General features: G+C 64.3%; 50 protein-coding genes, 1 tRNA gene, 1 pseudogene and 1 riboswitch. Of the genes and pseudogenes, 35 read left to right on the forward strand and 17 right to left on the reverse strand.

Annotated elements, in window-relative coordinates; all coding sequences use genetic code 11:
* Positions 1–698, forward strand: a 698-nt coding sequence (locus tag AC1MEQ_RS18695; protein WP_479796200.1) for a hypothetical protein, incomplete at its 5' end; no start/stop codon positions are given.
* A 267-nt stretch (positions 699–965) separates the two neighbouring features.
* Here the strand turns inward: AC1MEQ_RS18695 and AC1MEQ_RS18700 are convergent.
* The 3 genes from AC1MEQ_RS18700 to AC1MEQ_RS18710 form a co-directional block, all read right to left on the reverse strand.
* A complete protein-coding gene (locus tag AC1MEQ_RS18700; RefSeq protein ID WP_479796202.1) occupies positions 966–5,879 on the reverse strand; it encodes a helicase-related protein in 4,914 nt (1,637 codons plus the stop codon).
* A gap of 146 nt (positions 5,880–6,025) precedes the next feature.
* Complete coding sequence (locus AC1MEQ_RS18705; protein WP_479796204.1) at positions 6,026–6,424, reverse strand: TnpV protein; 399 nt, start codon at positions 6,422–6,424, stop codon at positions 6,026–6,028.
* Between the two features lie 32 nt (positions 6,425–6,456).
* Entirely contained in the window at positions 6,457–7,170 is a 714-nt protein-coding gene (locus AC1MEQ_RS18710; protein ID WP_479796206.1) for a recombinase family protein, read from the reverse strand.
* Between the two features lie 718 nt (positions 7,171–7,888).
* Between AC1MEQ_RS18710 and AC1MEQ_RS18715 the strand changes: the two genes are divergently transcribed.
* Positions 7,889–7,972, forward strand: a tRNA-Leu gene (locus tag AC1MEQ_RS18715).
* 52 nt (positions 7,973–8,024) lie between these two features.
* Here the strand turns inward: AC1MEQ_RS18715 and AC1MEQ_RS18720 are convergent.
* Genes AC1MEQ_RS18720 through AC1MEQ_RS18730 form a run of 3 tightly spaced genes read right to left on the reverse strand, consistent with a single transcriptional unit; the run spans position 8,025 to position 11,905 of the window.
* On the reverse strand, positions 8,025–9,269 hold the full coding sequence (locus AC1MEQ_RS18720) for a 5-methylcytosine restriction system specificity protein McrC (RefSeq protein ID WP_479796208.1): 1,245 nt from the start codon (positions 9,267–9,269) through the stop codon (positions 8,025–8,027).
* Complete coding sequence (locus AC1MEQ_RS18725) at positions 9,269–10,984, reverse strand: McrB family protein (RefSeq protein WP_479796210.1); 1,716 nt, start codon at positions 10,982–10,984, stop codon at positions 9,269–9,271. The genes AC1MEQ_RS18720 and AC1MEQ_RS18725 overlap by 1 nt, the downstream gene beginning before the upstream one ends.
* A 6-nt stretch (positions 10,985–10,990) precedes the next feature.
* Complete coding sequence (locus AC1MEQ_RS18730; protein ID WP_479796212.1) at positions 10,991–11,905, reverse strand: DNA adenine methylase; 915 nt, start codon at positions 11,903–11,905, stop codon at positions 10,991–10,993.
* 107 nt (positions 11,906–12,012) lie between these two features.
* Between AC1MEQ_RS18730 and AC1MEQ_RS18735 the strand changes: the two genes are divergently transcribed.
* The 4 genes from AC1MEQ_RS18735 (at position 12,013) to lspA (ending at position 16,633) form a co-directional block, all read left to right on the forward strand.
* The gene (locus AC1MEQ_RS18735; protein ID WP_479796214.1) at positions 12,013–13,329 is read left to right on the forward strand and encodes a site-specific DNA-methyltransferase; all 1,317 of its coding nucleotides are present in this window, start codon (positions 12,013–12,015) and stop codon (positions 13,327–13,329) included.
* 468 nt (positions 13,330–13,797) lie between these two features.
* Complete coding sequence (locus AC1MEQ_RS18740) at positions 13,798–14,184, forward strand: ArsR/SmtB family transcription factor (RefSeq protein ID WP_479796216.1); 387 nt, start codon at positions 13,798–13,800, stop codon at positions 14,182–14,184.
* A complete protein-coding gene (locus AC1MEQ_RS18745; protein WP_479796218.1) occupies positions 14,181–16,127 on the forward strand; it encodes a heavy metal translocating P-type ATPase in 1,947 nt (648 codons plus the stop codon). The genes AC1MEQ_RS18740 and AC1MEQ_RS18745 overlap by 4 nt, the downstream gene beginning before the upstream one ends.
* Positions 16,124–16,633, forward strand: coding sequence for a signal peptidase II (lspA, locus tag AC1MEQ_RS18750; RefSeq protein WP_479796220.1), 510 nt, complete (start codon positions 16,124–16,126; stop codon positions 16,631–16,633). Before AC1MEQ_RS18745 ends, lspA begins: the two co-directional genes overlap by 4 nt.
* Before the next feature lie 315 nt (positions 16,634–16,948).
* On the opposite strand, the gene AC1MEQ_RS18755 is transcribed toward lspA, so the two are convergent.
* Both AC1MEQ_RS18755 and cmtR read right to left on the reverse strand, forming a co-directional pair.
* Positions 16,949–17,548: a cadmium resistance transporter gene (locus tag AC1MEQ_RS18755; RefSeq protein ID WP_479796222.1), complete on the reverse strand. Its 600-nt coding sequence runs from the start codon at positions 17,546–17,548 to the stop codon at positions 16,949–16,951.
* Entirely contained in the window at positions 17,545–17,904 is a 360-nt protein-coding gene (gene cmtR, locus AC1MEQ_RS18760) for a Cd(II)/Pb(II)-sensing metalloregulatory transcriptional regulator CmtR (protein WP_479796224.1), read from the reverse strand. The genes AC1MEQ_RS18755 and cmtR overlap by 4 nt, the downstream gene beginning before the upstream one ends.
* A 193-nt stretch (positions 17,905–18,097) precedes the next feature.
* On the opposite strand from cmtR, the gene AC1MEQ_RS18765 reads away from it, so the two are divergent.
* Together AC1MEQ_RS18765 and AC1MEQ_RS18770 are read left to right on the forward strand one after the other, a co-directional pair.
* Positions 18,098–18,694: a recombinase family protein gene (locus AC1MEQ_RS18765; RefSeq protein WP_479796226.1), complete on the forward strand. Its 597-nt coding sequence runs from the start codon at positions 18,098–18,100 to the stop codon at positions 18,692–18,694.
* Between the two features lie 7 nt (positions 18,695–18,701).
* A pseudogene (locus AC1MEQ_RS18770) lies at positions 18,702–19,280 on the forward strand (helix-turn-helix domain-containing protein); the annotation flags it as partial.
* Here the strand turns inward: AC1MEQ_RS18770 and AC1MEQ_RS18775 are convergent.
* Positions 19,275–20,447 (reverse strand): IS110 family RNA-guided transposase, encoded by a 1,173-nt coding sequence (locus tag AC1MEQ_RS18775; RefSeq protein ID WP_479796228.1) that lies wholly within the window; start codon positions 20,445–20,447, stop codon positions 19,275–19,277. The pseudogene AC1MEQ_RS18770 and the gene AC1MEQ_RS18775 overlap by 6 nt on opposite strands.
* A gap of 299 nt (positions 20,448–20,746) precedes the next feature.
* On the opposite strand from AC1MEQ_RS18775, the gene AC1MEQ_RS18780 reads away from it, so the two are divergent.
* The 8 genes from AC1MEQ_RS18780 (at position 20,747) to ccsB (ending at position 28,586) form a co-directional block, all read left to right on the forward strand.
* Positions 20,747–21,205, forward strand: a complete 459-nt coding sequence (locus AC1MEQ_RS18780; RefSeq protein ID WP_479796229.1) for a hypothetical protein — start codon at positions 20,747–20,749, stop codon at positions 21,203–21,205.
* 115 nt (positions 21,206–21,320) lie between these two features.
* Positions 21,321–21,926: a DUF305 domain-containing protein gene (locus tag AC1MEQ_RS18785; RefSeq protein WP_479796230.1), complete on the forward strand. Its 606-nt coding sequence runs from the start codon at positions 21,321–21,323 to the stop codon at positions 21,924–21,926.
* Positions 21,927–21,984: 58 nt separating this feature from the next.
* Positions 21,985–22,878 carry a F510_1955 family glycosylhydrolase gene (locus AC1MEQ_RS18790; RefSeq protein WP_479796232.1) on the forward strand — a complete coding sequence of 298 codons (894 nt, stop codon included), beginning with the start codon at positions 21,985–21,987 and terminating at the stop codon, positions 22,876–22,878.
* Positions 22,879–22,966: 88 nt separating this feature from the next.
* Complete coding sequence (locus AC1MEQ_RS18795) at positions 22,967–23,716, forward strand: cytochrome c biogenesis CcdA family protein (RefSeq protein ID WP_479796234.1); 750 nt, start codon at positions 22,967–22,969, stop codon at positions 23,714–23,716.
* Between the two features lie 33 nt (positions 23,717–23,749).
* Complete coding sequence (locus AC1MEQ_RS18800) at positions 23,750–25,285, forward strand: multicopper oxidase family protein (RefSeq protein WP_479796236.1); 1,536 nt, start codon at positions 23,750–23,752, stop codon at positions 25,283–25,285.
* A gap of 207 nt (positions 25,286–25,492) precedes the next feature.
* Positions 25,493–25,948, forward strand: coding sequence for a TlpA family protein disulfide reductase (locus AC1MEQ_RS18805; RefSeq protein ID WP_479796238.1), 456 nt, complete (start codon positions 25,493–25,495; stop codon positions 25,946–25,948).
* Entirely contained in the window at positions 25,945–27,576 is a 1,632-nt protein-coding gene (resB, locus tag AC1MEQ_RS18810; protein ID WP_479796240.1) for a cytochrome c biogenesis protein ResB, read from the forward strand. Before AC1MEQ_RS18805 ends, resB begins: the two co-directional genes overlap by 4 nt.
* Positions 27,573–28,586 carry a c-type cytochrome biogenesis protein CcsB gene (ccsB, locus tag AC1MEQ_RS18815; RefSeq protein WP_479796242.1) on the forward strand — a complete coding sequence of 338 codons (1,014 nt, stop codon included), beginning with the start codon at positions 27,573–27,575 and terminating at the stop codon, positions 28,584–28,586. The genes resB and ccsB overlap by 4 nt, the downstream gene beginning before the upstream one ends.
* Before the next feature lie 617 nt (positions 28,587–29,203).
* Here ccsB and lgt read toward each other — a convergent pair.
* The 3 genes from lgt to AC1MEQ_RS18830 form a co-directional block, all read right to left on the reverse strand.
* On the reverse strand, positions 29,204–30,196 hold the full coding sequence (lgt, locus tag AC1MEQ_RS18820) for a prolipoprotein diacylglyceryl transferase (RefSeq protein WP_479796244.1): 993 nt from the start codon (positions 30,194–30,196) through the stop codon (positions 29,204–29,206).
* 225 nt (positions 30,197–30,421) lie between these two features.
* Positions 30,422–31,930 carry a gamma-glutamyltransferase family protein gene (locus AC1MEQ_RS18825; protein ID WP_479796246.1) on the reverse strand — a complete coding sequence of 503 codons (1,509 nt, stop codon included), beginning with the start codon at positions 31,928–31,930 and terminating at the stop codon, positions 30,422–30,424.
* Between the two features lie 663 nt (positions 31,931–32,593).
* The gene (locus AC1MEQ_RS18830) at positions 32,594–33,787 is read right to left on the reverse strand and encodes a DUF418 domain-containing protein (RefSeq protein WP_479796349.1); all 1,194 of its coding nucleotides are present in this window, start codon (positions 33,785–33,787) and stop codon (positions 32,594–32,596) included.
* A 339-nt stretch (positions 33,788–34,126) separates the two neighbouring features.
* Here AC1MEQ_RS18830 and AC1MEQ_RS18835 point away from each other — a divergent pair, with 339 nt between their 5' ends.
* The 12 genes from AC1MEQ_RS18835 to AC1MEQ_RS18890 all read left to right on the forward strand — a co-directional run bounded on the left by AC1MEQ_RS18835 (position 34,127) and on the right by AC1MEQ_RS18890 (position 45,705).
* On the forward strand, positions 34,127–34,426 hold the full coding sequence (locus AC1MEQ_RS18835; protein WP_479796350.1) for a multicopper oxidase domain-containing protein: 300 nt from the start codon (positions 34,127–34,129) through the stop codon (positions 34,424–34,426).
* 400 nt (positions 34,427–34,826) lie between these two features.
* The gene (locus tag AC1MEQ_RS18840; RefSeq protein WP_479796247.1) at positions 34,827–35,177 is read left to right on the forward strand and encodes an NADH-quinone oxidoreductase subunit A; all 351 of its coding nucleotides are present in this window, start codon (positions 34,827–34,829) and stop codon (positions 35,175–35,177) included.
* A complete protein-coding gene (locus AC1MEQ_RS18845; protein ID WP_479796249.1) occupies positions 35,168–36,394 on the forward strand; it encodes a hypothetical protein in 1,227 nt (408 codons plus the stop codon). The genes AC1MEQ_RS18840 and AC1MEQ_RS18845 overlap by 10 nt, the downstream gene beginning before the upstream one ends.
* Entirely contained in the window at positions 36,387–37,325 is a 939-nt protein-coding gene (locus tag AC1MEQ_RS18850) for a complex I subunit 1 family protein (RefSeq protein ID WP_479796251.1), read from the forward strand. The genes AC1MEQ_RS18845 and AC1MEQ_RS18850 overlap by 8 nt, the downstream gene beginning before the upstream one ends.
* Complete coding sequence (locus AC1MEQ_RS18855; RefSeq protein ID WP_479796252.1) at positions 37,322–37,903, forward strand: NADH-quinone oxidoreductase subunit J family protein; 582 nt, start codon at positions 37,322–37,324, stop codon at positions 37,901–37,903. Before AC1MEQ_RS18850 ends, AC1MEQ_RS18855 begins: the two co-directional genes overlap by 4 nt.
* Positions 37,900–38,202 (forward strand): NADH-quinone oxidoreductase subunit NuoK, encoded by a 303-nt coding sequence (locus AC1MEQ_RS18860; RefSeq protein WP_343902613.1) that lies wholly within the window; start codon positions 37,900–37,902, stop codon positions 38,200–38,202. The genes AC1MEQ_RS18855 and AC1MEQ_RS18860 overlap by 4 nt, the downstream gene beginning before the upstream one ends.
* On the forward strand, positions 38,199–40,049 hold the full coding sequence (locus tag AC1MEQ_RS18865; protein ID WP_479796254.1) for a proton-conducting transporter transmembrane domain-containing protein: 1,851 nt from the start codon (positions 38,199–38,201) through the stop codon (positions 40,047–40,049). Before AC1MEQ_RS18860 ends, AC1MEQ_RS18865 begins: the two co-directional genes overlap by 4 nt.
* 5 nt (positions 40,050–40,054) lie before the next feature.
* Positions 40,055–41,542 (forward strand): complex I subunit 4 family protein, encoded by a 1,488-nt coding sequence (locus AC1MEQ_RS18870; protein WP_479796255.1) that lies wholly within the window; start codon positions 40,055–40,057, stop codon positions 41,540–41,542.
* Positions 41,539–42,963, forward strand: a complete 1,425-nt coding sequence (locus tag AC1MEQ_RS18875) for an NADH-quinone oxidoreductase subunit N (RefSeq protein ID WP_479796257.1) — start codon at positions 41,539–41,541, stop codon at positions 42,961–42,963. Before AC1MEQ_RS18870 ends, AC1MEQ_RS18875 begins: the two co-directional genes overlap by 4 nt.
* 281 nt (positions 42,964–43,244) lie before the next feature.
* Positions 43,245–43,406: riboswitch (cyclic di-AMP (ydaO/yuaA leader) on the forward strand.
* A 6-nt stretch (positions 43,407–43,412) separates the two neighbouring features.
* Complete coding sequence (locus AC1MEQ_RS18880; RefSeq protein ID WP_479796259.1) at positions 43,413–44,354, forward strand: C40 family peptidase; 942 nt, start codon at positions 43,413–43,415, stop codon at positions 44,352–44,354.
* Between the two features lie 247 nt (positions 44,355–44,601).
* Complete coding sequence (locus tag AC1MEQ_RS18885; RefSeq protein WP_479796261.1) at positions 44,602–44,823, forward strand: hypothetical protein; 222 nt, start codon at positions 44,602–44,604, stop codon at positions 44,821–44,823.
* A gap of 384 nt (positions 44,824–45,207) precedes the next feature.
* Positions 45,208–45,705: a GNAT family N-acetyltransferase gene (locus tag AC1MEQ_RS18890; protein WP_479796263.1), complete on the forward strand. Its 498-nt coding sequence runs from the start codon at positions 45,208–45,210 to the stop codon at positions 45,703–45,705.
* A gap of 261 nt (positions 45,706–45,966) precedes the next feature.
* On the opposite strand, the gene AC1MEQ_RS18895 is transcribed toward AC1MEQ_RS18890, so the two are convergent.
* The gene (locus AC1MEQ_RS18895; protein ID WP_479796265.1) at positions 45,967–46,344 is read right to left on the reverse strand and encodes a hypothetical protein; all 378 of its coding nucleotides are present in this window, start codon (positions 46,342–46,344) and stop codon (positions 45,967–45,969) included.
* Between the two features lie 759 nt (positions 46,345–47,103).
* Here AC1MEQ_RS18895 and AC1MEQ_RS18900 point away from each other — a divergent pair.
* The 4 genes from AC1MEQ_RS18900 to AC1MEQ_RS18915 all read left to right on the forward strand — a co-directional run bounded on the left by AC1MEQ_RS18900 (position 47,104) and on the right by AC1MEQ_RS18915 (position 51,591).
* Positions 47,104–48,780: a Mu transposase C-terminal domain-containing protein gene (locus AC1MEQ_RS18900; protein WP_129701449.1), complete on the forward strand. Its 1,677-nt coding sequence runs from the start codon at positions 47,104–47,106 to the stop codon at positions 48,778–48,780.
* Positions 48,774–49,691, forward strand: a complete 918-nt coding sequence (locus tag AC1MEQ_RS18905; protein WP_166826448.1) for a TniB family NTP-binding protein — start codon at positions 48,774–48,776, stop codon at positions 49,689–49,691. Before AC1MEQ_RS18900 ends, AC1MEQ_RS18905 begins: the two co-directional genes overlap by 7 nt.
* Positions 49,688–50,842 carry a TniQ family protein gene (locus AC1MEQ_RS18910; protein WP_479796267.1) on the forward strand — a complete coding sequence of 385 codons (1,155 nt, stop codon included), beginning with the start codon at positions 49,688–49,690 and terminating at the stop codon, positions 50,840–50,842. The genes AC1MEQ_RS18905 and AC1MEQ_RS18910 overlap by 4 nt, the downstream gene beginning before the upstream one ends.
* A gap of 125 nt (positions 50,843–50,967) precedes the next feature.
* A complete protein-coding gene (locus tag AC1MEQ_RS18915) occupies positions 50,968–51,591 on the forward strand; it encodes a recombinase family protein (protein WP_119296828.1) in 624 nt (207 codons plus the stop codon).
* A gap of 228 nt (positions 51,592–51,819) precedes the next feature.
* On the opposite strand, the gene AC1MEQ_RS18920 is transcribed toward AC1MEQ_RS18915, so the two are convergent.
* From AC1MEQ_RS18920 to AC1MEQ_RS18935, 4 genes are all read right to left on the reverse strand, one after another.
* On the reverse strand, positions 51,820–52,590 hold the full coding sequence (locus tag AC1MEQ_RS18920) for a sulfite exporter TauE/SafE family protein (RefSeq protein WP_119296829.1): 771 nt from the start codon (positions 52,588–52,590) through the stop codon (positions 51,820–51,822).
* A complete protein-coding gene (locus AC1MEQ_RS18925; protein ID WP_062862458.1) occupies positions 52,590–53,213 on the reverse strand; it encodes a rhodanese-like domain-containing protein in 624 nt (207 codons plus the stop codon). Before AC1MEQ_RS18925 ends, AC1MEQ_RS18920 begins: the two co-directional genes overlap by 1 nt.
* Before the next feature lie 78 nt (positions 53,214–53,291).
* A complete protein-coding gene (locus AC1MEQ_RS18930) occupies positions 53,292–53,594 on the reverse strand; it encodes a rhodanese-like domain-containing protein (protein WP_119296827.1) in 303 nt (100 codons plus the stop codon).
* Between the two features lie 40 nt (positions 53,595–53,634).
* Positions 53,635–55,014 carry an MBL fold metallo-hydrolase gene (locus tag AC1MEQ_RS18935; protein WP_062862456.1) on the reverse strand — a complete coding sequence of 460 codons (1,380 nt, stop codon included), beginning with the start codon at positions 55,012–55,014 and terminating at the stop codon, positions 53,635–53,637.
* A 124-nt stretch (positions 55,015–55,138) separates the two neighbouring features.
* On the opposite strand from AC1MEQ_RS18935, the gene AC1MEQ_RS18940 reads away from it, so the two are divergent.
* The 3 genes from AC1MEQ_RS18940 to AC1MEQ_RS18950 all read left to right on the forward strand — a co-directional run bounded on the left by AC1MEQ_RS18940 (position 55,139) and on the right by AC1MEQ_RS18950 (position 57,288).
* Positions 55,139–55,396 (forward strand): metal-sensitive transcriptional regulator, encoded by a 258-nt coding sequence (locus AC1MEQ_RS18940; protein ID WP_062862455.1) that lies wholly within the window; start codon positions 55,139–55,141, stop codon positions 55,394–55,396.
* 63 nt (positions 55,397–55,459) lie between these two features.
* Positions 55,460–55,879 (forward strand): DUF302 domain-containing protein, encoded by a 420-nt coding sequence (locus AC1MEQ_RS18945; protein WP_062862454.1) that lies wholly within the window; start codon positions 55,460–55,462, stop codon positions 55,877–55,879.
* A gap of 53 nt (positions 55,880–55,932) precedes the next feature.
* A complete protein-coding gene (locus AC1MEQ_RS18950) occupies positions 55,933–57,288 on the forward strand; it encodes an MBL fold metallo-hydrolase (protein ID WP_062862453.1) in 1,356 nt (451 codons plus the stop codon).
* Positions 57,289–57,480: the final 192 nt, after the last annotated feature.

Consider the following 57,480-nt stretch of genomic DNA (forward strand, 5'->3'; position numbering starts at 1 on the left):
AATACCTTCCAGGTTCGGACTTCTGGCGTGTACGCCAGATCCCTGCTGACCAGTTCCGAGAGGGTCTCATCGAGCGTGATTTATGGGAGGCCCCCAGCAGTTACGCACCCGCTGGTCGTTTGAACTCTCCGGGAGAATCGCTCCTATATTCGTGCCTAGGAAACCCAATAGGTCCATTGCATGAGGCTGGACTAGAACCGGGGGATACCTTCATTTTCGCCTGGTACAAACTGGTACGGCCGATAATGTTCAAGCGAGTCGGTACGACCAACCCCGATACCGATCTGACGGACCACGAACAGCAAATCGAAGAAGCGCTGAGTATCTTCATGCGCGACGTCTTGGCAATTCCCGCGAGAGGCGCTCAACCGAGCACATACTCTCTCACCAGAAAAGTTCTAGAGACCTACTACCCGCTCGCGCCAGAAGAGTCTGGTTGGACCTATACATCAACCCTCAAGGAGGAGGTGCTGAATGCTGCAATCAAACCCCCCGCAGCCCACACGCATCTCGCTATCAATACAGTCATTGCAGGCCAGATCGTTGCCCAAGATGAAAAGGGTGACTACAACCTAAGCTGTCGGGCATACTCAGACGGAAAGGCACGGCATGGGGACAAAATCGGTTTTGAATTCTTCCCTCCAAACGGCTTGCAAAGTTTTCAAGACACGATCGATTGGGCTCACAACAACCGGTGAATCTATTCCTCATTGCCTGACATTCCCCGCGCCCACATGGGCACGGCAAAAGATTGATCCTTCGGTCTTTTCCCGCACACATGTGGACCCCGGGACCCAACCGACCACCTGCACACAACACCCAGGTCACCAACCGCCGGAACGCTCACCTGCCGCTACCGGGCGATGTGCACAGCCTCCACTCCACGCACGCACCACGGGAATGTGAAAAGGGTGCTGTTTCCCCGCTCCAACGGAGCCGCGAAACAGCACCCTTACTACGTTCGATCAGTAGCCGATTCCCTCATTCTCTCGGGCAGGCTGCGGCTGCGCCGCCTGTGGTTTCGCCACCGGGCTGCTGGACGGTTTTGCGCCAGCCACCGGGGGGGACGGGAAACTAACTCGCTGTAGTCGACGGATAGTTTCGAACTCGGCATCGAAGGTTGGTTGCGGTGCTTCCTCGCCACTCATCTGCCGGCCGATCCTCTCCACATCCCACCGTGCGGCCTTCAACGCTTCTTCGTGCTTGAAGGGCTCCTTCAATGTGGCTGACGCATCACGGTATTCCTCTCGTGCTTCCTGGATCCGCTGCTCCTGCCGGGTGATCATCTTCGGCAGTCCAGTGATGCGGTTCTCCAGCTGGGTAATCAGACCCACATTCGGGTTTCTCGCCCGCTCCCTGGTCGTCTCGACGTGCACACCAGGAGCACCGTCGATATGGAACCGGACTGGTGACCCGTCGAGGTTGCCCATGATGGCCATCCCCTCAACCACCCGCACATCATGACCAGCAATATGCCCAGCTACCCCGGCGTCCCTCTCGGCGCGCACCGGTGGCCGGTACGACGTGTTTGCCTGCACCCATTGGCCCAGCGCCTCGGCGGCCTCGGTGCGCTTGTCGTGGCGTTGTCCCGCCACTGTCATGGCGAATGATTCACCGCCGACTTCCCCGGTGGTCCGTGCCACGGCTGCCTGTAGCTTGGGCAGGTTCTCCACCAGGACCCTGCCCTTCTCCTCCGCGCCTTCCCTGCGGTGGACCAGGGCGAACTGGTTCTTGTTCCATGCACGGTTCAGCCGCTCCAGCCGGGCAAGTTCCTGGTCGGCCTTGGACTTCTCCAGGAGCAAGGGGTTGCCACTGGATATGGCCTTGACCTCCGCGAAGGACATCGTGTTCTCCCCGACGTCCTCGATCTCGCGCACATCCAGTTTTCCGCGCATGATCTGGTCGATGAACCTGGACTTGCGCTCCAGCGTCTGCCACATGAAGGTGTCGAACGATCCCTTGGTCACGACCTGGGAAATGGCGACCTCCGGGTTCTGGTTTCCCTGCCGGATGATGCGCCCGTGTCGTTGGGAGACATCGGCCGGCCGCCACGGTGCGTCCATGTCCAGCAGATGCACCGCACGGTCCTGGATGTTCGTCCCCACTCCCATCTTCTGCGTCGACCCAACCAACACCGCTACGTCGCCGCTGCGGCACGCAGCGAACAGTCGGCCCTTCTCCACGTCGTTCTTCGCCTCGTGCATGAACCGCACCTTCTCCCCCGGGACACCACGGGCGACCAGGTCGTCCTTGAGCTGGTCGTACACGTTCCAGTTCTTCGATGGGGTGCCCAAATCGCAGAACACGATCTGCAGGGCCCCCGGTGTCGGATGGTCCTCCTTGGTATCCGGGTCCATGTAGATCCGGTCCTTGTTCTGCCCGTAAACCTCGGCGATCAGGTCGGCCGCAGCTGAGGACTTCGTGGTCGCATCCAGCACCGAAACCTCGGGGTCCACCAGGCGCATGTCCAGGGCGGCCTTGCGGCCGTCGCTGGAGATTTTCAGCATGTTGTCCTCGCGCGGGTCCACGCTGCGCTGCTGCACGGCCTCGGCGCGTTCGCCGATGTCCCTGATGTACCCGGTCAGCTCCTCGCCGGGTTCTACGGTGACCATCCGCGGGAGCCTCTTCCCGTCCTCCCGCACTGCCAGGGCGGGCACGGGCAGCTGCAGGTCCTCTGCGGTCTTCACGTCCGCGTAGGTGTGGAACATCTTCAGCAGCTCGGGGACGTTCTGGAACTTGGCGAAGCGTTCCTTGATCTTGAAGTTGTCCCCGCCGGCCACCGACATTTCCATGTCGGAAACCACTTCCCCGAACGTCGCCGCCCAGGTGTCGAAGTCGTTGATCCCGGCCTGCTCCATCAGGTCCGGGCGCAGGTAGCGCTGCATCACGTACATCTCGGTCACGCTGTTGGCGATCGGCGTCGCCGTCGCCCCCGTGATCACCCGGTCCCCATGCTCGTGCCGGAGGTATTCGACCTTGGCATGCAGGTCGGCGGCACGCTTGGACCCGGTGATGGCCGCGTCGCTGATGTTCGACGCGGTTTCCAGGTTCTTGAAGTCGTGCAGCTCATCCACGATCAGGTAGTCGATCCCGGTCAGTTCAAACGTGATCCCCGGATCCACGGGGCGATCCCGCAACGCCTTCATTTTTTCCTCCTGAGCCTGCAGGCGCGTCTCCATCTTCTTGACCGTCATCGAGGATTCCCCACGCTCCGCGGCCCTGTTTGCGGCTGCGTCCAGGTCGTGGCGGCTCTTGCTGATTTCCCGGGACATGTACGCCTGTTCGGCCTCCGGGGAGAGGTTGATCCGTTCGAAAGCGGTACGGGTCATGATCACCGCGTCCCAGTCGTTCGCTGCCGCACGGGCCACGAACTCGCGGCGCTTGTCCCCGGCAAGGTCCTTGGAGGACGCCGCCAGGATCTGCGCCTGCGGGTAGATCTGCAGCCATTCCCGGGCGAACTGGTCCAGCATGTGGTTCGGAACCACCACCGCCGGCTTGTTCGTCATGCCCAATCGGCGCAGCTCCATGGCCCCCATGACCATCTCTGCCGTCTTGCCGGCCCCGACCTCGTGGAACAAGCCAACTGAGGGTTCGGAGATCATGCGCGCCACCGCCGCCCGCTGGTGTGGGCGCGGGGTCCAGTCCTTGACCAGGCCGGGGAACGTCAGGCGTTCGCCCTCGATGCTGTAGTCACGCAGCACCAGGGAGTTGAACCGGCGGTTGTACTCATCGGTCAGCTCCACCGTCCGGGCCGGGTCCTCCCAGACCCAGTCGCGGAACCGTTCCTTGATCATCTGCGCCTTTTCCTGGGCTGCAGTGGTCTCGGTCGGGTTCAGGATCCGCCTGTTGCCGCCGGGATTATCCGGGTCCGGGTCGGTGACCTGGACGCGGCGCTGCTCGAGCAGGCTCTTGAAGATGTCCCCGGCGGCCATGCGCTCGGTGCCCCAGTCGTTGCGGGCCTGGAACGTGTGCTTGCTGGCCTTCACGTCCCAGTTCGCACCGCTGGCCCGGTCCACGTGGGCGCGCGGGTCACGGATCAGCTCCCGCAGGAACCGGGCGTGGATTTCCGGGGAGATCCACACGGAGCCGACCTTGGCCTCGATCTCGTCTGCACCCAATGGGCGCGGCAGCACTTCCTGCAGGTCGGCGATGTTCCGCTGGTAGATCGGGTCCTCGGCGGCCGCCTCGGTGGCGGCATCGAGCTTTTCTCGGATGTTCCCGCTGAGGTATTCGGCCCGGGTCTCCAGCACCCCCGGCTCCCCGGGAACGTCGTAGACCAGATCCCCCAGCGCCTCGCGGGCGTCCCCGGGTTCGGTGCCGAGCAAACGCGCGATTTCGGCCAGGTCCACTTCGCCGTGGGTATCCAGGGTGACAACCAGGGCCTCGGCCGGGGTATCGACCCCGAGCACGGGTTTGCGGGGTTGGACCTGCCGCTCCCTGAGCAGGGCCGCGGGGGTGGAGCGCTGGGTGCCTTCATCGAAGTTCTCCAGCGCCGGCACCAGCGGCCCGAACGGATCCGTGCGCAGCACCGCCATCACCGGCGGCTGCCGCCTGCTCATGATGTCCTTGCCGTCCTCGTCCGTGCGCCCGGTGCGGGTCTCCTTGAACCGGTTGATCGGCCCGTACTTGCCCACATACCCCTCGAAGTCCGCCAGCAGCCGGGCGCGGGCCTCGGACAGTTCGGCGGTGTCCTCGACGTTGGATGCCTCCATCCCCAGCACGGTGCGCGCCCCGTCGCGCAAACCCAGCAAGGCGGTGAGTTCGGCCCGTTGGCTGGCCTTCACCTCCAGGGGGGCAACCACGCGGTCGAGGTTGACCTGGGTGAAGGTCCCGTCCTGCAGGGTGGCGATGTGCCCGGCCTGCTCGGTCGCCGGGGCCTGCGGCAGGGCCGCTGCCGCCCGGACCTCCGGGGATCGCTCGTCCACTCCAATGCCCCGGCCAGCGGCCACGGCCTCGGCGGCGATACCCTGCAACTGCTCGTGAAGCTGCGCGGGAACCGCCTGCAGGTCCTCGGCCCGCACATTCAGCGTGGCGCTGCCGAACCGTCCCGGGGCGACCTCGATGCGCCCCAGCACCTTCTCCGGGTTCTGGGTGAAGTAATCGTTGATCCTGGCCCCACCACCGACCTCGGCTGCCAGCGGTGTGGTGTCCAGCCAGGACCGGTCCCCCGGTTCCTCACCGGGCAGGCGACGGCGGAAGACCAGCACATCGGTCAGGGCATCGGTGCCGGCTGCGCGGCGATGGGCACCGTTGGGCAGGCGGACAGCTCCGAGCAGGTCGGCGCTTTCGAACATCTCACGGCGGGCCGACGGATTCTGCGCGTCCAGGGTGAAGGCCGAGGACACCACCCCGACCAGCCCGCCCGGGCGGGTCAGGTCCAGGGACTTGATGATGAAGTGGTTGTGCATCGAGTGCCGGCCCTGGTTGTGGGTCGTATCGTGTAAGACGTTCCGCCCGAAGGGCACATTGCCGATGGTCGCATCGAACCTGGCTCCGCCGAATCCGGAGTCGGCGAAGGATTCGGTGCGGACGATGGCCTCGGGATACAGGGCCTGGGAGATTCCGGCGGTGACCGGGTCCAGCTCCACCCCGGTCATCCGGGTTCCCTCGGGCGCCAGGCCTATGAACGTCCCTGCGCCGGAGCCGGGTTCCAGGACCTGCCCGCCCTCGAAGCCGAGGCTGTTCAGGGTCTGCCAGATTTCGGCAGCCAGTGCCGGGTCTGTGTAGTGGGCGTTCAGGGTCGTGCGGCTGGCCGCATCGTACTCGGCCTCGGTGAGCAGCGCGCGCAGCTCGTCCCGGTCGGCGGAGAACTCGGCACGTTGTTCATCGAAGACCTCCGCGACGCCCACCGCGCCCCAGCTGCCCCAGCGGGCGAGCACCGACCGCTCGGCATCCGTAGCGGAGCGGTCGTCTCCCTGGAGCTGGCGCAGTGTGCGCAGCGCCTCCAGGTTCGCCCGGAAACGGGCACGGGCACCAGACGGTGCCAGGGACTCCTGGCTGGAGGGAATGAAACGTTGCCCAGCGGCTACCGCTTCATGTCCCGTTCCATTTCCTCCTGGTGCAGGTCTTCCAGGGCTTCCCGGTGCAACACGTTCACTTCGTGCATGTACTCCAGGTAGGCGCCCATCGAGGTCTCCTCCTCGTCCTCGGGCTCCTCTTCCTGGTCCTCCGCGTCCGGGGTCAGCATCTCGGCGCGAATGATCTCCTCGGCCTGCCGCTTCGCCGCGTTGATCCGGCCCACCTTCTCCAGGTAAGTCTCGCCCTTGATGTCCGGGCCCTCCAGCTGCATCATCAGGTCGATCACCGCCGTCTCGGCCTGCTTCCCCAGGTCCGTGAACCATGCCTCCGAGTCCGGGATCAGCGCGTACCGGCTCGGGGCCAGCACCTTCCACGTGTCCTGCGCGAACTTGCCGTATGTGTTCATTGCGAACCTCCTCGGGTTCTGGAAAGAGGAAATCATCCAGGGATACCTGGCCGTCGATCTGGTTTCTTTTGCGCGCTCTGGCCACTGGTTGGCTCCCCGGAAGTTGAGACTGGTTCAGCCCCAGCGTATCCAGCGCCGCCCAGCCCATCCTGGCGAAGCGCCCGGATGACGGTGGTGCGGCTGACCTTCAGCTTCTTGGCGATGCGCACCAACGTCCACTTCTCTTGCTCCCGCAGCCTCCGGGCCTCGGCCACGTCATGGGGTTGCAGGCGCGGGGGCCGGCCTCCCTTGCCTGTGGCCACCGCGAGGCCGGCCATGGTGCGTTCGCGGATCAACTCACGCTCCATCTCTGCTACGGAGGCGACGATGTTGAACATCAGCCGGCCCTGCGGGGTCGTGGTGTCGATTCCCTCGGACAGGGATCGGAAGGCCACGCCCCGCTCCTTGAGCGAGTCCAGCAACTCCACGAGGCCTCGTACAGTGCGGCCCAACCGGTCCAACTTGGTGACCACCAACGTGTTCCCGGGCTGCAGGGCGCGTAGGCAGGCATCTAGCTGCGGGCGGGTCATCGTCGCCCCGGACTTGCCCTGGTCCGCGTACACGTCATAACAGCCCGCTGCCACCAGCTGCTGGCGTTGGCTCTCCAGACTCTGCTCGGCAGTGGAGACCCGCGCGTACCCCAGGGACACGCCTTCGGGGACCATGATTGGTTCCTCCACGCCTTCCAGGCGTTCCGGTCTTTCCATGCCACTCCCCCTCGATGGGTCCAAAAACCGTTTCGGTCCTTGAATCGAGGATACATGTTTCGTACTTGGTTTGTGAGACTATTTTTCGATGCTGCTGTCGTTCCACAACTATTAGTGCCAAAAACGGTCGATATTGCACCGTTTGCCCGCCCTAGGCTACAGTTCCCAAAATGCGCTGAGGACCTGCGCACGAATGAAAGGCATTTCGTGAATTCTTCCGACCTTATGAAGGCATCCCAGGAAGCAGAAGACGCCTATTTCGCATGGCAACATGCCAATAAGGGAGTAGGCCCCTGGAACGACGAAATCGGAACCCGGCTCGCTAAAGCTCGCGATGAAGCCACTGCCGCATACACGGCAAGTAGAGAACAGGACTCTCCCGACTGAGAGCGGGTAATATTTGCAGGTTCGTCTTGCATGGGACGCCGACAAATGGAGGGAAGTCTTGCGAATCTTCACAGGGCCTTCCCTAAATTGATCTTCTTCTGAAATTCTGGGCTCCGGACCAACTCGGACGTGAACTCAAGGCTGCGCTCTTGCCTTTATTTTTAGTACGAATTTATGGTCCCGAGATGATCGACGACAGGCCAAACGAATATTAGTAGCCGCTCCTTGGAATGCGGCATGCCACACCTTCCTGAATGCGGCTCGGTGTCTTCATCCCTCACGGCTCGACTAGACTGAGTCGGCTGCCCGGTGGAAACCCCGGGTCGACAATGCGCGAGTGGCGGAATTGGCAGACGCGCTGGCTTCAGGTGCCAGTGCCCGCAAGGGCGTGGGGGTTCAAGTCCCCCCTCGCGCACAGTTCAAGGACCGGCCGCCGAAGTCAGACGGCCGGCTTCCTGTGCAGCGAGCTACTCAACTGCCGCTTGGGCCGCGAGAATCTGTCTGATGAGCTCCGCTCGTTCCTCGTCCCCATGGCCGCGGCTATAGCTGTACATATCCAGCCCTATAGTCACGAGCTGGACCGGGGTTCCTTTGAAGCCTGCCACCTGGAATCTTGTGATGGGTTGGTCGCCCGGATAGGCGATCACTGACAACGGTGAATGGAGGGCAGCCGCTGTACTTAGCGCCTGGTAGATGTGTTTTTCATCCGGCACTTTCTTGGGTCGAGTGTACTTCGCCTCAAACGTTGCCACAACGACGCCTTTGCGCTTCAACGCGCCGTCCGGAATCACCCCGGCCGCCGGGCGATCTGCGATTAGCAGAAGCGGGCTCTTCTGCTTGGGCACCACTTCGATTCCCAGGCCTGGTGTACGCGCCACAGCCTCGAGCGTCCTGCCTAGGAGAGTCTCAAGCAGGCCCCATGGTTCGACCGCGACTTCCAATCCAAGGGCGTGGCCCGGGTCCCCGATGACCGAACGGTTTCTGAGGACGGCCGCTGCGATATCCCATGCAGGTCGGTACTTGGCCCATTGCGGTGGAAGGGTTCGGCTCGCAACCGCGGGGTTGACGTAGGAGGGCATGGGTTGTCCGGGACTAACCGCCGACTCGAGGTGGCGCAGACGCGCGGCGAGGTTCCCGTTATGGGAGGCACGCCGGAAGTGGCCCGCGACCATCGACAATCCGCGGGTGAAATCGTTTGAGACCGTGAGGTAGTCCCTTCCGATGGGGAATACGGTGGGATCAAGTAAGGCACCCCTGATCCACTTGCCAATATTCAGATGTCCGCCAAGGCGTCGCGAGTTCAGATGTTCACGCTCATAGATCTGGATAGGCCCCTCTTGCGCGAGAGCTCGCTCGAGGCGGCGTGCATACTCGAAGGCTATGGCGGTCGATAGGTCGTTTCTGCGCGGGGATTGCTTCGAGCGCTGCGAACCAGTGACGGATATCCGCGTGTTGTGGTCAAGCAGTTGAACGACGGCTTCCGTCCACGAGCTGTCGGTAGCTACCTTCGGCTCCACTTGTACGACTTCACCGGTGCCCAACCTTACGGCCCCGATCAGATTGCGGAACTCTATGCTGTTGCCCTGCGCATGGAGCTGGCTGAACGCTGGGCGGAGTTCCGCCCTGAGGAGGCTCACAGCCTCGGTAATGGAGGCGGCCTCCTCAGCGCTTACGACCGTGGGCTCATGCTCTCTGAAAGGAGGGCGGGTCATCAAATTCCCGCGAGGCGAACAAGCTCCTTGTGGAGCTCTCGCGTCTCCAGGGTGGCCAGTTCGTTGAAGTGCAGACGCGGAGTGGCATATGCGCCAAGTTTCTCGTCGCCGGCTTTCCACCAAGCGATGCGCCTCGTATTCACCGCAACGGCGCCGTCCGAAGTTCCGGCCATCAGGATGGCTCCGAGTAGGTCGTCGTTATCCTGCAACGACAAACGCAGCGCCTGCGTCACTCGTCGATCCCAGGCTAAGGCGAGCGAGCGCAAGGCCTCCGTGGGCGTAGAACCGGAAACGTGCCAGAAGTTGCTGTGGCCCAAGCGGAAATCTTGTCCCAGTACCGCGTCGATTCGACTATTCAGTTCCCGGAGGACCGTGAGAGCGAGCTGGCCGACCGCCCCGGGGGTCCACTCGTCCCATGGCGCTGAGAGGTCAACAGCGGTGTCGGCTCCGATGCGGTTGCCAAGGGCCTCGTAGTCTGGTGGCATTTCGATGATCGAAAACCGACGGCGCAACGCTGCATCTAGGGGTGCGACCGACCGGTCACTGCTATTCATGGCCGCGGCGATCCATAGGTTCGGCGGCAGGGTGAATCGCGGCTCGATCCGCGTCGACCCATTTGCAGCGAATTCTGGCGGCACCTCGATATCTAGGTCGCCGTAGGGCAAATCCAGGAACGCCGTTCCACGTTTGTCCCTGTCGAGTAGTGCGAGGACATCCCCAAGGATTGCGGCGGCGTTCCCCCGATTGAATTCGTCCAAAACGAGAATGGCCCGGTTTGACCCGGCGGATGCATAGTGTGCGAGGTTAACGAGTGGCCCGGTTGCCACTTTCACCTCTACACCATTTGGTGCCGGGACAGGCATCAAACCGAGGACAAGGTTGTCGTAGGAGTAGCTCGGGTGGAGGACGACAGTGCGCGTCTTACCGGGGGATCGAGTTTCGGATGTCTCGGACCAGGCATCATGGTTTTTGGTGGGGTCGAACTGAATGCCGTGCCCGGGGTTCTCGATGTAGTTCGTCAGCTGTTCAAGGAGTACGGTCTTGCCGGTTCCGGGCGGGCCCACGAATAGCAAGTTCGGGTTGTCCTCGAATTTTTCGATGACCTTGGCGACTTCGGGGGTGAGAGCTGCACCTCCGCCTTCCAGTGAAAGCGACGCGCAAAGACTCCTGGGCGTTGCCTTTGCCACCACTGCTTGCACTGCGCGCGGCAAAACGGCCGTATCCGCAAAGGCCAAGTCCGGCGTTGGGTTTTCGATATAGGCACGTATGTGAAGCACGTCGGCTTCCCCGTGGAGCTTAACCGCCACCAAGTAGGCGGTAATGCCCTTGGCCGTCAGGGCCTCCAATTGCACATTCGCTTCGGCAGCATTGGTTCCCCTAGGGTCACCCGGGATTGTTCCCGGGCCGTCAGCAGAGGGATCCAATGACAGTTTCCACGGCAGAGGCGCTCCGTCGATGGTCCCCCAGCTGAGGTGATGCCGGTCGGCTGAGTGCTTGACGAACCCTCCTGCTTCTCCGCCGGGCCACCGGTAAGTGAGGTTGGTTCTCTCTTCACCTTCGTCTGCTCGGAAAACCTCCTCCATGAGGGCCCGGCAGTCGCCGGAAACCTGCAGGTAGTCCTTAGTGAAGCCATCTTCGAAACGCCCATAAGTCGCCTTCTGCACTGACTTGCCGAAGTACCAGACCCAGACGGCCTCCACCGGTTGTGCCCCCAAGGTTCTCTACCTTCCGATGATGATGGTCTCTGGAGAGCGGCGTGCTTCGACGGCCCTCTTGCTTTGTGCAGCTACGGAACGGTTCGTGGTGAAACCGATTATTTCCGCGTTCGGGAAGAGAGCCCGGACGCCCTCGTTGTCCCGGTTGGACATGACCCACTGGACGCCACGCGCGGTAAAGTCTGCGCAGATATCAGCGAGTTCCTCGAGGTCCACCACCCCGAACACCTTGGAGGTGTATTTGTTGAACTTAGAGGTGGGTTCCTTCTCATCCGCGTTCGACCACACGGGCAAATACGGAGGGTCCAGGTAGACGAAGTCCCCCGGGTTTACGCGTGCGCAAGCTTCCCGGAAGTCTCCGAAAAAAACATCAGTGTTGGAAAGACTGTAGCTGAGGCCCTCAAAAATTTCCTTGGTGAGTCCGCGAAACGGTCGGTCTCCCCACGGCACGTTCATGGCGCCAGTCTTGGAGTTCGTGCGCCACAGCCCATTCCAGGACGTCTGGTTGAGGTAGATTAAGCGGGCGGCCCGCGCCACGAGGCCCCCGGGTGCAGTGGCCCGCACCTCGTAGTAGAACTCCTTCGAGTCGTTTTCCTTGTACCAGTCCAGAAGCGGCCGGAGTTCGTCCTGGTGGGAGCGCACGGCGATCCAGGCGTTGACGAGCTCTTCGTTGAGATCCGTTAGATAGGCCCGGTCTCGAATCCGATCCTGGATCGCAAAGAACATGGCCCCGCCGCCAAGGAAAGGCTCGTGATAGTTCTCGAAGCTCGCCGGTACATGAGGAAGAATCCGCGGCAGAAGCCGTGTTTTGCCTCCAACCCATTTGAGGAACGGCTTTTTAGCCCTCGCTACGGCGGGAGGAGAACCTTCGTCCGCGTGAGTGGGGTTCAGCGTGTCGATAATTGTGGGCCTCCACCGCATCGTGCCATCGAATGTCGGTGGCTCATGAGATCATAGTGAACATATTGAATGAAACCGGCGACCCCCGATAGATAGGGAACGCCTCCCTATTCACGAGGTGAAAAAGCATGAGTGACGTCGTCGAGATGGTGTGGCCGAATAAGGACCTCACGCTCAGGGCGTCCGGACTAACGGGGTACGAATGGCTCAAGCCGACGGATGAACGACTCCAAAAGCCACTCAAATTCACGCCGTTAACCTCCCCCGGTACAGACCATCGTTCAAACATTCTAGTCATTGGCGATGGACTGGACGCGCTGGAAGGCCTGGCGAGGGACACGGATGCCTTGGTGGACGGGATCCGGCTGGTTTACATCGATCCGCCGTTCAATACGCAGGTAAACTTTCGACAGTACAACGACAGCATGCAACGGCCCATGTGGCTTTCCATGTTGCGAGACCGACTTGCCGCGCTAATACCTCACCTTGCCGAGGATGCAAGCATCTGGGTGCACCTTGACGACTCAGAGGTGCATCGGGCCCGGATGATCATGGACGAGGTATTGGGAGAGAAGGCCTTCGTGGCCTCGATCATCTGGCAGAAGAAAACGACCCGCGATAGCCGGGCAGCGTTCTCGTCTAACCACGACACGATCCTGGTCTATGCCCCGAGCGGACCACGATCATGGAAAACGTCTCGAAACTTGTTATCCAAGGATGAAGCGGCCCTGCGAAATCGTGACAACGATCCGCGCGGGCCCTGGACAGATGCCCCGTTTACGGCGCCCGGATATCGCAAGGCCCAGCAGTATGACATCGTCACCCCTACCGGTGTTGTGTTGCGCCCACCTCGTGGGCGTAGCTGGTACGCAACGGAACCCACGTTTGAAAGCCTGATGGCGGACGACCGGGTCTGGTTTCCAAAGAACGGCAGCGGATCGCCCCGGCTGAAGCTATTTGCCCACCAACTTCGAGGCCTCGTGCCGTTCACAGTTTGGGGCTCGGCGGATGTCGGAACCAATGATGATGCCAAACGCCATCTGCTGGAGCTATTTCCAGACATTGAGGTATTCGATACTCCCAAACCGGAAGAGCTGCTGGAGCGGATTATTCATATCGCGAGCAATACGGGGGACTTGGTCCTGGATCTCTTCGCTGGATCCGGAACGACGGCAGCCGCTGCCCACAAGATGCGTAGGCGATGGGTCGCCGTCGAGCGCATCACCCAAACAGTCCTCGATTTCACACTACCCCGCCTAGAAGCGGTCGTCGATGGCACCGACCACGGTGGCATTAGCTCACAGGTGTCTTGGACGGGCGGCGGATCATTCGAGGTCGTGCACGCCGCTCCACGATTCGGCACCCTGACCAGCCCGCACATGCCAGCAGCGATAGCCAAGAAGATCGCTAAGAAGAACACGGAAGCACGCCCGCAAACCGCCTAGCAGACGCACCGAGACACGTGACTGGGTAGTGGACCGGAACAGTAGGGGCGGCAACCGCCGATAACGCCCCGATACGTCCCCCCGAACGGTGTCGACCAAACTTCCAGCTGCTTCATAGCTAAGCCGGTGCACTGGCCCGCAAGGTGACGGCTCGCGTACTCGCTGATCCTCCCGCGGGATGGATACCTGTCCCAGCAAACGATCGTTTCCTGCGATACCCCAAAAGCCGGCTCTGCAGCGCTCCCTATCGTGTGAATCGTGACGATAAATGGCGGTTAATTCACTTCCCTAAATGGCAACGCCGGTTGCGCCCGTGGGCGAAACCCTGACTGTGACTGTCATTTTCGAAATCCCCCCATCAAGGGGTGGGCTGCACAAAAGAGTTCACGACCTTTCGAGGCGAACACTGGGCTTCCCTAAGGCTTGGCGATTGAATCAATGATCAGAAAATTGAGATATCATCATTAGATGCTGATCAATCAAGATGCTCCGGCGGACGCTTGCGGGCTGGACCCCGCGGCCGCCTTGTTCCGTTCCCTCGGTGACCCGATCCGACTAAAGATCCTCAAGCGGATGGCCAGCGGCGAGGTGCGTGTCGGCGACCTCACCCGCGAACTGGGTCTTCCCCAGTCCACGACCTCGATGCACGTAGCCTGCCTACGTGAGTGCGGTCTGGTTGAGGGCCGTTCCCAGGGCCGCAGCGTGTACTACTCGCTGTCCCGCCCGGAGTTGATGGACATGCTCGCCCAGGCCGAGATCCTGCTTGCCGCCACCGGCAACGAGGTGAGCCTCTGCCCGAATTACGGCCTCGAAAGCACCACCTTCCCGATGGTTGAAGAGGAGAACGCCCGATGAGTGACGCCTGCGGATGCAGCGATGAGACAGCAGAAACCGGTGAAGCCGAAGAGGCCCTGGGTTTTTGGCAGGTAACCGAGGTCCGGGCGGCCGCTGTGGCCGGTGCGTTGCTGTTGGCGGGGTGGATCGCCTCGCTGGCCGGTGGATCCCGGATGCTGACGCTTCCCCTGGAAATCGGTGCGCTGCTGGTTGCTTCCTGGACGTTCGTTCCCTCCACGCTCCGACGCCTGGCCAAGGGAAAGATCGGCGTCGGTACGCTGATGACGATCGCCGCCGTGGGTGCGGTGGCCCTGGGCCAGTTCGAGGAAGCCGCGATGTTGGCCTTCCTGTACGCAATTTCGGAGGGGCTTGAGGAATACTCACTGGCGAAAACCCGGCGGGGCCTGCGGGCGCTGCTGGATCTGGTGCCGGCCGAGGCAAGGGTCCTACGCAACGGAACCGAGACGACGGTGGACCCCTCCGCCCTGGTCGCCGGGGACCTCATGGTCGTCCGGCCCGGGGAACGCCTGGCCACCGACGGGAGGGTGGTCACCGGACGCACCTCTCTGGATACCTCTGCGCTCACCGGCGAATCCGTCCCCGTAGAGGTCGGCCCAGGCGCCGAGGTCTACGCCGGTTCCATCAACGGCACCGGCCCGCTGGAAGTGGAAGTCACCAGCACCGCCGAGAACAACTCACTGGCCAAGATCGTGCACATCGTCGAGGCCGAACAATCCCGCAAGGGACCGGGCCAGCGACTGGCCGACTCCATCGCCAGGAAACTGGTCCCCGGCATCCTGATCGCCGCCGCCCTGATCATCGTCTTCGGCTTCATCGTCGGGGAACCGGCCCTGTGGTTCGAACGCGCCCTGGTCGTCTTGGTGGCCGCATCGCCCTGCGCGCTGGCCATCTCCGTGCCCGTCACCGTGGTGGCCTCCGTCGGGGCCGCCAGCCGGATCGGGGTACTCATCAAGGGCGGCGGGGCACTGGAAACCCTTGGCAAGATCCGCACCATCGCCCTGGACAAGACCGGAACCCTGACCCAAAACAAACCCTCCGTGATCGAGGTCGTGGGCACCGCCCCCGCCACCCGGGAACGGGTGCTTGCCCTGGCGGCCGGCCTGGAAGGCCGCAGCGAACACCCGCTGGCCCGCGCCATCCTCGCATCCACCCCCGAGCGGGCATCGGTGACCGACGTGGACACGGTTCCCGGGGCCGGCCTGGAGGGGCGGCTCGATGGCAGGCGTGTCCGGCTCGGCCGTCCAGGATGGATCGTTGCCGGTGCCTTGGCCCCTGACATCGAGCGGATGCAGCACGCCGGAGCCACGGCCGTGCTCATCGAGGACGACGGACAGGTCATCGGCGCCATCGGGGTCCGCGACGAACTGCGCCCCGAAGCCCGCGAGGTCATCGCCAGGCTCACGGCATCCGGCTACACCACGGCCATGCTCACCGGGGACAACGTGATCACCGCAACTGCCCTGGCCAAGACCGCTGGCATCACCGAGGTCCACGCGGACCTGCGCCCCGAGAACAAGGCGGAGATCGTCCGCACGCTCCAAACACGGCAGCCCACCGCGATGGTCGGGGACGGTGTCAACGACGCTCCCGCCCTGGCCACCGCCGACACGGGCATCGCCATGGGAGCCATGGGCACCGACGTGGCCATCGAAACCGCCGACATTGCGCTGATGGGCGAGGACCTGCACCACCTGCCCCAGGTCCTGGACCACGCGCGCAACACCCGGCGCATCATGCTCCAGAACGTGGGCCTGTCCTTGCTGCTGATTGCCGTGCTGATCCCCTTGGCCCTCTTCGGGGTGCTCGGGCTGGCCGCTGTGGTGCTCATCCACGAACTGGCGGAAATCGTCGTGATCGCCAACGGGGTCCGAGCCGGCCGGATCAGCGGCGAGGCCGCACTAAAAAACTCGCAGCAGGTGCCGTCCCTGGAGCCAGCCGCATGAGCGGCCAACCAGAAGCACTCCCCGAGAGCCGGGACCGAACCGCGCGTACCGTCAGGACCGCGATGCTCCTAGGCGCTGCCGTGCTGGTCGCCGCCGACCTGGGCATCAAGGTCTTGGCCGAGGCCGTGCTTTCCAACGGTGCAACGACCGACCTGGGGTTGATCAATTTCCGACTGCTCTACAACACCGGGGTCGCGTTCAGTGTAGGCGCGGACCTGCCCGCCTGGGTCATTATCACGGTCACCGGACTGATAATCGTCGCGCTGACCTGGTATGCGGTATCTTCCGCGCCTTCCATGGGCCGGATCTCCCGAACGGGTGCAACCCTGATGCTCGGCGGAGCGGTCGGCAACTTCATTGACCGGCTCGATGGGCGCGGTGTCGTGGACTACCTACACACCGGGTGGTTCGCCACCTTCAATCTGGCCGATGTGTTTGTCACTGCGGGCGTTGTTCTGTATGCACTCGGCACGCTTCGCGCCGCTCCTTCCCGGGACGGCGATTAACCACCGATGCATGCGCGCAGGCATCGGTGGTGAACTGAGCCGCCGACGTCCCGAAAGAGAGGGGCGTTTGGAGACGTCCCGCAAGAGGGTCGATCTCCGTGCTGCAGAAGCCCGCTGTCGTGATCCGCGTAGTTGCTGTGTGACTTTGTGAGATAGATGGTGGCTTTTCTTCAGGGATAAATGGCGGTGCATGCTGTCCACCCAGACGCGTCGATGCTAGTGGGTCCTCACACTCGCCGGGGCCTCATAGTCTCCGGGCTCTGGGTGTACCAGCTGCAGAACCTGGCCGGAACCTTCACCGCGTGGCCGGCGCGGTCAGAGGCCGAAGGCCCCGCCGCTGACCAAAATGAAGATGCCCAGGCCAATCAGCACAATGGGGAACAGGATGTGCTCCCAGCGCTCCAGCACCTCGGCGATGGGCTGGCGGGTGGCGACGAACCTGGCCAGGGCTACCAGTACGGCGACCAGCGCCAGGAACACGACGCAGTAGGCGACCACGGCGCCGGGGCCGACGCTGAGGAAGACCGGGACGTAGACGCCGATGTTGTCCCCGCCGTTGGCGAAGGTCACCCCGGCCACGGTCCAGGCGGCGACCTTCTTGCCTTCGATCTTGGCCTCATCGTCGTCATCGTCGCCCCCGCGCCAGGCCTGCCACGCGGCCCACAGCCCCAGACCCAGCGGGATAAGCCCGAAGTACGGGATGACCTCCGGGGGTAAGAACGCTCCCGCCCCCAGCGAGACGAGCACGGCCGCGCCCAAGATGGCGACGAACCCCAGGTACTGGCCGACCAGGATCCGGGCGGTGGTCCCGCGCTGGTCCGCGCCGCGAGCGAAGAACAGCGAGAGCACGATGATGTCGTCAATGTTGGTAACCAAGAACAGGCCGATTGCCTGCAGGATTGAGGACAAGATCACGCCCCCACCCCCGGGTGGCCGCAGCCGGGCACCGAGCATGCAGGGTCCAGGCATGGGGCGCTCTCATCCACCGCCAGGGTGATATCGAACAGCGCGGTCAGCGCCTGCGCCAAGTGCAGATCGGTAATCTCATACCGAGTCTGCCGGCCCTCGGACACGGCGACCGCGATCCCGCAGTCCCGCAAGCACGCGAGATGGTTCGACACGTTCGAGCGCGACAACTCCAGATCCCGGGCCAAATCGGCCGGGTAGGCCGGACCCTGAAGCAGCGTCAGCAGGATCCGCGACCGGGTCGGGTCGGCCATCGCCCGGCCCAACCGGTTCATTACGTCTAAACGAGAGGGAATAGTCAGCATCTGCTGAACTATACAGCACACACTGAACCTAGGGGTGTCTCATAACCTACAGCTTTCCAAGACATGCCTGGCCTGTCTCGAGCCCTGGGGTAAATTGGCGCAATTGCCGGTTGCGTTCTGTCTCGGAAACATGTCTTGCCATAAAGTGTCTCCACTCCTCCGCGTCTAGCAGTTTTTGGGGCAGAATGGCCTGGTGAGGCATCTCGGGTATACACGGGTCAGCACCAGGAGCCAGGACGCGAGGCTGCAGGTCGATGCCCTCGTTAAATCCGGCGTGCAGGAGCGGGACATTTTTGCCGATGTCACATCAGGCAGCCGGACCGCGATCTCGCGCCCCGGGATGAAGAAGCTGCTCGAGTACGCCCAGTCCGGTGACACAGTCGTGGTGTGGCGGGTTGACCGGCTCGGGCGGTCCCTGATCGACGTACTCAACACGGTCAAGCTCCTCCGGGAGCAGGACGTGCAGGTGAAGAGCATCTCGGACGGCATCGATCCATCGACGACCTCGGGCCGGTTGATGCTGAACATGCTCGCCACGTTGGCCGAATACGAACGCGAGCTGATCACCGAACGAGTGAACGCCGGGATCACGGCCGCCCGGAATGGCGGAACCCGGTTCGGTCGTCCCTTATCGGATCCCGTCGTGGTCGCCGACAAGCTCAAGCTCGTCGCCGAGGCGAGGGCGAAGGGCCGCACCGCGGAGGACGCGGCGAAACTCGTCGGGTGGAGCCGGGCCACCCTGTATCGTCACCAGCAGGCCGTCGCCGCTCGCGAGGGCACGACCGTGTAGGTGTCTCGTGGACGCGGCGGAGCGGTGGCGTATTCTTCGGCTTCATGTCGAGGACCAGATCCCGCTCGCTGTCCTTGCCCGGGAGACCGGAATCTCCGTCCGGGCACTGCAACGTTGGAACCGGCTCTACCGGCAAGGCGGCGTCTCGGCCCTCGAACCCAACCCACGCACCGACAAGGGCGTCCGCCGAACGTCGAGCGAGACGGTCGCGTTCATTGAACGTTTGGCACTCACCCGGCCACGCCCAGGCATCTCCGCGTTGCATCGCCTTGCCGCCACCGATGCGCAACAGTGCGAGCTGCCGGCGCCGAGCTATGCAACTGTCCGGCAGATCGTGCAGGCCCTCGATCCGGCCATGGTCACGCTGGCGCTTAAGGGGCCCGCGTCGTATCGGGACAAGCACGAGCTGGTCTTCCGCCGCCGCGCGGAACATCCGAACCAGACATGGCAGTCAGACCACACCGAGCTCGACATCCTCATCGTCGGGGCTGATGGGAAACCCGACCGGCCCTGGCTGACCACCGTGATGGATGACTACTCCCGCGCCATCTGCGGATACATGGTCTTCATCGACGCCCCGTCAGCGGGTGCCGTTCTTGATCATTGAGTAGAGCACATCGCAGCGGCGTCGTGCCAGGCACATGATGGCTGCGTTGTGCTTCTTCCCCTCGGCGCGTTTGCGCTGGTAGTAGGCGATGGAGATCGGGTCGTGGCAGCTGGCCACCCAGGCCGAGCGGAACAGGGCATTCTTCAACGCCTTGTTCCCTGACCTCGAGGGGTGTTCCCCATGGATGGAGGTGCCGGAATACCTGGAGGTCGGGGCGATTCCGGCGTAGGCGGCCAGATGGGCGGCGTCCTTGAACCCGGAGCCGTCTCCGATGGCCAGGAGCACTGTTGCCGCGGTCTTGATGCCGACTCCTGGCATGGAGATCAAGACCTTGGAAAGAGGGAAGTCATCGACCAGCTTCTCGACTTCGGTGGCCAGGATCGCCCGTTGGGCCTTGAGTTCCTTGATCTGGGCGGCCACCCGCGGGACAACGATTTCCACCGCTGCGGTGCCGGCGACGGTCACCGTCTGCTCCGACAGGGCGGTGAAGATCTCCTCGATGAGTCCGGAGGGGTCCTTGCGTGAATGGTTGCGGGCAAAGCGCAGCACGTTGCCCTTGCCCGCGGCCCGCAGCCCGGTAGGGCCGCCGTAGTGGATGAACAGCTCCAGCACGAGGGGGCGGGTGATCCTTGTTTCGGGGAAGACCCTTTCCAGGGCGGGGAAGATCTGCAGCAGCAGGCCGCGCAGCCGGTTGATTGCCCTGGTGCATTCGTGGGTCAGGTCGGCATCGAAGCCGGCGAGGACCTTCAGCGCGGAGAGGACCTCGCTGTCGCGGTCCACCTGGCGCAGGGTATGGGGCATCGAGCGGGCGGTGTCGGCGATGATGAAGGCGTCCCGGGAATCCGTTTTGGCCTTTCCCGCATAGAGGTCCGCTGCTTTTCGCATTGCGAGTCCGGGTAGGTAGGCGACTTCACAGCCGGCGTCGCGGGCTACCGCGATGGGCAGGGCCCCGATGGTGTTGGGCTGGTCCACGATGACCAGCACCGTCCCATGGGACTGGAGCCCGGTGAAGACCTCCCGCAGTTTTGCCTCGTCCTGGGGCAACGGGTGGTCGAAAAGTCGGTCGCCGTCCCGGTCCAGGGCTGTTGCGTGATGCCCTGACTTGCCGACGTCGAGTCCGCAGAACACGTCGATTTGGTTGTTCATGGTGGCGCTCCTTTGCACCGTGCGGTTGGCCGCCTGTCACGACACTCGATGCCACACCCACGTTACGAAGAGACCACGGATTCTGGCTTCCGGGCCATGTCCCTATCAGCGGTCAACGCGTGTCTCCAGGCCCGGCGACAACACCCCCCGGATCATGAGTGACAGGGCAGGACAGTCATACCGAACCTGGCGACCAAACCCAGTTTATCGGGGTCCTTCAAATGTAACGGGGTGCCAGCAGAACGGCCATTGTCATCCGTCCGCCGGCATGCTCATGGAAGGCCGGTAGAATGACCGGTGTGTTGGTATCAGGAGTAAAGGGTCTGGGCGGGTCCCGCCCTCGCGCCGTCCTGCTCCTGCTCTGCCTCGGCGCGGTCCTGGCCGGCATCATCGGCATGCACCTGTGGATCGGAGGCCCCCAAGGTCCTACCGCCACATCCTCCGCCAGCGCACCCGCGCATGCCCATCAGGCTGCGGACACGGCGGCCTTCCCTTCCCTGCCCTCGCTCTCGACGGCACATGCGCCGGGCGACGGGGGTTTCCCGATGCCGGGGTGTGCCGGCTCCGGGGAGGCCGGCGACATGGCCGCGGGCATGTGCGTGCTGTCGTTGATCGTCCTGGCCCTGTTCGTCTTCCTGGTCCCACCGGCCAACGGGCTGCTGCGTTCGCTCTTGCGTCGTGGCCCGCCGCTTGTTTCGCGGGGATTGCGCCTCGTTCCCACCCCTTCGTTGACCCAACTCTGCATCAGCCGCACCTAGGAACCGGTGCGTGGACCTGCCGTGCCCGCCCGGGCACCCGGGCCACATTCTGCCGGCCGCCCTCCAGCGGCTGGTTGACCTGCAGAGAACCTGGACAAACGAAGGACAAACCACCATGAACCGCAAGCTCTTCCTCCCCGCCTTCGGCGTGGCAACAGCCATCACCCTGGCCGGTTGCGCCGGCAACGAGAACCCCCCGATCACGGCTCCTGCCACGAGCTCGTCCCAGCCGGCTTCCCAGACCACCGGAAGCCCGGTGTCGGCCGAGCACAACAATGCGGATGTGATTTTCGCGCAGATGATGATCCCCCACCACAAACAGGCCGTGGAGATGAGCGGGATCATGCTCGCCAAGGACGACATCGACCCGGAAATCACCGACCTGGCCACCACCATCAAGGACGCCCAGGGTCCCCAGATCCAGACGATGACCGGCTGGCTCCAGGCCTGGGGCGAACCCGTCGAATCCGGCATGGGCGGCCACGGCATGGAGGGCATGATGACCGACGACCAGCTCAAGGAACTGGAGTCGGCGAAGGGCACCGAGGCTTCCCGGATGTTCCTGGAGGGAATGATTGGGCACCACAAGGGCGCCGTCGGCATGGCCGAGGACGAGATCTCCGACGGCCAGAACCCTCAGGCCATCAACCTGGCCCGGCAGATCGAAAAGACGCAGCAGGCCGAGATCAGGAAGATGCAGGATTTGCTCACCGGCCTCTAGCCGCCGCTTCCCCATACTGTCCCCTGGCTGCGCGCCCGCCCCCCCCCGAAGGAACCCCATGTCCCCCCGCTTTCCCAAATCCACCCCGTCGCGCCGCGGCTCCGTCTTCGCTGCCGTCCTGGCCGCGGGCGCGTTGCTGCTCTCGGCCTGCTCGGCCCCCGCGGACCCGGACGGCCCGGTTCCCGCGGCGGCGAACACCGATTACCCCGCCAGCCACATCCACGGCATGGACGTCGACGCCGAATCGGGCAGAGCCCTGTTGGCAACCCATGACGGTCTCTACGACGTTTCGACGAAACCGGCCACCAGGATCGGCCCGGACATCGACCTCATGGGTTTCACTGTCGCAGCCGACGGGACCATGTACGCCTCCGGCCACCCCGGCCCCGGCGTGGACCTGCCCGATCCGGTCGGGTTGATCGAATCCACCGACGGCGGCAACAGCTGGACGCCCCTGTCGCGCACGGGGGTGTCGGACTTCCATGCCCTGGCCGCCACCCACGACGGCATCATCGGATTCGACGGGCAGCTGCTCACCAGCGCCGGAGGCAGCTCCTGGGAGCTGGCCGAGGACCAGGTGCCGGCCTACCACCTCGCGGCGGCCACGGACGGCCACGTGGCGATGGCCACGACCGAGGAGGGCCTGATGCGCTCAAACGACCACGGCAAGTCATGGAACCCCGTCAAGGGGGCCCCACTGTTGATGCTCACGGCCATCTCCGGCAACCAGGCAGCCGGGACCACGCCCGACGGGACCGTCTACACCAGTTCCGATGGGGGCCTGCAGTGGCACAAAGGCGCCGAAGGAATGGGCCAGATAGCGTCGATCGACGTGACCGACACCAACCAGGAGGGCACCCGGATCTGGATAGCCACCGAAACCGGCGTCCAGGTCTCCACGGACCAGGGCAAGACGTTCACCGCCCTCAAGACCCCGAGCGGCCAATCATGACCGGCATGGCACGCGTTCCCGGACCCGCCGCGGATTCGGATAGCGCACGCAGGATCCGTCGAAGCCCCCGTAACCGGGAGCGGCGGGGATGAGCATCGGTGCCTTCTTCGCCGAGACCGTGCAATCCGGCGCCCTCATTGTGGCCGCCCCACTCGCCATGGCCGCAGGGGTCGTCTCATTCCTTTCCCCGTGCATCCTGCCCCTGGTGCCGGGCTACCTGGGATACGTCTCGGGCCTCACCGGTTCATCACGGCAGGGGAGCCGGCGGCGGATGCTCACCGGCGTCGGCCTGTTCATCCTGGGCTTCGCGCTGGTATTCACCCTCTACGGTGCTGCCTTCGGGCTCATCGGCGGCTGGCTGCTGCGCTGGCAGGACCTCCTCATCCGGGCCCTAGGGATATTCGTCATCATCATGGGGCTGGTGCTCATCGGGCTGTTCCCGGCACTGCAGCGAACAGTGAAGCCCTCCTTCAAGCCCCGGGCCGGGGTCGCCGGCGCGCCGGTATTGGGAATCGTCTTCGGCCTGGGCTGGACCCCCTGCATGGGCCCGACCCTGAGCGCGGTGCTGGCCTTGAGCACCAGCACCGGACAGGCAGGCAGGGGCGCACTGCTGGGATTCCTGTACTGCCTGGGACTGGGCATCCCGTTCCTGCTCGTGGCACTGGGCATCGAACGGGTGAGCCGGGCGCTGGGCTTCGTCCGCCGGCACATGCGCGCCTTCAACATCGCCGGAGGAGCCCTGCTCGTGCTGGTCGGCCTGCTGATGGTCACCGGCACGTGGACGGCGTGGATCTATGAATTGCAGAACCTCTCCGGCACCTTCACCACACCCGTCTAGCAAAAAACATACTTCGACTCAAAGGATTACTCCATGGCCAACCATTTGAACCGCCGCACCTTCCTGGGACTCTCCGTCGCGACGGCAGCTGCCGCGGCCCTGTCCGCCTGCGCCCCCACCAAACCGGTTGCGGCACCACCGACCCGGATCCTGCCCACAGACCCGCTGGTCGCCCAGGTCGAAGCCCAGCGGGCATCCACCGGCAAGACCATCACCAAGAAGCTCGCCCCCCGCTCCTTCTCCCCCAAAATCGCCGGCACGAAGGCCACCACCTGGGGCTACAACGACTCCCTCGTCGCTCCCACGCTGCGCGGCAAGGCCGGGGACCGGCTCGATGTCACCGTCGACAACCAGCTCGACGAACCCACCACCATCCACTGGCACGGCCTGGCCCTGCGCAACAACGCCGACGGAGTCCCGGGCCTGACCCAGAAGGGAATCGGCGCCGGGAAGGACTACGGCTACACGTTCACCCTCCCCCACCCGGGCACCTACTGGTACCACTCCCACGTGGAGATGCAACGAGAACGCGCCCTCTACGGCGCCCTGGTCATCGAGGACCCGAAAGAAACCCTGGACTACGACAAGGACTGGGTCATCGTCCTGGATGACTGGCTCGACGGGATCACCGCCACCCCCGAAGAGGTCCTGAAAGAGGTCTCGAAGGGGATGGGCGACATGAGTGGAATGGGCGGGATGGACCACGGTGGCGGCGATGGCCCGATGAAGATGGGCAACACGCTCATGGGTGCCACCAGCGACTTCCTCGGCGGGGATGCCGGGGACATCGCCTACCCCCTGCACCTCTTCAACGGCCGCGGCGCGGACGACCCGGAGACGCTCAAGGCCAAAGCCGGGGACCGCATCCGGCTGCGCATCATCAATGCCGCCGGGGACACCGCCTACCGGATCGGCACCCCCGGCCAACAGCTGACCCTGACCCACACCGACGGATTCCCGATCAAGCACGAGGACGTCGACGCCGTCATGCTCGGGATGGGCGAGCGCATCGACGCCATCCTGGTCGTGGAGGATGGCTACACGCCCCTGCTGGCCCTGGCTGAGGGCAAGGGCCAAATGACCTACGGGCTGGTCTCCACCGGCAGCGGAACCCCACCGGCAGCAGGCAAGCTCCCCCAGGACCTGCCGGGCAGGGTCGTTGACGGAGGACAGCTGACCGCGGATCCATCGGTGATGTTGGCCACGAAGCCGGCAGACCGGAGCCACGAGGTCCGCCTGACCGGTGGGATGGCGAAATACGACTGGGGCATCAACGGACACCGCTACGACATGGGCAAGCCCTTCGAGAACGCCTTCGACATCACCGCCGGGGAACGCGTGGAGGTGAAGTTCATGAACGAGACCGAGATGTGGCACCCGATGCACATCCACGGGCACACCTTCCAGGTCGGCAACGTCGGGGCGCGCAAGGACACCGTCATCGTCCGCCCCGGAGACACCCTGACCGTGTACTTCGACGCCGACAACCCCGGCCAGTGGCTCATGCACTGCCACAACGCCTACCACGCCGAACGCGGCATGATGGGCGTCTTCTCCTACGTCAAATGACCCGTGAAACCCTTTGCTTGGTCCTTCCTTGCCCATTTGGTTTCGGCCTAGAAAGCAGCAAATATGCAATTCCTCCACAATCGTCAGCGGATGGTTCTCGCGGCAACCGTACTTGTGTCTCTCGTGCTTTCCGGGTGTGCCGCTACCGATCCACTAACCGAGCAGGCGAACTCCGGTACGACGAACTACGTCGCCGGGGACGGATCCGTGGCCGAATTCGACCTTGCTGGCAGAAGCGATCCCGTCGAGCTCTCCGGCAAACTCTTCGATGGCACCAGGGTCAGCGAATCGGATTGGAAGGGCCAGGTCGCTGTCCTGAACGTCTGGTATGCGGCCTGCGCGCCCTGCAGGACCGAAGCCCCGGACCTCGCCGCACTACACGGGCAATTCGCTCCCCAAGGTGTCCAGTTCTTTGGAATAAACACCAGGGACGAGGCGCCAACAGCGGCCGCCTTTGAACGCACTTTCGGCACAGATTATCCGAGCATAACGGACAAGGACGGAAAGGTTCTGCTGGCGTTAACAGACTTCGTGCCGGCCAACGCCGTACCCACGACCTTGGTCCTGGACAAGCAAGGCCGTGTGTCAGCGAGGATTCTCGGGACTGCCGATAAGAGCGTTCTGACAGCCCTCATCCGAGACGCCCTGGAGGAAGACCGGTGACGGACACCGATCAGAAGAAATCCGGACGGAAACGAAAGGACGTGGCATCGCCGCCGCTGGGGCCTGTGATGATGCTGCGTTGGGCCTGGCGGCAGTTGACCAGCATGAAGACGGCACTGCAGCTGCTGCTCGTCCTTGCCGTAGCAGCAGTGCCAGGATCGCTCTTTCCCCAGCGTCCGGCGAATCCGGCTGTCGTGGACCAGTACATCCAGGACCACCCTGCTACAGGGCCGTGGTTGGACGGGCTGCAGTTGTTTGATGTCTATTCCTCCGTTTGGTTTTCTGCGATCTACCTGCTGCTTTTCGTCTCACTGATCGGTTGCGTCGTGCCACGCGCCCTCCACTACTGGAAGGCGCTGCGTTCGTCCCCTCCGCAAACGCCACGCAGGCTCTCCCGGCTGCCCGAGCACGGCACCATCGTCATTCCCCCTGGCACAAAAATATCTCCGGAACACGCCGTGGACGACGCTGCGCGCATCATGCGAGAACGCGGCTACCGGATCAGGCTCCTGGAATCCGAGTCCGGGAGCCCCTCGGTTGCCGCCGAACGCGGCTACATCAAGGAAGCCGGAAACCTCTTGTTCCATTCGGCCCTGATCGGTGTACTCATCTCCACTGCGGTTGGGGGAATGTTCGGATACCGGGCACAAAAGATCCTCGTCGAAGACGAGGGGTTCACCAACACCGAACTCGTCTACGACTCCTTCTACCCCGGCACGAATTTCGATAACGCCTGGTTGACCCCATTCGCCTTGACCCTTGATGACTTCAACGTGGTCTTCGACAGGGATCCCGACAACTACGGCAACCCCATCGACTTCAGTGCCGATATGACCGTCCGCGACAGCCCGGCAGCCCTTCCACGCCAGGAAACCCTGAAGGTCAACGAGCCCATCTCTTTCGGGGGGACAAATGTCTACTTGATCGGCAATGGGTACGCACCGGTCGTGACGGTGCGCGATGGCGAAGGAAACGTCGCTTTGCAGGGCCCTGTCCCGTCGATTGCCACGGACGGAACGTACAACTCAACGATCGTCATCAAAGCTCCGGATGCTCGTCCCTTTCAGCTTGGGTTTGTCGGCTTCTTCCTGCCCACCGCCGTTGTGGACGAAAAGGGAGTTGCATTTGGATCCGATCCCGATCCAATGAATCCGCAGCTGAACCTCAATTCCTATTACGGAGACCTGGGGCTGGATGTGGGGATCCCGACGTCCGTCTACCAGCTGGACACCTCACGGCTAACGCAGCTCAATGGCAGGGACAAGCCGGCCGGCGGGATCGTGCTGGCTGCCTACCAGAGCTATGAACTCCCGGAAGGCAAGGGTTCCATCACCTTCGATGGGTTGAAGCGATATGTAGCCCTCGATGTGGTCTACGACCCGGGAAAAATCGGGGCATTGGTCTTCACCTCACTTGCCCTATTGGGGCTAATCATCACCCTCATCGTCCCCCGGCGCAGGATCTGGTTCCGTGCAGCCACCCACGGGGAGCGGGGCACGGTAGTTGAGTACGGCCTGCTGGCCCGAGGTGAAGACTCTGGCCTCTCCAAGGAAGCGACAAGAATCGGCAACAAACTGACCGGGCTTTGGCAACGCCGAAGCACAACAAACAGGCAGGAAGAACCATGAAGGTAGACCAGATCCTGGCCCAATACAGCGAACTATTCATGCTGTTGGCCGCCCTCACGTACACCGTCGCATTCATTGCCTATGCGTTGGATTTCGTGCGTTCACGCACCATGCCCATACCCGTCGCGGAACCTGCCCGGATGCCGGCATCCGTGGCTGGAAGTCCGCCGGGAGAGATTCAATGGACCCGCGGCACAGGCGGCATGGGTTCCTCGGCTGGGAGTCCATCGCATGAGGCCATGGGTTACGGGGGGCAGCGTCGGCCGTTGGCGCGGGTCGCGGTCGCCATCAGCGTTCTCGGTCTGGTTGTCCACGCGGCGGGCGTCGTATCCCGTGGCGTGGCAGCAGGACGTGTCCCCTGGGGAAACATGTATGAGTTCACCACGACCGGGGCATTGTTGGTGATGGCGGTTTTCCTGACGGCACTGCTGTTCCGGGACCTGCGGTTCCTCGGGACATTCATCACCGGCCTGGTCCTGATCATGCTCATGGCCGGTGCCATGGTATTCGCCACACCCGTCGCCCAGCTGATCCCGGCCCTGCAAAGCTACTGGCTTATCATCCACGTTTCAGTCGCCGTGCTCTCGGCTGCCATCTTCACCGTCACCTTCGCACTCTCCACTCTGCAATTGCTCAAGGAGCGGCGGGCGAAGACTTCCACGCCTGGTTCGCCGGAGGGCATGCGGATGGTACCCACGGCGGCGAGCCTCGAACAGCTTGCCTACAGGATGAACGCCATCGGCTTCATCCTCTGGACCTTCACCCTGATGGCCGGTGCCATCTGGGCCGAAGCTGCCTGGGGAAGGTATTGGGGCTGGGACACCAAGGAGGTATGGACGTTCGTCATCTGGGTTGTCTACGCCGGCTATCTCCACGCCCGTGCAACGCGGGGATGGAGCGGTACCCGTGCCGCGTGGCTGTCCATCATCGGCTACTTGTGCGTCATCTTCAATTTTGCCGTGGTCAATGTGTATTTTTCCGGCCTGCACTCATATTCCGGCCTGAATTGATGATCATCTATTCCGCGGCTGAAGGGGCTCCCGTGCAAGAAGGCCAGCAGCCGCCTTGCCTGAAGCTTGTCCGCGCCATCATTCAACCAGTGCACAGCGATGCGGCCGTGATCCCCGATGATGGCAGCGGCGCGCTGCCCGTCTCTCCATCCGTGCAGGACCGACGAGGTGGGGACGATTCCTTCAGGAGGACATCCCTGGGACCGGTACGTCCTGGACATTAATCCGACACACCCAACTTCAACCGGCTTCCAACATCGGTTGAAGCGATTTCCGAGCGAAAGGCTGCATGATGAAATCCCGACATTCCAGCGATAGTGCAGACGGTGGCTACCGTCGAACCCGTCTGGTGATCAATTTCGGAAAGGCCCTAATGGTATTGGGGGTCCTTGTTGGGTTGTCGCATTGGATTGCCCATATTGCGATGGTTGGTGGACCGCCTGGAATCCAGGATCTTCTCATCGGATATCCCACAGCAGGACTCCTGGTGGTCGTTGGTGCTGTCATGGCCGGGCAAACACATGAAGGAAACGCGTGACGTAGGCAACCGCCTACTCGCTGTGTCCCCGATTCGTCGCCGGCATTTGCGGCCAGAAGTAGTTGACCCGCGATACAGGCTATTCGTCCGTCGATTCCTGGTTGTGGTGCAGCGCTGATGCGTTCCCGGCCCCGGGGTTGGCGTCCTTGTTGCCCTCGTCCTTCACGGCATCGGCAGGGGCATCGACAGCGGGGTACTCGGTGGTGGCCTCGTCGTCCTTCGGCTCGAAACCCGCGCGGTAGACCGAGGTTTCCGGTTCGCGATGTCGGATGCCCTGGACGATGAAGATGACCAGCCCCAGCGCGATGGCCGCGAACGAAGTCCACATGTTCGCCGGGATCCCGAGGAACCCGTCGGAGGTGGGATCGATGCGGATGGCCTCGAGCCAGCTGCGGCCCATGCCGTACCAGCTGAGGTACAGGCCCAGGGCGCGGCCCCAGCGGGCGCGGATCTTGCGCTCGAGGAACAAGATGATGGCCACACCGATGAGGTTCCAGATGATCTCGTAGAGGAACAAGGGGTGGAACAACGTGCCGATGGGGGCGTCGGCCGGGAACTTCGGGTTCGTCGACTCGATCTGCAGGCCCCAGGGCAGCTTGGTCGGCAGGCCGAACAGCTCGTGGTTGAACCAGTTGCCCAACCGGCCGATGGCCTGGGCCACCAGCAGGGCCGGGGCCACGGCATCGGCGAAGGACAGGAAGCGGACCCCGGCCCGCCGGCAACCGATGTAGGCGCCGAGGGCGCCGCCCAGCAACGACCCGTAGAGGGCGTTGCCGCCGTCCCAGATCTTGATGATGTCCCACGGGTCGGCACCCGGGTAGAAGTAGTCGCTGATATGGGTGAACACGTGGTAGAAACGCGCCCCCACCAGGCCCAGCGGGACGCACCACAGGACCACGTCGAGCACGATCTCCGGGTTGCCGCCGCGGCGGGCCAGACGCTTCTGCGTGATCACGATGGCCGCGACGATGCCAGCCAGGATGCACAGGGCATAGGTGTGGATCGTCAACGGCCCCAGGTGGAGCTGGGACAGGACGGGATCGGGGCTGGGAATGCTGGTGGGGAGGTACATCGGGACCCTACGTGTCAGGCGGTGTTGTCAGGTTCGATCATCCCAGTTGCCGAGCTAGATCGAGTACTGGAAGACCGTCGAAGTTCGTGAGAGATGCCCACAAGGCACGGCGTGATCAGCAGCGAGGCAATTCCAGGCACTTCAGATTCCAGGCCGCTCCGGGCGGGAGGAGATCTAGGTCGTCACCTTGATTGGGCGCGTGCTTTCACTGGCCCGGGCCGACTTCTACTTTTCGACGGCGGCCACGGCATACCCTGCATCCCGACGAGGGTCGGGGGCGCCGTCCACGGTCCCGTTTCCATGATCGAGCCACAGGGCCTGGACGGAACCGAAGACGCCCTCGGAGCGCGTCGTTTCGCGGATCTTCCACCCGTTGGCTCGGGCAAGGGATCTCACTTCTTGGCTGGCCTTGCCGCCGACCGCCAGGATGCCGCCTTGCAGGTGGAATCGCGGGGCATCGATTGCCTCCCTGAGAGGCTGGTCCTGCAGGAGCATCGGGACGAGGACGGAGGAGAGGATGTTGGGGATCTGCTGTCCGCCGGGGGTCCCGATGCCCATGACCACGCGGTCCTGTTGGTCCAGGACCATGGTGGGGTTGGACCAGGTCACGGACTTGCGTCCGGGCTCGGGCTGGTTCTTCGGCGAGTCGACGGTCTTGAAGCGGCTGAGCTGGTTGTTCATGAAGAAGCCACCGACCACCTCGCTCTTCGGTCCGCCCCAGAAGCTCGTGATGGTGTTGGTCATGGAGACCACCATCCCGTTGCGGTCCACGACGTTGAGGTGGGTGGTGTTCCCGGGGTCGATCTGGCCCTCCGGGGAATCCTGGGGGGATTGGGTGTCCAGGTTGCTGCCGATCTTCAGGTTGGCTTTGCGGTCAAGGACCGTGGTGAGGTCGACGTCGACGAACCGCTGGTCGCCGAACTGCCGGGTCACGGTCTTGTTGGCGTTCGACCATGCCTTCATCAGCTTGTCCACATAGGGCCGTGACCCGGGTTCGTCCGCGGCAATGCCGGCACCTTCTACTTGCTGGAGCATTTGTATGAGACCGGCTCCCGGGAGGGCAGGCGGGGCGCTGACCACGGTGTAGTCGCCCACGGTTCCGCTGACGGGTTCGAACTGCTCGGTCCGGTAGCCGGCAAGCGTCGCCGCGTCGATGCCCTCGACGTCCGTGAGAAGCCCCGAGATCGACCCCTCGTAGAATTCGTCCCGCCCGCCCTTCGCCAGCGTCTGAATGGTCTCGCCCAGGCGTTCCTGTTTGAGGGTCTCCCCTTCGCGCAACACACGTTCGCCATTCGGGGTGCGGAATTGTGGATAGCGGGAGACGGTGCTGGCGCCGATCCCGTCGTTGATGCGTTCTCCAAGGAACTTCGGGATCTCGAACCCTTCACGTGCCAGGTCCGCGGCCGGTTCCAGCAGCTGGTTCCAGGGCAGGGAGCCGTATTTTTGATGCAGGGTCCACATGCCATCGACAAAGCCGGGGACCCCGGTGCCGGACTTGGGGATCTTCCCGCTTTTGCCGACGACTTCCCGGTAGTCGTAAGCGGTGACGGCCTCCTCCGGCGCGGCGATGAGGGTGACGCCGCCGCCGCCGATCCCGGAAGCGTGGGGTTCGAGCACGGAGACCGCGAAGGCGGTGGCAATGGCCGCGTCCACGGCGTTGCCCCCCTCCTCCAGCACCTCGACGCCGATCTTCGCTGCCTGGGGGTTGCCGGCTGCCACACCCACCTCGGTCATCGCCGAAGGAGGTTCCGTGGGCGGGTCGCTGACCTTCGAGGCACGTGGGGATGGGCTGTCCGATACCGGTGGTTGGCTGGAGCAGCCGGCGAGCAGTGCGCCAACACAGATCAAGCCTGCCAGGATCCTCCATTGCCTGCGCCCCGCTGTGCTGCCGATCAGTGGGTTCAGGGGGCTGGTGGTGGGTTTTTGTCGCTGCGTCACTTGCGCTTTCCCTTCGTGGATTTTGGTGCCCGGCGGGAGCGGACGAACAGGCACGTAGCCGCCAGGAGCGTCGTCCCCACCAGGATCGTGAGCGCCATGAGTCCAGGGGACCAGAACCGGTGGCCTGCATCGGTATCCTGGACCGGTCCCGCCGGATCGCCATCGGTCGAAGCATTTCGTCCCGATGCCTGCCATGCCGGTGGTCGCAGGCCTGGATCCGATACACGGATCTGGTGTGCCGTCGGTCCAGGCATCGTCTGAAGTGGGCTGCTTGCCCCCATGGGCATCTCCTCGGGGGCAAGCCCGGGCTTTGATTGCTGTGCAGGGATGCCATGGGCGGATCCTTCATCGGCTTCGGCTGCGATGGCCGTACCGCCGCACACCATGAGGGCCACGGCAGCGACTGCTGCGATTCGGGACAAGATGGCCCCCCGGGTGCGGTCGCTCAAGATGGTCCTCCTAGGAGGAAACGGGGCGTCGGGTCTGGAGGAATGGGACCCTCAGCAGTCTCTCGAGCGGCCCCCGCCCGTAGTGGGTCACCCATAGGTGGGCGCAGACGAGGCAGAAGAGCGAGATGAGTGAGGCAAAGGCGATTCCTTCGATCGTCGTGTGCGGGTCCGGCCGGACGAATACCGCAATCAGTACCAAGTGCACCACGTACATCGTCAGGGACAAGCGTCCCAAGTTGATGAGCGCCTGGGCATGCCGCCCGAGCCAGGGCTCGATAATGCAAAAAAGACCTACGAGGCATGCCGCTGAACCAACCCCGGATAGCAGCCACAAGGGGCCTTCGGAATGGTCGTAACTGGCCAGGAGCCTGGCAAATCCCCCGTCGGTCGGATCGATGCCCGTCAGCGCGCCCAGCATCCTGGACAAGAGGAGGCCACCGATCGTGGCGACGAATCCGCCGATCAGCAGTCTCATCTGGATTTGCCTCGATGCCAGATCGAATCGGCTCAGTGTCAGTCCGGCCAGCAGGGGTACCACCCAGACCAGTGCCGGGTAGGGTCCGGTGATCAGGATCCTGTCCATTACCTCCATGGGGGTGGCGGGCAGGAGGATGGGCTTGCCTCGAAAGGTCTCGTCGCGGGCAACCAGGATGGCGGTCCATGCCAATGGACCGAGGATTGCCATTGCTCCTGTGGTCACCGCAAGTGCCTTGGTCTTCACCCTGGTCAATGGAATCATCGCCAGGAAAAGCACCCCGTACACCGTCAGGATGACGCTGACTCCGTGGTTGATCGTTTGCAGCCCCAGCCCGGCGACCAGGAGAAGCAGCGAGCGCCACACCAGGAGCACCCACTGTTCACGCCATGGAGTCCTCCTTCCAGGATGAGTCAGCAGGCCGAGTCCGATGCCCGCGAGGAACATGAACAGCAGGGAAGCCCGCCCGTAAGGAAGCATGAAAAGTTTTTCGAGGAGTCCGCCTGCCTGTTGGGGCCCCACGTTGACGGCGATCATCCCAATGATCGCCAGGGCCCGGGCGCAGTCCAGGGACACCAGTCGCCGGGGCCGGACGGTGGGGGCGGGCGGCGCGGCCGGCGGCAGCATCTGTGGGCTCATGAAGAGTCCGTCCTGTCGGTGGAACGAGCGTGAACGGGGACGGGCCCGATGCAGGCAGTTGATCTGGCCCCTGGGCCAGCTTATCTGCATTCGGCTGGGACCCACGCCCGGCGACAAGCTGTTCCGTACTCACCTGTTGCCTTCCTGATCCCGATACCGGGGTATGTGGAGGCGCCATGCGGCAGGCCTCTTCTCAAAAGGGCGCTAACACGCCCATTGCATGTCCATCGCCCACCTGCGCGCCCCGACTCCGGGGAAAGGAATAGGGCCTCTGCCCTGCTGGTTTCGGGTGTGGGGTACAAACGCCGCAGCAGCTGGGCGTTCAGGGCGACCACGATGGTGGAGGTGACATCAGTAGCGATCGCCAGCACAAACCAGGCGAACATTCACCGGGTTAGATGAAAAAGGGTCTGTGCCTACGACTGGGGCATCAACGGCAACCGCTTCGACATGGGCTCGCCTTTCACGAATGCCTTCGGCATCTTCGCCGGGGAACGGGTGGAGGTGAAGTTCGTGAACGAGACCGCGATGTGGCACCCGATGCACATCCACGGGCACACCTTCCAGGTCGGCAACGTGGGTGCGCGCAAGGACACCGTTATCGTCCGTCCCGGGCATACCCTGACCGTCTACTTCGATGCCGACAACCCCGGCCAGTGGCTCACGCGCTGCCACAACGCCTACCACGCCGAACGCGGCATGATGGGCGTCTTCTCCTACATCAAATAGCCCATGCCACCCGTCGCCAAACCGAACCGTCGGGCGCGGCCACGCCCGACGGCCGGTCGTCCGGCCATTGAAGCCCAGTCCGTGCTCTTCCAGCAAGCCAAGCAGTGGGTAGGCACCGACAGGGCCAAGCGCGGTGCGGCTGCAGTAACGGATTCCGTTTCCTGCAGCTAGACAAGACAGATACCTCCCGGGGGTATATGTTGGGTTTCGCCGTTCGTTACATCCGGGGCCCCAACAAGGTCCTCGCATGGCGGGATCATTTCGTTGCCCGCACGGTCGGCCACCCGTATATTGGCCCGGGGCCGTCCTTCCCTCGGCCGGGGGGCAGCGAGGTGTATTGCCGGCAGCGAACCGGCCAAGGTCCGGGATTTTCCGGCCTCGACCAGGAAAGGGGTGCCAGATGCCACCGTTTGCGAGCCTGTTCATCGCCTTGGGGACGTGTCTGGCCGCCATTGGCGGGGTATATCTCTTCGGCCGTGCGGTTTCCGTGTCGAGGGAAACGGTGGAGGTGCTTCCCTATCAGTCGGGATGGGCTCCACGCGAACACGCGTTGTCGCGGTTCCATGCGCGCTGGTACCCGTTGACGCTGGTGTTCCTGGCCTTTGACGTCGAGATGCTGTTCATGTACCCGTGGGCTGTCGTGGTGTCCGGAATGGGTCCCGCAGCCGTCATCGAGATGTTCGTATTCCTCGGGGTGCTCGTTGTCGGCGTCATCTGGGCCTGGAGGGAAGGGGCATTCAGATGGGTCTGAACGTCTGGATCACCCGGCTGGCCACTGGCCGCCCCCATGTCCTGATCGTGGAGATGCCGGGCTATTCCGTCCTGCGCATGCGGTTGGAGGCGGGCATCACGGCCCGGGGATGGGTGCTCGCCCAGGCGCCCGCCGAGGCAGACGTCCTGTTCGTCTGCGGAGAAGCGCAGCCGTCGTACCCGGAGGTCATCGAAGCCATCTGGAACCAGATACCCGGCCCGCGCTGCCGTGTCTCAGTCACAGCTGCCGACGCCATCCCCGCCGCGCTGGATGCGATTCCGGCCCAGTTGGGGGACCGGAACGCACAGCTCGCAGACGCCACTCGCCGCCCGAAACCCAGCGACGGTGGCACTGCGGACGACGAAACCACAGGCCTACCCGGGGACGAGACCTCCACCGGACACGCGGCCCACCAGCGCCAAGGGGACCACGACCACTCCGGCATGCAGCACGAAATGCATGGCGAGTGCCCCGAACACGAGGGGCACACGGAGCATGCGGACGCGGACATGGACGACATGGACGACATGGACATGGATATGGGCCATATGCACATGGACATGTCCGGCCCTGCGGGCATCCCGCTCGCCGGCGGCGACGAGAGCGACCGCGACGGACTCGAGATGGACATCATCCACCTCTCCCTCGGCCCGGTGCTGCCCTCCTGGCCAGCCGGGCTGGTCGTGCGGTGCACGCTGCACGGCGACGTCATCGCGGAGGCAACCATCGAAGTCGTGCCACCTGCCGTCTCGAACGCCAGCGCCCCGGCGGAACCACCAGCACCGGTGCCACGTGCCGTGGAGCTCTGCGATGCCTCCGCGCACTTGCTCGCGGTTGCCGGATGGGAGCCCGTCGCCGGCAAGATCCGGCGGCTCCGTGACGACCTCCTCGAAGACCTGCGCCCCGTGGATACGGTGATCGCGGGACTGGACAGCGCTGCCGACCAGGTCGCCCGGTCACGGACCCTGCGCTGGTCGCTGCGCGGCGTTCCAGAACTCCGGGACGTCAACGCGCGTTCCCGGCTGCTTGGCTGGCTGCACACCGCCAGCGAGCTGTTGGCCCACGGGCCCGTCCTATCCGATGACTTCGAAGGACCGTTCACTCTCGATGAGGTCCGGCAGGCGTTGACCGGACAGGAGCTGGCTACCGCACGCCTGGTCATCGCCTCGATCGGGCCTGCCCGGATCGGCCACTTGGTGGGGCCGGACCATGGATAGCGCCGCCGCCGGGGCCCTGTGGACGCTGCTCCTTCCCTTCGCCGTCGCCGCGGCCGCACTGTTGGCCGCGGCGTTCAACGCCGTTCTGGACAACAGGACCTCTGGACTGCCCGCCGCGGCCGGCCTTTCATCACCGATCCGGGAGACGGCGAGGTTGCTGCGCCAGCAGCGCCGGACCCTGCCCGGTGCCGATGCCCTGCTGTGGCGGGTCGGGGGTGCCGGGTTCGTTGTCGTGGCCGTGTTGATGGTGCTGGTGGTCCCCTTCGGCGGTTTCACCTTCGCGGATCTGCCGGTCGGGCTGGTCTGGTTCAACGCGATGGACGTCTTGCTTTGGGCGCTGTGGTGGCTGCTCGGGTGGGGCGCCAACAGCGCCTGGTCACTGGTGGGCGGATACCGCTTCCTGGCCCAGGCCCTGTCCTACGAGCTGCCCCTGATGTTCGCCCTGACGGCCCCGGCCGTCGGTGCCGGTAGCCTGCGCCTGCTCGACATCCAATCCGCTCAGCAAGACCTGTGGTTCGTGGTCTGGATGCCCGTTGCATTCCTGGTCTATGCCGCGTCGATCGTCGCGTTCTCCTCGTGGGGCCCCTTCCAGACCGCCACCGGGACCGATGCCGCCGGCGGGGTGGTCACCGAGCTGAGCGGGGTCGACAGGCTCCTGGTCCTCGCCGGGCGCTACATGCTCCTGGTCGCGGGGGCCGCCTTCGCCGTCCCCTTGTTCCTCGGCGGCGGGAGCGGGCCCTGGCTCCCGGATCCGGTGTGGGTGGTCGTGAAGACCCTCGTCCTCCTCGCCGTCCTGATCGCCGTGCGCAGGCTGTTCCCGATCGTGCGGCCGGAGCGGCTGGCCGAGGTCGCCTGGGTCGTGGCCATGCCCCTGGTGCTCGTCCAACTGGCCGTTGCCGCCATCGTCGTCGTGAACGGGGGAACACCGTGATGCCCGCCATCCTCTTCTGGGTCTTCTCGATCGTGGCCGCTTCAAGTGCGGTTGCGGTCTTCGTCGTGGATTCGATGGCCCGGGCATCGTACGCGCTGGCTCTCTCATTCATCGCCGTCGGTGCCATCATCCTGCAATTGGACCTGGACTACATCGGGGTCATCACCATCTTGATGATGACGATGGAGATGGCGATCATGGCCGTGTTCATGGTGATGTACATGGGCATGAACCCGGCCCTGATGCCGATGGACATGACACACAACAAGCGCCGCTCCGCGGTCATCGCCGGCATCGTGTTCATCGTCCTGGCCGCCGGCGCCCTCCTCATCCGGTGGCCCGAGCAGATGTCGGCGCCCGCCCCGGATCCAACGGCGGCATTGGGAGAAGCCCTGATGGGTTCGAAGATGCTCGTGATGCTCACCATCAGCCCCGTGCTGTTCGCCACCATCATCGCCTCCCTGGTGTTGGCCAACCCGCGTGGGCGCTATGACCGGCGCGGGGACGACCTCCACCGGCGCGGGCCCGGTGGGCGGCGCGAAACCGATGACCCGATCAAGGGCGGACTAGGCCGATGACCCTGCAACTGATCCTGCTGGTGGCCGCCGCCCTGTTCGCCATCGGGCTGTTCGGGGCGCTGTCCCAACAGGTCCTCGTGATGGTGATGATGGGCATCGAGGTGATGATCAACGGCGTGCTCCTGGCCGCAGCCGCGCTCTGGTTCCACCTGTCCCCCACACCCGACGGCCAAACCCTGTTGCTGGTCATCCTCGCCGCGATGACCGTTGAAATGGCGATGGGATTCGCCGTCGCCACCGTTTTCCACCGCTCACGGAACTCGGACATGACCGATACCGCCACGGAGCTGCACGGATGACGGCCGCACTCCTGGCGGCCGTCGGACTGCCGGCCATCACCGGGACCTTCCTGCTGCTGGCCGGGCACCGCGCCAACCGCCTCGCCCCCGCGCTGGCTCTCACTGCTGCCGCGCTGACCCTAGTCGCCGCCATCGCCTCCGCCGGGGCCATGCCCCGCCTCGGAGTGCCGTTCATCTCATCCGGCGGTGCGGCCCTGGTCGTGGATGGCCTGGGCGCCGTCCTGCTGCCGACGGTGGCGGCCGTGGTCCTGCTCGTCCTCGTGTTCGCTGCCGCCGAAGACACACGCCCGGCGGCGCGCTTCCACGGTCTCATGCTGGTCTTCACCGCCGCGGTGATGGTCACGGTGAGCGCCACGTCGCTGCCGGCATTGCTCGGCGCCTGGGAGGTCATGGGCGCGACCTCCTATGCCCTGATCGGCTTCCACTGGCGCAAACCCTCGACGATTCCCTCCGGGCTGGTCGCCTTCACCGTGACACGCGCCGCCGATCTGGGCCTCTACGCCGCGGCAGGAGCCGCCGTCGCCGCGGGAACCGGCTGGCAGTTGGACGCCCTCGCCTCCGCGGAGGGGCCGTGGCTGCATGTGCTGGCCGCCGGCGTGCTTTTGGCGGGCCTGGGGAAGGCGGCGCAACTACCGTTTAGTTTCTGGCTCTCCCGGGCGATGGAGGGCCCGAGCCCGGTCAGTGCCCTGCTGCACTCGGCGGCCATGGTCGCCATGGGCGGATACCTTCTGCTCCGGCTCGAGCCGCTGTTGCTGGCCTCCGGGTGGGCCGGCCCGGCGGCTGCCTGGATCGGTGCCGCCACCGCGATCGTGCTCGGCATCGTGGCGCTGTGCCAGAAGGACCTCAAGCAGTTGCTGGCCGCCTCGACTGCGGCCCAACTGGGTTTCGTCGTCCTGGCCGCCGGCATCGGCGCCACCGCCGGAGGGACCTCGCAGCTCGTCGCCCACGCAGCCACCAAGGCGTTGTTGTTCCTTGCCGCCGGCGCGTGGTTGACGGCCGTGGGCTCGAAACAACTTCCAGCCCTGCGCGGCATCTATCGGCGCTGGCCGGTGGTCGGCGCCTCGTTCCTGGTCGGGGCACTGTCCCTGGCCGGGCTGCCTCCGCTGTCGTTGTGGCTGGCGAAGGACGCGGTCCTCGCCGTCGCCTTGCACCAGCATCCCGCACTGTATGCTGCCGGATTGCTCGGTGCCGCCCTCGCCGCCGCGTATTCGGCGAAGATTATCGCCGTGGTCTGGGCCAGACCCGACATGCAGCAGCAGGCCGACATGGAGCGCAAACTGTGGGATGCCGAAGAACGAGGAACCCGCAAGGTCCCCGTGGTGGCGACGGTGCCTCTGGTGGTCCTGGCGGCATCGGCGGCATTGCTGGGCGCCACCGCCCTTCCGGTACTGTCCGGACCGTTCCGCGCACTGTTGGGCGCGCAGGCGGAGGCGGAAAGCAGCGGGTGGGAACTGCTCGCTTCGGCCGCAATTGCCATCGTCGTATCGGCCCTGGTGCTGGTTCGGGGTGTGCCGCGCCTGGCAGCCGCCGAGAACTGGTTTGGCCTTGAACGGGCCGCGGAAACCGTTTTCGTACGTCCCATGTTCGCCACCGCGGCCGTCCTGTCCCGGCTCGACCACCGCCTGGAGAAGGCGGTGCTTGGTGCCGGCCGCTTTCTGAACCGGTCCGCAGCGGTGTCCGGCGACGTGGACGCCAGCGTGCAACGCGCGTTGCGTGCCGTACTGGGTGGGGTCAACGGCCTCGGGCGGTTGGCCCGCCGCGCCCAAACGGGTGCCGTGGCCGATTACTACGCCGCGGCGGTCCTCGTCTGCGTTGCCGCCCTCGTCCTGCTGATCGTCGTTAGGTAGCCCCCATGCTCAGTGTCATCGTCTTCCTGCCGCTCGCGGCCGCGACCTTCCTCGCCCTCGCCCGTCGGCTGCCCGAAAAAGCTGCGCGGCTGACCTGGTTGGCCACGACCCTCGTGGATTTGGCGTTGTCGGTCATGCTCGCGATTGCCGGCGGCCCGGGCCCGAACGGACTCGTGGCCGAGGAGCGGGTGGAGTGGATGCCGCAGCTTGGCAGCAGCTACCACCTCGGCATCGATGGCATCTCCCTGCCCCTGCTGCTGCTGACCGGAGTCATCTTCGTGGCCTGCGCCATCTGGGCCCTGCGCGAGACCGACAGGCCACGCCCCCAGGCCGCCTTGTTCCTGTTCCTGCAGACGACCTGCCTCGGGTTGTTCTGTGCACAGGACCTGATCCTGTTCTTCCTGTACTTCGACCTCTCGATCGTGGGCATGTACTTCGTCATTGCCGGCTGGGGACACGGAAACCAACGTCGCTCCGCACTGGTGTTCTTCATCTACACCTTCCTGGGTTCCCTGTCCCTGCTGTTGGGATTCATCGGCCTCTATCTCGGTGCCGCCCCCCACACCTTCGACATGGTGGAACTCTCCCGCCAGGACGCCTTCACCGGAACCCCGCTGGCGGGCGGCTTCGTGCTGGCGGCGGTCATCCTGGGCCTGGCCGTGAAGACACCGACCTTCCCCTTCCACTCCTGGCTGCCACCGGCACACACCGATGCCCCGGCCATCGGCTCGGTCGTCCTGGCCGGCCTGTTGCTGAAGATGGGCACCTACGGCTTCGTCAGGATCGCGATGCCCATGCTCCCGGACACCTGGCGGGCGTGGGCGTGGGTGGTCGTCGCGATCGGCATCGTCTCGGTCCTCTACGGCGCCCTCGTCGCGGTCGCGCAGACAGACATCAAGCGCATGATCGCCTTCACCTCCGTCAACCACATGGGCTACGTCGTGCTCGCTGTCGGCGCCGCCGGCGTCCTGGGTGCCAACAACGCCGAAGCACAGCAGCTGGCCATCGTCGGGGCCGTAACCCAAATGGTCTCCCACGGCCTGGTCACCGGGGCCCTGTTCCTGCTCGCCGGTGTCTTCCACGACCGCACCGGAAGCTACGACCTGCGCCGGTATGGCGGCCTGGCCCACCCCGCACCACGGTTCGCCGGGTTCTTCGCGATCGCCGCATTCGCCTCGCTCGGACTTCCGGGCTTCAGCGGCTTCATCGCCGAATTCCAGATCTTCACCGGCAGCATCGGAACCACCCCCTGGGCCCTGGTTGCCCTTCCCGGCATCCTGATCACCGCAGTCCTTTTCTTGCGCGCCTTCCAGCACGTGTTCACGGGCCAGACACGGGAACTGTCCGTCGGTTTCAGCGACCTGCGCCCCCGCGAGAGCACGGCCCTGGCCATCCTGATGGGGCTGTCCGTGCTCATCGGTCTCATCCCCGGCCCGCTGCTGGCGATGATCGGACCCGCGGCGCAGAACCTCGTCGTCAGCCTGGGCCCATGACGGCAATGGCAATGGACATGGACTACCCGGCGCTGCTGCCAGAGATCATCCTGCTCGCCACGGCAGTGCTGGTGCTGCTGGGCGGCAGCTTCCTGCCCCGCACCCGCCAGCATCCCACCCGCTGGCTCACCCTCGGTGCCCTGGTCGCCAGCGCAGCGACCGGGATGGCGGCAGTGCCGGGAGGGCCGGAGTCGATCTTCAGTGGAACCTACGCACTGGACCCGTCCACTGCGGTCGTGCGGATGGCGGCCCCGCTGGCCACGCTCGTGGTGGTCCTGCTCGGCCGGCATGAATTCGCCAGCACGGCGCGTGAAAGCGAAACCTATGCCCTGTTGTTGCTGGCCACGCTCGGAACAGTCGTGATCGGGGGGACGACCGACCTGCTGGTCCTGGTCGCCGGGTACCTGCTGGCGAGCATCCCCCTGTACGCGCTGATCGGCCTATCGCGCAGCGGGACGGCCGCCGAGGCAACCCTGAAGACCTACCTCATCGGCGCCCTGTCCGGAGTCCTGCTCATGGCAGGCGTTGCCGTGCTGACCGCAGTTGCCGGCACGAGCAGCTACGCGGGCATGACGGAGGCTCTTCCCCAGGCCCCGCAGGCCGCCGTCGCCGGCGGGGCCGTCGCGGTCCTCATCGGCTTGACCTTCAAGGCCGGTGCGGTGCCCGGCCACTTCTGGATCCCCGACGCCAGCCAGGCCTCCGGGATAGGCATCGCAGCGTTCATCACGACCGTGCCGAAGATCGGCGCACTCGTGGCCATGGGCCGGCTGGTGGCACTCATGCCCGCCACGGTGGATGTCCCGCTGCTCGTGGCCGTGCTCGCAGCGGCCAGCATGGGCATCGGAAACCTTGCCGCGTTGGCGCAGGAGAACGTCAGGCGCCTGCTGGGCTGGTCGACGGTCAGCCAGGTCGGCTACCTGCTGATGCCCGTTGCCGTCATCACCCGCAGCGAGGGCGCCTCGGTGGCCCTGCTGGCCTACATCGTCTTCTACGCGCTAACGAACCTGGCCGTGTTCGCCGTCGTCGCCTGCTTCCCCCGGCGCGAAGAGCTGGGCGACTGGGTGGGATTGGCACGTGGGCACCCGTGGCTGACCGGTTCCCTCGTCGTGGGGGCCCTCAGCCTCGTGGGAACACCGCCCACGGCGGTGTTCCTGGGCAAGGTCGCCGTGTTCACCGTCGCCTGGAATGGCGGCATGTCCTGGCTGGTCGTGTTCGCCGCAGCCAACACGGTGCTGAGCCTTGTCTACTACCTCAGGCTCATCCGCCCCGCCTTCCACCCCGCCGGGGACTGCAGCACCGGTTTGTCCACGGCGCCACGGGAGGTTGCCCGCACCGTGGTGGCCACCGCTATCGTGCTCGGTGCCCTGGTCCTCGCAGCCGGGGCCGTCGGGGCCGGAATCTGGTTCGCCGTCGCCGGGTGAACCGCTTCGGTCATCGGGCCAACCACTCGGGATGGCCGGCGTGGTCGATCGTGCGTTGTGGCTGCACTTTCCGCTTACCGTGTACCGCCAGGAAGACTTCGAGGACCATCGTCTTGCATCACCGCCCGGAACCAACGGCCAGGGAGGGAAAGGTCGTCGAGACCAAAAGGACACGGTTCCGTAATCGATTCGTGACTTTTACATCCGTTTCATGTAAATTCATTTGCGTGCCGGGCTTCCTATGAGCCCGGCACACCCGAGTGGATTGCCGAGCACTGCCACCACTTCGGGTTCCGTTCGCGAAGCTTCTGGCAGTGGCGGGGGAACCAAATCCGGGTCCACCGGGCCCTTGGGGTTAAGCGTCTCGCTGCCATTCAGCGCAGACGCCGAGTGACTCCCACTCGAACCCGACAGCTAACCCCGCAGGCATTGGGAGAGGTAATCAACACATGACCAAGCGACACCTGGGCCGCCACCGCGCCATGCCCGTCCGCAGCAACCCCTTGGGCTCGATCTCCAAGGCGGTTTCCTCCAACGCAGGTTCCGTTGGCCGCCAGGCCGCTGTCATCGCTGCGGCTTCCGGCCTCGTGCTGACCCTCGGCGTTCCGGCCGAGGGTGCCCCGGCCGCCCGCGAGGCTGCCAAGGCCCCGGCTGCGGACATCCTGCGTACTTCCGTGGACTCCCCCGCCGCCGTCACCGTTGCGGACGCCAAGCCACAAGATCTGAAGCAGATCAAGGTCTCCGTCGCCGACGTCAAGTCCACTGACGGCTCGGCTCACCGCGCGGCATTGCGCAAGGCCGCAGCCGAGCGCGAAGAAGCCCAGGAAGCCGCCGCCGAGCGTGAAGCCGCCCAAGAAGAAGCCGCTGCAGCCGAGCGCGAGGAAGCGGCCGCAGGTGCAGCCATGACCCGCGAGAGCCGCCAGTCCTCTGCGCAGGCGAGCACGAGCACGAGCACGAGCACGAGCAACAATACGTCGGCAGGCTCGGTCACCACGGCCTCCACCCCTAAGAAGACCGACGCCGCCCCAACGTCCAGCGCCGGCCTCTCGGGCATCGCGGGCATGGCCATGAGCTACGAGGGCACACCCTATGTCTGGGGCGGTAGCAGCCCTTCGGGTTGGGATTGCTCCGGGTTCATCCAGTACATCTACGGCAAGGCCGGGATCAGCCTGCCCCACAACACGACCGCCATCCGCACCAGCGGCAAGTTCGTGCGCACCTCCAACCCCAAGCCCGGCGACCTGGTCTACCAGAACGGCGGCAGCCACGCGGGCATCTACATCGGTGGCGGGAAGATCATCGGCGCACAGAACCCCTCCGTCGGCACCGTGGTTCGTCCGGCCGACAGCCCCTACGGCCCGTTGATGGGCTACTACACCTACGTAGGCTAAGCAATATCCGCAGTAGGGCCCCTCCGCTCTCGGAGGGGCCCTACGTGCATCTACGATGAAAACCGCACCCGCCGGAGCGTCTCAGCGAGAACTCGGGTGCGTCACAGGCAGCACGTCCGCATGTCAGCTTCAGAAGTCGAATGCAATGCCTGTCACCGGACGTCCACCCCGGCAGTCTTTGCCTCCCGTCCCAGTCTGCGCCGACAAGTAGCTTGTCCCGTCATTGCAGGCGGCGCACACTCTGGCTATGGAACAAACGTATTCTGCGACCGTCTACGCTTCCAGCGCGCACCCCAAGGACTGGGGTCGAGCCATGGCCAAGGCCATGGCACAGCTCCTGGAGCTCTTCGACGGCGACCAGTCCGGTAGCCACGAACGGCTCTTCGGCCAGGAACTGCGCCTGCTCATCGCCAAAGCAGAAGAAGGCGCGGACATCACCATCTCATGGGCTCCGCCCCTCCCGGACTGAACGGCCGGTCGCGCCCGGCGTCAGGGACAATATTTCCGACGAAGCAGCCCAAGCCGGTGCGCTGCACCTGGCTCCCATGCGCCCGCGAAGGGCAAAAACGGGTCACGACCGATAGCCGCAGACCTTCCCCACCAAGGATCGTTTCCTTGGGAACCACTTGATCCGCTTTTGAGCTGGGAAAATGCGTATTATTGCGGGACCAGAGTTGCCAAGCACTGGCGCCCTCTGCAGAAACCGGAACCGGCCTAAGCAGCGGGGCTCCAGTCCTGACAAGGAGCCGCAGTGAATCGCTTCAAGCCTGTACCGCCCTCCCCTCGATTCCGGACCTCGCTGCCGGAGAAACGGCTACTGTTCGCGGGTTTCGCTACCGAGGCGGCTCTGTAAATGCCCATCGCCATCGAAAACAACCGCGAGCAACTCCAATACCAAATCTTCAAGGCCGGCGAACTGGCTGGCTTCGTGCAATACAGCATGGACGGCACCGACATGTGGCTTCTTCACACCTCCATGAAACGCCGCTTCAAATCGGAGCTACTGGTGGAACTCCTCATCCACCACGTCTTGACGGAAGCACACACCAGCCGCCTGGCTGTTTTTCCTTTCTGCCCGGCCATACGCACCTTCATCGCCGAGCACCGGGAATTCAGCGAACTTGTCCCCACCGCCTGGCAAGACCGCATTCCCTCGCCTTCCCACCAGAAAGCGGATGAGGACCCCAAGATCCCCCTCGACTTCGTCCGGCTGACAGGCTCCCGCCGGTCCCGCCACCATGAAACCAGCCTCACGTCCCCGGACGCGGCCGCCTTTATCCGTAGCGAAACGGGGGCGATCCCGCTGATAAGACAAGATCCCCAAACGGCCGGGCAACCGACTGAGGGATAGCCCGAGTCTCGGCGCGGCTGGAAAGTGACCCGGTTTCTGCCGGCGGGAAATCCGAATCGGACCGCAGGGTACTGTAGGCCTTGATCGAACCCTCACCCCGGACATGGTTCGATCCGCGGCCGCACGACCCCCAAGTGTGTGGCCGCACGAGCGTTTTTCGCTCTGAGACGCCCCCACTACTGAGACTAGCGGAGGCGCCTTAATGACGCGACCGCTCCAATTCGGAACCAGATCATTGCAGCGCTGCTGGATATCTTGCGCTCAAGTTGGGAAGTGGTGCACCAATGAGCCTGGATGGGAATCGATTTGGTATTGGAATGCGTATGGCCACAAACGATCCCGGTGTCCCGCGGGAACGGTGAAGACATAGTGACGCCCGCGGCAGGCAATGTGCGCTTCGATCGTCCGCTCGAAGAATTCAATTGCCGTATAGGCGGCATCGAGGCCACCTGTCTTCAGGAAATCCGCGTGGCCTCCCAGCGCATAGAGGTCATTGGCATGGCTGCCGCCAATCCACCCGGGGAATGCGCCGATTTGTCCGTTCGCCCAGATGGAGATGGCGCCGCGGTCCACGGGATCGAATTCCCCGACTTGGCCTTGCCCGCTGGTCAGGCGCATGGCTGTTGCGTCGAAGGCCACGCGTTGGAGGCGAAAGCCCCTGGACGCCGCGGGAATCAAGGCCAAAAGCGCCAGGCCTCGATGGGCATGGGCATTGGTTGAAGATACCGATCCAGACACCTTCGTGGATCCTTGCCGGGGAGCAGTCATGGTGCGTGCATCCGCCTCTCCCTAGAGGCGACTCCCGCGACCACGGGGCATACCACAGGCATACTGGTTTACTGCTTTGGCCCCGATGTTTCCCCCAGAGACTCGACAAGGCATTGGGCCTTGCACTGCAACCAGACTATCTGCTTCACAGATTCCTCGAACTCACAACCGCCACCGGGTGCTCTGCGACATAGGCGGACTAATTCCGCTGACATTGGCCGCCCCCGGACGTCGCGGTCTGGCCGCAAATCACGGGGACCACACATGCGGGCCAGTCAGAACTGGGCACCACATACGCGTCCTCCAGCCGGATCGAGGGGTGCAGCTCATTCACCCTATGGTGACGCCGCCATACTGCTCCGGAACAACGGCCCATCATGAGCGTTATTGGCTAGTTCGCTCGCACCCATCGCCGGTGGAGCCGCTGGAGGAAACGTCGTCTTGCAACCCATGGGATGCAAGACGTCCGGTCAAGACACGCCCCCGTCTGTCATTTTCCGAAGTCGCCTGCACATCCGGCCCCGTGTTCTCGGGGGTTGTGCAGTCGGCTGTTGAACGCTGGCCGTTCAGTAGTCGTGTGCACTAAAGTCGTTTTTGCTCAATAGTCCTGTTCTCAAAGGAGAGGCAGGGATGGACGAAGAACCATACGGGATCCCGTCGCCGGGGCATTTAACGATGTCGGATGCTCAGTGGGAGCAAACTCGGTTGCGTGCTGAAGTGATCGGCAATCTCGCCGAGCGTGACCATGTTGGGGTGGCTGCTGCCGATGAAGCCGCCGTCGAGCTGGGAATCTCTCGCCGACAGGTGTACGTGCTGTTGGAACGCTACCGTCAGGGCTCTGGTCTGGTGACCGATCTCGCCAGCCGACGGTCCGACGGTGGCAGGGGTGGTAATCGGCTGTCGGAGCCGGTCGAGCAGGTCATTCGCGAGCTTGTCCGCACACGGTACTTGACGCGACAGAAGCGAAGCATCGCTTCGCTGCACCGCGAGATCGCCCGAGTCTGTGCTGTGCGGGGGTTGCCGGTGCCGGCGCGGAACACGGTCGAGACGCGAATCGCACGGATGAATCCGATAGCAGTCGGTCGGCGACGAGAAGGGCCCGACAGTGTGCGGCCCTTGCAGTCGGCCGGTGATGACGTCCCAGCGATCGGATCCATCTTGGACCAGGTACAGATCGATCACACCGTCATTGATCTGATCGTCGTCGATGAGCGGGAACGGAAGCCTGTCGGCCGCCCATATCTGACGTTGGCGATCGATGTGTGCAGTCGCTGTCTCGTGGGCATGGTCGTGACTTTGGAGCCGCCCTCGGCGGTGTCTGTGGGCTTATGCCTAGCTCACGCAACCGGTGATAAACGGCCCCGGCTGGAACGACTCGGGATCGAAGCAGACTGGCCGATGAGCGGGAAGCCGAAGGCGTTGTTCGTCGATAACGCCGCCGAGTTCAAGAGCGAGGCACTCACCCGTGGGTGTGAGCAGCACGGCATCGCACTGGACTACCGGCCGCTGGGCCAGCCGCATTACGGCGGGATCGTAGAACGCGTCATCGGCACGGCAATGCGCGAGATCCACGAGCTGCCAGGCACGACGTTCTCGGACCCAGGTGAGCGTGGCCGGTATGACTCCGAGAAAATGGCTGCACTGACTCTTGCCGAACTGGAGAAGTGGCTGAGCCTGGCAGTGGCTGCGTACCACGGCACCGTCCACAGCACGCTGGGCCTGACTCCGGCTGGGCGCTGGGCTGAGGGTGTCCTCGCGGACGGCTCTCCTGTGGTCACGGCGAATCCGACAGCGTTCTTGGTGGATTTCCTGCCGGTGATCCGGCGGAAGCTGACGCGTACCGGATTCGTCATCGATCACGTGCGTTATTTCGCCAACGTGCTCAAGCCCTGGATCGCGCGTCGCGAGAGTCTCGAACAGTTCATCATCCGCCGAGACCCGCGCGACATCAGCCGAATATGGGTGCTGGACCCTGAGGGCGAGGAATACCTAGAGGTGCCCTATCGGACGTTGTCGAATCCTGCTGTCAGCGTGTGGGAGCACCGGCAGGCGCTGGCACGACTGCGTGAACGCGGTGCCGCCGAAGTCGACGAGGTCGCGTTGTTTCGGATGATCGAACAGATGCGTCACATCTCTGAGACCGCCGAGAAGACCACCAAGCGGACCCGCCGGGAAGCTGAACGCCGTAATCACGCGGGAACCACGAGAAAGGCGTCTCCCGCGCCGACACCGGCTCCGCCGGCGACTGCGCCGGAACCGGGCGCGATGCGGCCTGCGGCCCGCTTCGAGGAGATTGAACAATGGTGACAGTCGACGAGGACCAGCCACCGGATCTGTCGCATCTGCATCCATCTGCACAGTCGACGGCGCGGCTGCCAGCTGCCGAGCGGGTCCACAGGATTCGAGCCGACCGCTGGATCGGCTACCCGAAAGCCGTCGAGGCTGTCGGGCGGTTGGAAACGCTGCTCGGGTGGCCACGGAAGCAACGCATGCCCAACCTGCTGCTGGTGGGGCCGACGAATAACGGCAAGTCCATGATCATCGAGAGATTCCGTCGACAGCACCTGCCCACGACTGAGTTGGATCGGGAACACATCCCGGTGCTGTGCGTTCAGATGCCCTCGGAGCCGTCCCCGTTGCGGTTCTATACAGCAATCCTCGCAGCCCTCGGCGCGCCGCTACGGCCGCGCCCTCGTGTGATCGAGCTCGAGCGCCTCGCACTCTCCCTACTGCGCGAGGTCGGTGTGCAGATGCTGGTGATCGATGAGCTGCACAATGTGCTTGCTGGACGTGGTGACGTCCGTCGAGAGTTCTTGAACCTCTTGCGATTCCTTGGCAACGAGCTGCGCATCCCGCTCGTGGGAGTCGGCACCCGTGAGGCATACCTGGCGATACGCTCGGACGACCAACTGGAGAATCGGTTCGAGCCGTTCGTGCTGCCTGTCTGGAAGGCAGGCGAGGACGCCCGGTCGCTGTTGGCCAGCTTCGCGGCGGCCTTCCCATTGCGGCGGCCCTCCCGCATCGAGACCGACGACATGACGCAGTACTTGCTCGCCCGCAGTGAAGGAACGATCGGTGAGCTTGCGCACCTGCTGACCGCGGCCGCGGTCGCGGCCGTCGAGTCCGGCGCTGAGACGATCAACCACCGGACGCTGACGATGGCCGACTACGTTGGCCCCACAGAGCGGCGGCGATTGTTTGAACGCGAGCTGATGTGACCGCCCGCTGGCCGATCCATCCGCGGCCGATTCCGGGTGAAGCCCTCACCTCATGGCTGCACCGGATCGCCGACGGGTATGGGATCACCGTCGATGATCTTGCATTCGATATCGGCCACTCCCTCGACCGCGATACGGATCTCGACCTGGCCCCACCGGAGGGGTTGATCGAGCAACTAGCGATCCAAACCGGAGTCAGCTCCGATCGGATTCACGGCATGAGCATCAGCGGGTACACCCCGTGGCTCTTGGACGACGTCGAGCCTGGCCCCGACGCGTTCAGCACCTACATCCGGCAATTGACCGTTCTCTTGCCCGAGAGGAACCGTCGTCGCCGGACGGTGAGCTCGTGGCGAGCATGGGTCCCGACCGCCGCTGTCCGACACCACCGAACCTGCCCACAATGTGTGCGAGATTCCACGTCTCCTCACCCCTACCTCGTGGTGTGGTCGCTGCCACTGATGCTCTCCTGCCCCGTCCACCACTGCTGGCTTGAGCACCACGACGGTCCGCCCGGCCATTACTACGCATGGCGCGACCCATCGAGCGCCCCCGAACCGCAGAGAGCCTCGCTGGCGATCCGGCGCATGGACGACCGGACGTGGCAAGCCCTGACAGCCGGAGTAGTCGACCTTCCACGGCATCGCATCCACGCCGGCACGTGGTTCCGGCTGCTGCGCACTGTGGTCGATGAGCTTGGTGCAACCATGAGCGAGTGCGGTGCCGCGCAGCGGCTGACGCGCGAGGTGTGGCAGCGCGCGGGATATCCCGTGCGAGCCGGTCAAGCGATGTGGCGGCCCTTTGAAGCGCAGACCCTGCAGAGGCAGACGCGGACCCTCGAAGCCGCAGCCATCGCAATGCGCGTGCTCGAGAACGGTCACCTGACGGGTCTGGGCCGCGATGCCGCATTGTTCCTCCCGGAACCCGACACCTCTCTTGATCCTGGCAAGCCACTGGTAACAACAGGATGCCCGAAATCCCTTAACGAAGCCCTGCACGACGCCGTCGAGGATGCCAAGCAGAACCCGGACAGCGCACGCCAGCTATTCAATCTCATGACGCTCTACCGCAGCGACGACGACGAGCACGTCCACCGAGTTCGGAACGATTTCGCCGAACTTGGCATCCCTCTCGAATTTCTGTCACATTAACTGCTTTTAGCGGGGTCTGCACGACATAGAATAAGTAACGGGTAAAGTGACAAATTTTATGTGGCGGCGATACTTCGGTTCTCATGTCACGTAAACGAACGTATAAATGATGGAGGAGAAACCTGATGCTGGTCGGCTACATGCGCGTTTCCAAAGCCGACGGCTCCCAAGCCACTGACCTGCAGCGCGACGCGCTCCTTGCCGCCGGCATCGAGCCTGCGCAGCTGTATGAAGACAAGGCCTCCGGCAAGAAAGAGGACCGCCCCGAGCTGGTCTCTTGCCTTCGGTCCCTGCGGGACGGGGACACTCTAATGGTGTGGAAGCTGGACCGGCTCGGTCGGGACCTGCGCCATCTGGTCAACATCGTCCACGACCTCACCGAGCGCGGCATCGGGCTCAAAGTCCTCACCGGTCAGGGTGCAGCGATCGACACCACCACCGCCTCCGGCAAACTGGTCTTCGGGATCTTCGCCGCCCTGGCCGAATTCGAACGCGAACTCATCTCCGAACGAACCATGGCCGGCTTGGCATCGGCCCGCGCCCGGGGCAGAAAAGGCGGCCGGCCCTACAAAATGACGTCCGCCAAAGTCCGCCTGGCGAAAGCGTCCATGGGTCAGCCCGACACCAAGGTTGGTGATCTCTGCAAAGAACTCGGCATCACCCGGCAGACGCTGTACCGGCACGTCTCGCCCACTGGAGAACTAAGGCCTGACGGCGCTAAATTGCTCTCCCGAAGCCGGGCGCAGTGAATATTGAGTACGACTGTATGGGCCGGCGCCCAGCGGCACGGAGGGTCCCCTTCACAGGCAGGTGTCTCTCTACCGCTTGCAGGTCCGACACCGCACCCAGTTGCTTGAAATCCAGTGCCAGGTTTGCTTACTAGTTGCAGATGCGGTTGGTGCATCGATCAACCCCGGTGGCGGTTACGGCACTGGGACAGTCGCTGAGCGCGGTGGAACGAAAGGAGCGGCGAATCGTCAGCCGCCGATGATGCCGATAATGGTGCTCACCGCCACGATGGCGGCGACGGCGAACACGAGGATGGCGAAGGCGGTGCGAACGTGTTTGCTGTTGAGTTTGTGTGACAGGCGGCTCGCGGCGAGCGAGCCGGCGATGGCGGGAATTGCGAAGGCCAGTGTTGGGACCCAGTCGATGGTGAAGCCGGTGGCGTGGGCACTGAATCCTGCTGCTGCGTTGATGGTGATGATGACCAGTGATGTTCCGACGGCCTGCGACATCGACAGACCGAGGAACAGCGTCAGTGCCGGAACGATGAGAAAGCCACCGCCGACGCCGAGCAGTCCGGTGAGAAAACCGATCCCAAGTCCGACGGCGGCTGCCTTGGGTAAGCACGATCGCAGGAAGGATCCCTGATCGGAGCCACAGTGTCCGGTTATCTCTGGTGTCTTGGTGAGCATCCGGGCCCCGGCGGCCACCATGATGGCGGCGAAGGCGAGAAGGAGCACCTCTTCGTTCAGGAGCCGGCCGGCGGCGGCTCCGCCCCATGCCGCTGGAATGCCGGCGGCCCCAACCGGCAGTGCGATACGCCAGCTGATACCGGTGCGGATACGGGGGATGACGGCGGCTATGGAGGAGAGTCCGACGACGAGTAGTGAGGTGGGGATGGCGTCGTGGGTGCTCATTCCCACGCCGTAGACAAGCGCGGGAACGGCAATGATGGAACCGCCGGCCCCGACCAGGCCCAGGACCGCTCCGACGAGCAGTCCCAGGGCCAGGGCGGCGGCGATCATGAAGCCTGGGTCTGCGGTGCCGGTCCCCGGGAGGGCAGTTGCAGGATGACTGCTTCGCGGGTTGGCTCCTGAGCCGCGCGGTTCCAGGGCATTGCGGCCAGTGCTTTGCCCATGGCGCAGGTGTTGGTCGCGGCGGAGAAGGTCAGTCCGGTGCCGATGGCCCCGGCGAGCATGCGGAATTTCGGTGAGAGGAACTTGCCGCCGGCGAGCCCGGTCACGACGAGGGAGCCGGCGACCAGGCGGACCTGGCGTTCGAGGTCCCAGCGTTGGGTGCCGTGGACGACGTCGCCGCCGGCGGCCGCGTAGGCGGGAATGCCTCCGGTCAATACATGGGCGGCTTCCACGCCGGCGCCGTTGAGGCGCTGCCGTGCCTGTTCGGCACGCGTGCCGGATTGGCAGACCAGTACGGTGCGTCGGCCGAGCCGCCCTGCGAGCTCATCGGCGTGTTCGGAGAGCAGCGGCAGCGGCACGTTGTATGAGCCGCGGATATGCACCGTTTCGAATTCGGCTCCGCTGCGCACGTCCAACACGATCAGGTCATCGTCGGTGTCGATCCAGGACTGCAGCGTTGCCGCGCCCACGGTATCGATCGTGGGTTTAGGTTGTGTTGAAGTAGTCATACTTTCCTTTGTGCTCAAGGTGTCCCCGCCGCCGGCAAGGACCGGCGGCGGACCGCCGGGATGGGTGGATGCGCCTTTTTAGGGCTTGTGGGTGGGTCGACCTTCGGTTTCCCAGGCGGTCATGCCGCCGGCCATCGTGTCTGCGCGGAAACCTGCGACCAGCAGGTCCACGGCCGCGTGGGCGCTTCGGTTTCCGCTGGCGCAGACGGTGATGACCGGCCGGCCCGCATCGAGTTCTCCAAGACGGGATGCCAGTTGGCCGAGCGGGATGTGCACTGCGCCGGGGATCATGCCTTCGGCGGTTTCAGCCTCTTCACGTACGTCCAGGATGGTCGCAGTATTGCGGCGTGCATTGGCCTCTGCGGTGGTGATTTCGGACATGGCGGTATTTCCTTTCCGGTGATGGTGCTGCCCGGTGTTCTTAGGCGTTGGATGGTTCGTGAGTGGCTGTCCAGGCGCTGTAGCCACCGGTCAGATCCTTAACGTTGGTGTGGCCGAGGGCTCGCAGGGTGCTGGCGCCGACGCTGGAGCGCCACCCGCCGGCGCAGTGTACGAGGACGGGCCGGTCCGCGGGGACTTCGTTGTGGCGCTGCGCCAGTTCTGCCAACGGAATCCGCACGGAACCGGGCACCGCGCCGTCTTCGATTTCACCGGGATTGCGGACATCGAGAACCGTGGCCCCTTCGTTTTGGCGTTCTGTGTCGAAGGTTTCGACGTCGACGCGTTCTCCCCGCTGGACAATGTCGCCGAGTTCGGTGAAGGCGCGTGCCGGTTCGTTGAGGTAACCGGCCACCCGGTCGAAGCCGATCCGGCCCAGCCGCATCGCGGCCTCTTCTTCACGTGACGCGTGGGTGATAAGGACGATCTCCTCATCTGATCCGATGACCATGCCGGCCGTCTCGGCGAAGCGTCCGTCGAGTCCGACGTTGAGAGATCCGGCGAGGTGGCCTTCGGCGAAGTCCTCCGGTGAGCGGGTGTCGAGGATCCGAGCGCCGCGGGCGGCGGCATCCTGCAGGTCCCGTACGGACAGTGCACGGAGGTCACTGGCGGCGCCGATCAAGGGGCGGTCCTGACGGTTCAGTACGGCATCGACGGCAAAGTACTCCGGGATGGCCGGCTGTCCACTGCGGATCATGGCAACGAATTCGTCTTCACCCATCGGCTGGACGGAGAGGTTCATCATCCGCTGCGCACCGATAGTGGACTCGAGTTCATCCGAAAGGTTTTTGCCGCATGCGGAACCGGCGCCGTGGGCCGGCAGCACACGCACGTCGTCGGGAAGCTTCATCAGCACATCATGGATCGACGCGTAAAGGGCACGTGCCAGCTCGTCCGGGTCGGCGCCGACGGCGGCAGCCAGGTCGGGGCGGCCGACATCGCCGATGAACAATGCATCGCCGGTGAGTACCGCATCCGGGCTCGCACCGGACTGTTCGCGTACCAGTACGCTGATCGACTCCCAGGTGTGCCCGGGAGTCTCCAGGATCTCGAGTTCGACCTCACCGAGGGAGACCTTATCGCCGTGGCTGAAGGTGCGGATCTCGTATTCGGTTTCTGCTCGGCGGCCGTAGCCGATCCATGCGCCGGTGGCCTGGGCGAGTTCAAGGTGGCCGGCGACGAAGTCGGCGTGGAAGTGGGTATTGATCACCCCGGTGATCGTCAGGTTGTTCGCCGCCGCGTCGGCGAGGTACTCGCCAATGTCGCGCCGCGGATCGACGACGACCGCCTGACCGCTTCTCTCATCGCCGATCAGGTAGGAGCCATGGGACAGGCAGCCGAGGTAGTACTGATTCACGATCATTATCGTCCTCCAAAGGATTGTCGTTGGTGGGAATGAAGCCAGTCTTACACATACCCTAGGGGGTATGCAATAAGCCCCTGGGGGTATACAATTGAAGGCAAGCACGAAAGACTATGGAGGAACAATGCAACTCGACACCACAGATCTGGGCCCGGTCGTGAACCGGCTCAAGCGTGCACAGGGACAACTTGGTGCCGTCACACGGATGCTCGAAAACGGCAGTGACTGCAAGGATGTGGTGACTCAGCTTGCCGCCGTATCGCGGGCGCTGGATAAGGCTGGATTTGCCATCATCGCCAGCGGGCTTCAGCAGTGCATGAGCCAGGAGGACCCCAGTATCGATAAGAAGGACTTGGAAAAACTGTTCCTCTCCCTCGCCTAACAGCACCCCCGCCCGCACGAATCGTCAAGCAGCACTGCAGGTACAACCAGCAAGGAGCAGCAGATGAGCTACACCCACACGATCACCGTCGACCTTTCCTACACCGACGCCGTGGAACGGACCAAGGAGGCCCTCTCTGAACAGGGGTTCGGCGTCCTGTCGGAAATCGACGTCCGCTCCACCTTCGAGAGCAAGCTGGGCGCTGAGGCCGCAGAGGCGCTCGGCGATTACGTCATCCTGGGTGCCTGCAACCCCGGCCTGGCCCAGCGCGGCCTCACCGCCGAGCCGGATCTGGGGGCGCTGCTGCCGTGCAACGTCGTCGTGCGCCGCGGCCCATCAGCCGGCACCACGGTGGTCCAAGCCATTGACCCGCAAACCATGGTCGAGCTCAGCGACACCGATGCTGTCCGCGAAGTGGCCGACGATGCCGATACCCGGCTGCGCGCCGCATTAGCTCAATTGCCGGCCGCCGCCGGAGCGTAGGAACCCCACCTATTCCATCAGCGTGAACAGTGCCCATAGTGAAGGAGCATCCCATGGACGTCATCACGATCGACACCCCGCAACTGGGCGACCGCAGCTACCTGGTCCACGACGGCACGAGTGCACTGGTGATCGACCCGCAGCGCGATACCGACCGGCTCGAAGCCGCCGTCCGGAATGCGGGGGTGAAAATCACCCACGTTGCCGAAACCCACATCCACAACGACTACCTCACCGGCGGGCTGATGCTCGCCAAGGCTCACGGGGCAGAGTATCTGGTCAACGCCGCCGACCCCGTCGACTACGAACGGACCCCGGTTGCCGACGGGGAGGTCTTCCAGGTCGGCGATCTATCCGTCAAGGCGGTGGCCACGCCCGGGCACACCCACACCCACCTGTCCTATATCGTCAGCGATGGTCAAGGGCAGGCGGTTTTCTCCGGAGGGAGTCTGCTGTATGGCTCCGTTGGGCGCACCGACCTGGTCAGCGACGATGACACCGAGACCCTCACCCGGAACCAGTACGCCTCGGCGCGGCGGCTCGTTGCCGAAGCCGTCCAGGACGCCCCGCTGTATCCCACCCATGGGTTCGGTTCCTTCTGCTCCAGCGGACCTGCCGCCCAGGTTGATTCGTCCACTATCGGCGAGCAGGCCCGGGACAACCATGCTCTGACAGATCCGGACGAGGACCACTTCGTTTCGGAATTGATCGCCAACCTCAGCGCTTACCCTGCCTACTACGCACACATGAGCCCCCTGAACATTGAAGGCCCCGGTCCCGCGGACCTGACAGTGCCAGAGTCGGTCGACGCCGGCGAACTCGGCCGCCGCCTCAACGACGGCGAATGGGTCATCGACCTGCGCAACCGGGTCGCTTTCGCCAGCAACCATCTGGATGGGTCCGTCAGTTTCGAATATGGCGACGGGTCCAGCTTCACCGGATATTTGGGCTGGGTGCTGCCCTGGAACGACAAACTGACACTGCTCGGTACGCACGAAGATGTGGAGAACGCGATCCGGGACCTGTCCCGGATCGGCATCGATTCCCCCGATACTGCCACCGGCGGCGGCCCGGCCGAATGGGCCCATGGAGTGCCAACCGCCAAGTATCCCCGGGTTGGCTGGGATGAGGTTCCCCGCGGCAGCACCGGTGACGAAGTCATTCTTGACGTGCGGCGCACCGACGAGTTCGAAACCTCCCACATTCGAGGGGCCGTCAACATCCCCGTCCATGACCTGCCGTCCCGGATGGGCGACGTCCCGCCACAGCGGCTGTGGGTGCACTGCGCCTCCGGCTACCGTTCCGGCATCGCCGCGAGCCTGCTGCAGCGCGCCGGCAAAGACGTGGTCCACATCGACGCCATGTTCAACGAGGCCGAAAGTGTCGGGCTGCCCATGGCCGAATCGTAACCGCTCCTCACAGCGACAGCCTTCGCGCTGGCTCACCAGGCTCTGCTGTTCCGTGCCCGATTCGCTGCTGCTGCGCTTCGGACAGGCCCAGCCCGGTTAGCGACCGCGATCGAAGAAGCCACCGAAGCTGGGATCGCCGCCGTCTCCATCGGCGGGGCCCCTGCAGCACACGGTCCATCCCGGTGGTGGTGA

The sequence above is a fragment of the Arthrobacter sp. ASL1 genome (assembly GCF_056680475.1).

Bases quoted from the DNA above. Each gene is read 5' to 3' on its own strand.
- AC1MEQ_RS18945 (WP_062862454.1), top strand. From the start codon at position 55,460: ATGAGCTACACCCACACGATCACCGTCGACCTTTCCTACACCGACGCC.
- AC1MEQ_RS18710 (WP_479796206.1), bottom strand. From the start codon at position 7,170: ATGGAAAGACCGGAACGCCTGGAAGGCGTGGAGGAACCAATCATGGTC.
- AC1MEQ_RS18705 (WP_479796204.1), bottom strand. From the start codon at position 6,424: ATGAACACATACGGCAAGTTCGCGCAGGACACGTGGAAGGTGCTGGCC.
- AC1MEQ_RS18740 (WP_479796216.1), top strand. From the start codon at position 13,798: ATGCTGATCAATCAAGATGCTCCGGCGGACGCTTGCGGGCTGGACCCC.
- AC1MEQ_RS18785 (WP_479796230.1), top strand. From the start codon at position 21,321: ATGAACCGCAAGCTCTTCCTCCCCGCCTTCGGCGTGGCAACAGCCATC.
- AC1MEQ_RS18885 (WP_479796261.1), top strand. From the start codon at position 44,602: ATGGAACAAACGTATTCTGCGACCGTCTACGCTTCCAGCGCGCACCCC.
- AC1MEQ_RS18890 (WP_479796263.1), top strand. From the start codon at position 45,208: ATGCCCATCGCCATCGAAAACAACCGCGAGCAACTCCAATACCAAATC.
- AC1MEQ_RS18775 (WP_479796228.1), bottom strand. From the start codon at position 20,447: ATGAACAACCAAATCGACGTGTTCTGCGGACTCGACGTCGGCAAGTCA.
- AC1MEQ_RS18735 (WP_479796214.1), top strand. From the start codon at position 12,013: ATGAGTGACGTCGTCGAGATGGTGTGGCCGAATAAGGACCTCACGCTC.
- AC1MEQ_RS18850 (WP_479796251.1), top strand. From the start codon at position 36,387: ATGGATAGCGCCGCCGCCGGGGCCCTGTGGACGCTGCTCCTTCCCTTC.
- AC1MEQ_RS18915 (WP_119296828.1), top strand. From the start codon at position 50,968: ATGCTGGTCGGCTACATGCGCGTTTCCAAAGCCGACGGCTCCCAAGCC.
- AC1MEQ_RS18800 (WP_479796236.1), top strand. From the start codon at position 23,750: ATGGCCAACCATTTGAACCGCCGCACCTTCCTGGGACTCTCCGTCGCG.
- AC1MEQ_RS18925 (WP_062862458.1), bottom strand. From the start codon at position 53,213: ATGACTACTTCAACACAACCTAAACCCACGATCGATACCGTGGGCGCG.
- AC1MEQ_RS18940 (WP_062862455.1), top strand. From the start codon at position 55,139: ATGCAACTCGACACCACAGATCTGGGCCCGGTCGTGAACCGGCTCAAG.
- AC1MEQ_RS18860 (WP_343902613.1), top strand. From the start codon at position 37,900: ATGACCCTGCAACTGATCCTGCTGGTGGCCGCCGCCCTGTTCGCCATC.
- AC1MEQ_RS18870 (WP_479796255.1), top strand. From the start codon at position 40,055: ATGCTCAGTGTCATCGTCTTCCTGCCGCTCGCGGCCGCGACCTTCCTC.
- AC1MEQ_RS18865 (WP_479796254.1), top strand. From the start codon at position 38,199: ATGACGGCCGCACTCCTGGCGGCCGTCGGACTGCCGGCCATCACCGGG.
- lspA (WP_479796220.1), top strand. From the start codon at position 16,124: ATGAGCGGCCAACCAGAAGCACTCCCCGAGAGCCGGGACCGAACCGCG.
- AC1MEQ_RS18795 (WP_479796234.1), top strand. From the start codon at position 22,967: ATGAGCATCGGTGCCTTCTTCGCCGAGACCGTGCAATCCGGCGCCCTC.
- AC1MEQ_RS18880 (WP_479796259.1), top strand. From the start codon at position 43,413: ATGACCAAGCGACACCTGGGCCGCCACCGCGCCATGCCCGTCCGCAGC.
- AC1MEQ_RS18720 (WP_479796208.1), bottom strand. From the start codon at position 9,269: ATGACCCGCCCTCCTTTCAGAGAGCATGAGCCCACGGTCGTAAGCGCT.
- AC1MEQ_RS18935 (WP_062862456.1), bottom strand. From the start codon at position 55,014: ATGATCGTGAATCAGTACTACCTCGGCTGCCTGTCCCATGGCTCCTAC.
- cmtR (WP_479796224.1), bottom strand. From the start codon at position 17,904: ATGCTGACTATTCCCTCTCGTTTAGACGTAATGAACCGGTTGGGCCGG.
- AC1MEQ_RS18745 (WP_479796218.1), top strand. From the start codon at position 14,181: ATGAGTGACGCCTGCGGATGCAGCGATGAGACAGCAGAAACCGGTGAA.
- AC1MEQ_RS18930 (WP_119296827.1), bottom strand. From the start codon at position 53,594: ATGTCCGAAATCACCACCGCAGAGGCCAATGCACGCCGCAATACTGCG.
- AC1MEQ_RS18830 (WP_479796349.1), bottom strand. From the start codon at position 33,787: ATGCAGATAAGCTGGCCCAGGGGCCAGATCAACTGCCTGCATCGGGCC.
- AC1MEQ_RS18825 (WP_479796246.1), bottom strand. From the start codon at position 31,930: ATGACCGAGGTGGGTGTGGCAGCCGGCAACCCCCAGGCAGCGAAGATC.
- ccsB (WP_479796242.1), top strand. From the start codon at position 27,573: ATGAAGGTAGACCAGATCCTGGCCCAATACAGCGAACTATTCATGCTG.
- AC1MEQ_RS18950 (WP_062862453.1), top strand. From the start codon at position 55,933: ATGGACGTCATCACGATCGACACCCCGCAACTGGGCGACCGCAGCTAC.
- lgt (WP_479796244.1), bottom strand. From the start codon at position 30,196: ATGTACCTCCCCACCAGCATTCCCAGCCCCGATCCCGTCCTGTCCCAG.
- AC1MEQ_RS18900 (WP_129701449.1), top strand. From the start codon at position 47,104: ATGGACGAAGAACCATACGGGATCCCGTCGCCGGGGCATTTAACGATG.
- AC1MEQ_RS18730 (WP_479796212.1), bottom strand. From the start codon at position 11,905: ATGCGGTGGAGGCCCACAATTATCGACACGCTGAACCCCACTCACGCG.
- AC1MEQ_RS18905 (WP_166826448.1), top strand. From the start codon at position 48,774: ATGGTGACAGTCGACGAGGACCAGCCACCGGATCTGTCGCATCTGCAT.
- AC1MEQ_RS18790 (WP_479796232.1), top strand. From the start codon at position 21,985: ATGTCCCCCCGCTTTCCCAAATCCACCCCGTCGCGCCGCGGCTCCGTC.
- AC1MEQ_RS18845 (WP_479796249.1), top strand. From the start codon at position 35,168: ATGGGTCTGAACGTCTGGATCACCCGGCTGGCCACTGGCCGCCCCCAT.
- AC1MEQ_RS18840 (WP_479796247.1), top strand. From the start codon at position 34,827: ATGCCACCGTTTGCGAGCCTGTTCATCGCCTTGGGGACGTGTCTGGCC.
- AC1MEQ_RS18875 (WP_479796257.1), top strand. From the start codon at position 41,539: ATGACGGCAATGGCAATGGACATGGACTACCCGGCGCTGCTGCCAGAG.